Source organism: Massilia glaciei (assembly GCF_003011895.2).
GTDB classification, from domain to species: domain Bacteria; phylum Pseudomonadota; class Gammaproteobacteria; order Burkholderiales; family Burkholderiaceae_D; genus Telluria_A; species Telluria_A glaciei.
The window spans coordinates 1-56066 of record NZ_PXWF02000102.1 but is presented as its reverse complement, the minus strand read 5'-3'; the positions used below and the strand labels follow the sequence as shown (position 1 = coordinate 56066).

Annotated in this window: 54 protein-coding genes, 1 pseudogene and 1 riboswitch (1 of these 56 running past the window's edge); of the genes and pseudogenes, 16 read left to right on the top strand and 39 right to left on the bottom strand. The window is 65.7% G+C overall.

Going from position 1 to position 56066, the window contains the following annotated elements:
- From C7C56_RS07795 to C7C56_RS07765, 7 genes are all read right to left on the bottom strand, one after another.
- A protein-coding gene (locus C7C56_RS07795; protein WP_106756867.1) for a UvrD-helicase domain-containing protein crosses the window boundary here: on the bottom strand, positions 1-812 show its beginning. 1495 nt of this gene lie to the left of the window's left edge; the window shows 812 of its 2307 coding nt (coding positions 1-812); the start codon lies at positions 810-812; the stop codon falls past the left edge of the window.
- An 88-nt stretch (positions 813-900) separates the two neighbouring features.
- Entirely contained in the window at positions 901-2475 is a 1575-nt protein-coding gene (locus C7C56_RS07790; RefSeq protein ID WP_106756866.1) for a M56 family metallopeptidase, read from the bottom strand.
- Positions 2465-2857, bottom strand: a complete 393-nt coding sequence (locus C7C56_RS07785; protein ID WP_106756865.1) for a BlaI/MecI/CopY family transcriptional regulator — start codon at positions 2855-2857, stop codon at positions 2465-2467. Before C7C56_RS07785 ends, C7C56_RS07790 begins: the two co-directional genes overlap by 11 nt.
- Before the next feature lie 71 nt (positions 2858-2928).
- Positions 2929-3546, bottom strand: a complete 618-nt coding sequence (locus tag C7C56_RS07780) for a uracil-DNA glycosylase family protein (protein ID WP_106756864.1) — start codon at positions 3544-3546, stop codon at positions 2929-2931.
- Complete coding sequence (locus C7C56_RS07775) at positions 3543-4046, bottom strand: DUF488 domain-containing protein (RefSeq protein WP_229458387.1); 504 nt, start codon at positions 4044-4046, stop codon at positions 3543-3545. The genes C7C56_RS07780 and C7C56_RS07775 overlap by 4 nt, the downstream gene beginning before the upstream one ends.
- Positions 4047-4939: 893 nt before the next feature.
- Positions 4940-5620: a DNA alkylation repair protein gene (locus tag C7C56_RS07770; RefSeq protein WP_106756862.1), complete on the bottom strand. Its 681-nt coding sequence runs from the start codon at positions 5618-5620 to the stop codon at positions 4940-4942.
- A gap of 15 nt (positions 5621-5635) precedes the next feature.
- Positions 5636-6742 (bottom strand): S-(hydroxymethyl)glutathione dehydrogenase/class III alcohol dehydrogenase, encoded by a 1107-nt coding sequence (locus C7C56_RS07765; RefSeq protein ID WP_106756861.1) that lies wholly within the window; start codon positions 6740-6742, stop codon positions 5636-5638.
- Positions 6743-7028: 286 nt separating this feature from the next.
- Here C7C56_RS07765 and C7C56_RS07760 point away from each other — a divergent pair, with 286 nt between their 5' ends.
- Entirely contained in the window at positions 7029-8612 is a 1584-nt protein-coding gene (locus C7C56_RS07760; RefSeq protein WP_181373060.1) for a family 16 glycosylhydrolase, read from the top strand.
- 109 nt (positions 8613-8721) lie between these two features.
- Here C7C56_RS07760 and C7C56_RS07755 read toward each other — a convergent pair whose 3' ends face one another.
- The 7 genes from C7C56_RS07755 to thiC all read right to left on the bottom strand — a co-directional run bounded on the left by C7C56_RS07755 (position 8722) and on the right by thiC (position 14755).
- Positions 8722-9135 carry a response regulator gene (locus C7C56_RS07755; protein ID WP_106756887.1) on the bottom strand — a complete coding sequence of 138 codons (414 nt, stop codon included), beginning with the start codon at positions 9133-9135 and terminating at the stop codon, positions 8722-8724.
- 375 nt (positions 9136-9510) lie between these two features.
- Entirely contained in the window at positions 9511-10167 is a 657-nt protein-coding gene (locus C7C56_RS07750) for an ANTAR domain-containing response regulator (protein WP_229458376.1), read from the bottom strand.
- A gap of 43 nt (positions 10168-10210) precedes the next feature.
- Entirely contained in the window at positions 10211-10858 is a 648-nt protein-coding gene (gene thiE / locus C7C56_RS07745; RefSeq protein WP_106756885.1) for a thiamine phosphate synthase, read from the bottom strand.
- Entirely contained in the window at positions 10858-11652 is a 795-nt protein-coding gene (gene thiD / locus C7C56_RS07740; protein ID WP_106756859.1) for a bifunctional hydroxymethylpyrimidine kinase/phosphomethylpyrimidine kinase, read from the bottom strand. Before thiD ends, thiE begins: the two co-directional genes overlap by 1 nt.
- Entirely contained in the window at positions 11649-12464 is an 816-nt protein-coding gene (locus tag C7C56_RS07735; protein WP_106756858.1) for a thiazole synthase, read from the bottom strand. The genes thiD and C7C56_RS07735 overlap by 4 nt, the downstream gene beginning before the upstream one ends.
- Before the next feature lie 171 nt (positions 12465-12635).
- On the bottom strand, positions 12636-12839 hold the full coding sequence (thiS, locus tag C7C56_RS07730; protein ID WP_106756857.1) for a sulfur carrier protein ThiS: 204 nt from the start codon (positions 12837-12839) through the stop codon (positions 12636-12638).
- A 2-nt stretch (positions 12840-12841) separates the two neighbouring features.
- Positions 12842-14755 carry a phosphomethylpyrimidine synthase ThiC gene (gene thiC / locus C7C56_RS07725; protein WP_106756856.1) on the bottom strand — a complete coding sequence of 638 codons (1914 nt, stop codon included), beginning with the start codon at positions 14753-14755 and terminating at the stop codon, positions 12842-12844.
- A gap of 87 nt (positions 14756-14842) precedes the next feature.
- A riboswitch (TPP riboswitch) is annotated at positions 14843-14953 on the bottom strand.
- Between the two features lie 437 nt (positions 14954-15390).
- Here thiC and C7C56_RS07720 point away from each other — a divergent pair.
- The 3 genes from C7C56_RS07720 (at position 15391) to C7C56_RS07710 (ending at position 20375) form a co-directional block, all read left to right on the top strand.
- Positions 15391-16968 (top strand): S8 family serine peptidase, encoded by a 1578-nt coding sequence (locus tag C7C56_RS07720; protein ID WP_106756855.1) that lies wholly within the window; start codon positions 15391-15393, stop codon positions 16966-16968.
- Between the two features lie 135 nt (positions 16969-17103).
- On the top strand, positions 17104-19911 hold the full coding sequence (locus C7C56_RS07715) for a valine--tRNA ligase (protein WP_106756854.1): 2808 nt from the start codon (positions 17104-17106) through the stop codon (positions 19909-19911).
- Positions 19912-19928: 17 nt separating this feature from the next.
- Positions 19929-20375 (top strand): DUF2147 domain-containing protein, encoded by a 447-nt coding sequence (locus tag C7C56_RS07710; RefSeq protein ID WP_106756884.1) that lies wholly within the window; start codon positions 19929-19931, stop codon positions 20373-20375.
- 143 nt (positions 20376-20518) lie between these two features.
- Here C7C56_RS07710 and C7C56_RS07705 read toward each other — a convergent pair whose 3' ends face one another.
- Positions 20519-20968 carry a YaiI/YqxD family protein gene (locus C7C56_RS07705; protein ID WP_106756883.1) on the bottom strand — a complete coding sequence of 150 codons (450 nt, stop codon included), beginning with the start codon at positions 20966-20968 and terminating at the stop codon, positions 20519-20521.
- A 139-nt stretch (positions 20969-21107) separates the two neighbouring features.
- On the opposite strand from C7C56_RS07705, the gene yidD reads away from it, so the two are divergent.
- Together yidD and C7C56_RS07695 are read left to right on the top strand one after the other, a co-directional pair.
- Positions 21108-21572 carry a membrane protein insertion efficiency factor YidD gene (yidD, locus tag C7C56_RS07700; RefSeq protein ID WP_106756853.1) on the top strand — a complete coding sequence of 155 codons (465 nt, stop codon included), beginning with the start codon at positions 21108-21110 and terminating at the stop codon, positions 21570-21572.
- A 26-nt stretch (positions 21573-21598) separates the two neighbouring features.
- Complete coding sequence (locus tag C7C56_RS07695; RefSeq protein WP_106756852.1) at positions 21599-22030, top strand: hypothetical protein; 432 nt, start codon at positions 21599-21601, stop codon at positions 22028-22030.
- A 63-nt stretch (positions 22031-22093) separates the two neighbouring features.
- Here the strand turns inward: C7C56_RS07695 and C7C56_RS07690 are convergent, their stop codons facing one another.
- Entirely contained in the window at positions 22094-23869 is a 1776-nt protein-coding gene (locus tag C7C56_RS07690; protein WP_106756851.1) for a DUF885 domain-containing protein, read from the bottom strand.
- Positions 23870-24273: 404 nt separating this feature from the next.
- On the opposite strand from C7C56_RS07690, the gene C7C56_RS07685 reads away from it, so the two are divergent.
- Complete coding sequence (locus tag C7C56_RS07685) at positions 24274-24474, top strand: HVO_A0114 family putative DNA-binding protein (RefSeq protein ID WP_229458372.1); 201 nt, start codon at positions 24274-24276, stop codon at positions 24472-24474.
- Positions 24475-24480: 6 nt separating this feature from the next.
- On the opposite strand, the gene ruvB is transcribed toward C7C56_RS07685, so the two are convergent.
- From ruvB to tyrS, 10 genes and pseudogenes are all read right to left on the bottom strand, one after another.
- Entirely contained in the window at positions 24481-25545 is a 1065-nt protein-coding gene (gene ruvB, locus C7C56_RS07680; RefSeq protein ID WP_106756850.1) for a Holliday junction branch migration DNA helicase RuvB, read from the bottom strand.
- A 29-nt stretch (positions 25546-25574) separates the two neighbouring features.
- On the bottom strand, positions 25575-26153 hold the full coding sequence (gene ruvA / locus C7C56_RS07675) for a Holliday junction branch migration protein RuvA (RefSeq protein ID WP_106756849.1): 579 nt from the start codon (positions 26151-26153) through the stop codon (positions 25575-25577).
- Positions 26154-26171: 18 nt separating this feature from the next.
- Complete coding sequence (gene ruvC / locus C7C56_RS07670; RefSeq protein WP_106756848.1) at positions 26172-26708, bottom strand: crossover junction endodeoxyribonuclease RuvC; 537 nt, start codon at positions 26706-26708, stop codon at positions 26172-26174.
- Positions 26709-26882: 174 nt separating this feature from the next.
- Positions 26883-28469 carry a bifunctional phosphoribosylaminoimidazolecarboxamide formyltransferase/IMP cyclohydrolase gene (purH, locus tag C7C56_RS07665; protein ID WP_106756847.1) on the bottom strand — a complete coding sequence of 529 codons (1587 nt, stop codon included), beginning with the start codon at positions 28467-28469 and terminating at the stop codon, positions 26883-26885.
- A gap of 109 nt (positions 28470-28578) precedes the next feature.
- The gene (locus C7C56_RS07660) at positions 28579-28812 is read right to left on the bottom strand and encodes a helix-turn-helix domain-containing protein (protein WP_106756846.1); all 234 of its coding nucleotides are present in this window, start codon (positions 28810-28812) and stop codon (positions 28579-28581) included.
- Positions 28813-28917: 105 nt separating this feature from the next.
- Positions 28918-29937 (bottom strand): tRNA dihydrouridine synthase DusB, encoded by a 1020-nt coding sequence (gene dusB, locus C7C56_RS07655; protein ID WP_106756845.1) that lies wholly within the window; start codon positions 29935-29937, stop codon positions 28918-28920.
- 138 nt (positions 29938-30075) lie between these two features.
- A complete protein-coding gene (locus C7C56_RS07650; RefSeq protein ID WP_106756844.1) occupies positions 30076-30750 on the bottom strand; it encodes a histidine phosphatase family protein in 675 nt (224 codons plus the stop codon).
- Between the two features lie 57 nt (positions 30751-30807).
- Positions 30808-31473 (bottom strand): YbhB/YbcL family Raf kinase inhibitor-like protein, encoded by a 666-nt coding sequence (locus C7C56_RS07645; RefSeq protein ID WP_106756843.1) that lies wholly within the window; start codon positions 31471-31473, stop codon positions 30808-30810.
- Between the two features lie 147 nt (positions 31474-31620).
- Positions 31621-32058 (bottom strand): annotated as a pseudogene (gene dtd, locus C7C56_RS07640) (D-aminoacyl-tRNA deacylase); the annotation flags it as partial.
- Entirely contained in the window at positions 32055-33323 is a 1269-nt protein-coding gene (tyrS, locus tag C7C56_RS07635; RefSeq protein ID WP_106756841.1) for a tyrosine--tRNA ligase, read from the bottom strand. The pseudogene dtd and the gene tyrS, both read right to left, overlap by 4 nt.
- A 174-nt stretch (positions 33324-33497) precedes the next feature.
- Here tyrS and C7C56_RS07630 point away from each other — a divergent pair, with 174 nt between their 5' ends.
- Both C7C56_RS07630 and C7C56_RS07625 read left to right on the top strand, forming a co-directional pair.
- Positions 33498-34862: a M23 family metallopeptidase gene (locus C7C56_RS07630; RefSeq protein WP_106756840.1), complete on the top strand. Its 1365-nt coding sequence runs from the start codon at positions 33498-33500 to the stop codon at positions 34860-34862.
- A gap of 96 nt (positions 34863-34958) precedes the next feature.
- Positions 34959-36059, top strand: a complete 1101-nt coding sequence (locus C7C56_RS07625) for an anhydro-N-acetylmuramic acid kinase (RefSeq protein WP_106756882.1) — start codon at positions 34959-34961, stop codon at positions 36057-36059.
- A gap of 70 nt (positions 36060-36129) precedes the next feature.
- Here C7C56_RS07625 and erpA read toward each other — a convergent pair whose 3' ends face one another.
- The 7 genes from erpA to rplM form a co-directional block, all read right to left on the bottom strand.
- Positions 36130-36492, bottom strand: a complete 363-nt coding sequence (erpA, locus tag C7C56_RS07620; RefSeq protein ID WP_106756839.1) for an iron-sulfur cluster insertion protein ErpA — start codon at positions 36490-36492, stop codon at positions 36130-36132.
- A 54-nt stretch (positions 36493-36546) separates the two neighbouring features.
- On the bottom strand, positions 36547-36948 hold the full coding sequence (locus C7C56_RS07615; RefSeq protein ID WP_106756838.1) for a bactofilin family protein: 402 nt from the start codon (positions 36946-36948) through the stop codon (positions 36547-36549).
- Between the two features lie 139 nt (positions 36949-37087).
- Positions 37088-38137, bottom strand: coding sequence for an N-acetyl-gamma-glutamyl-phosphate reductase (gene argC, locus C7C56_RS07610; RefSeq protein ID WP_106756837.1), 1050 nt, complete (start codon positions 38135-38137; stop codon positions 37088-37090).
- Positions 38138-38224: 87 nt separating this feature from the next.
- Entirely contained in the window at positions 38225-38482 is a 258-nt protein-coding gene (locus C7C56_RS07605; protein WP_106756836.1) for a Txe/YoeB family addiction module toxin, read from the bottom strand.
- A 7-nt stretch (positions 38483-38489) separates the two neighbouring features.
- Positions 38490-38756: a type II toxin-antitoxin system Phd/YefM family antitoxin gene (locus C7C56_RS07600; RefSeq protein WP_106756835.1), complete on the bottom strand. Its 267-nt coding sequence runs from the start codon at positions 38754-38756 to the stop codon at positions 38490-38492.
- 236 nt (positions 38757-38992) lie between these two features.
- Positions 38993-39385, bottom strand: coding sequence for a 30S ribosomal protein S9 (gene rpsI, locus C7C56_RS07595; RefSeq protein WP_106756834.1), 393 nt, complete (start codon positions 39383-39385; stop codon positions 38993-38995).
- A 9-nt stretch (positions 39386-39394) separates the two neighbouring features.
- A complete protein-coding gene (rplM, locus tag C7C56_RS07590; protein ID WP_106756833.1) occupies positions 39395-39829 on the bottom strand; it encodes a 50S ribosomal protein L13 in 435 nt (144 codons plus the stop codon).
- 280 nt (positions 39830-40109) lie between these two features.
- On the opposite strand from rplM, the gene C7C56_RS07585 reads away from it, so the two are divergent.
- From C7C56_RS07585 to C7C56_RS07570, 4 genes are all read left to right on the top strand, one after another.
- On the top strand, positions 40110-41543 hold the full coding sequence (locus C7C56_RS07585) for an alpha/beta fold hydrolase (protein WP_229458360.1): 1434 nt from the start codon (positions 40110-40112) through the stop codon (positions 41541-41543).
- Between the two features lie 15 nt (positions 41544-41558).
- Positions 41559-42290, top strand: a complete 732-nt coding sequence (locus C7C56_RS07580) for an ABC transporter ATP-binding protein (protein WP_106756832.1) — start codon at positions 41559-41561, stop codon at positions 42288-42290.
- 8 nt (positions 42291-42298) lie between these two features.
- A complete protein-coding gene (locus C7C56_RS07575; protein ID WP_106756880.1) occupies positions 42299-43483 on the top strand; it encodes an ABC transporter permease in 1185 nt (394 codons plus the stop codon).
- 145 nt (positions 43484-43628) lie between these two features.
- The gene (locus C7C56_RS07570) at positions 43629-44051 is read left to right on the top strand and encodes an OsmC family protein (protein ID WP_106756831.1); all 423 of its coding nucleotides are present in this window, start codon (positions 43629-43631) and stop codon (positions 44049-44051) included.
- A gap of 406 nt (positions 44052-44457) precedes the next feature.
- On the opposite strand, the gene coq7 is transcribed toward C7C56_RS07570, so the two are convergent.
- Positions 44458-45129 carry a 2-polyprenyl-3-methyl-6-methoxy-1,4-benzoquinone monooxygenase gene (gene coq7 / locus C7C56_RS07555; protein WP_370660183.1) on the bottom strand — a complete coding sequence of 224 codons (672 nt, stop codon included), beginning with the start codon at positions 45127-45129 and terminating at the stop codon, positions 44458-44460.
- Positions 45130-45149: 20 nt separating this feature from the next.
- On the bottom strand, positions 45150-45638 hold the full coding sequence (locus C7C56_RS07550) for a hypothetical protein (protein WP_106756879.1): 489 nt from the start codon (positions 45636-45638) through the stop codon (positions 45150-45152).
- Positions 45639-45798: 160 nt separating this feature from the next.
- Here C7C56_RS07550 and petA point away from each other — a divergent pair, with 160 nt between their 5' ends.
- From petA to C7C56_RS07535, 3 genes are all read left to right on the top strand, one after another.
- Positions 45799-46326 (top strand): ubiquinol-cytochrome c reductase iron-sulfur subunit, encoded by a 528-nt coding sequence (gene petA, locus C7C56_RS07545; protein WP_229458357.1) that lies wholly within the window; start codon positions 45799-45801, stop codon positions 46324-46326.
- Between the two features lie 380 nt (positions 46327-46706).
- On the top strand, positions 46707-47600 hold the full coding sequence (locus C7C56_RS07540) for an ABC transporter ATP-binding protein (protein ID WP_106756829.1): 894 nt from the start codon (positions 46707-46709) through the stop codon (positions 47598-47600).
- A complete protein-coding gene (locus tag C7C56_RS07535; protein WP_229458346.1) occupies positions 47600-51181 on the top strand; it encodes an ABC transporter permease/M1 family aminopeptidase in 3582 nt (1193 codons plus the stop codon). The genes C7C56_RS07540 and C7C56_RS07535 overlap by 1 nt, the downstream gene beginning before the upstream one ends.
- Before the next feature lie 85 nt (positions 51182-51266).
- On the opposite strand, the gene C7C56_RS07530 is transcribed toward C7C56_RS07535, so the two are convergent.
- The 4 genes from C7C56_RS07530 to C7C56_RS07515 form a co-directional block, all read right to left on the bottom strand.
- Positions 51267-51941, bottom strand: coding sequence for a hypothetical protein (locus C7C56_RS07530; RefSeq protein ID WP_106756828.1), 675 nt, complete (start codon positions 51939-51941; stop codon positions 51267-51269).
- 483 nt (positions 51942-52424) lie between these two features.
- A complete protein-coding gene (locus C7C56_RS07525) occupies positions 52425-55118 on the bottom strand; it encodes a DNA topoisomerase III (RefSeq protein WP_106756877.1) in 2694 nt (897 codons plus the stop codon).
- A gap of 268 nt (positions 55119-55386) precedes the next feature.
- On the bottom strand, positions 55387-55848 hold the full coding sequence (locus C7C56_RS07520; RefSeq protein ID WP_106756827.1) for a Smg family protein: 462 nt from the start codon (positions 55846-55848) through the stop codon (positions 55387-55389).
- 48 nt (positions 55849-55896) lie between these two features.
- Positions 55897-56052 (bottom strand): DprA-like winged helix domain-containing protein, encoded by a 156-nt coding sequence (locus C7C56_RS07515; protein WP_370660184.1) that lies wholly within the window; start codon positions 56050-56052, stop codon positions 55897-55899.
- Positions 56053-56066: the final 14 nt, after the last annotated feature.

The following is a 56066-nucleotide window of genomic DNA, read 5'->3' as shown; positions in this document are numbered from 1 at the left end:
TCGCGCTCGAAGGCGGCCATGTTGCCGACATTGGCGCCGCGGAAGGCGTAGATGCTCTGGTCGTCGTCGCCGACGGCGAACAGGGCCCCGCCGCCTACCACGTTGTGGCCCGCGAGCAGCTTGAGCCAGTTGTACTGCAGGTCGTTGGTGTCCTGGAACTCGTCGACGAGGATGTGGCGGAAGCGCTGCTGGTAGTGCTCGCGCAGCGGCTGGTTGCGCGCGAGCAGCTCGTACGAGCGCAGCAGCAACTCGGCGAAGTCGACCACGCCCTCGCGCTGGCATTGCAGGTCGTAGATCTCGTAGAGCTCGACGAGCTTGCGCTCGATCGGATCGTGCGCCTCGACCTGGTGGGCGCGCAGGCCCTGGTCCTTGGCGTTATTGATGAAATACATCAGCGTCTTCGGCGGATATTTCTCATCGTCGATGTTGTTGGCCTTGAGCAGGCGCTTGATGACCGACAACTGATCCTGCGAATCGAGGATCTGGAACGTCTGCGGCAGGGCCGCGTCGCGGTAATGGGTGCGCAGCAGCCGGTTGCACAGGCCGTGGAAGGTGCCGACCCACATCCCGCGCGTACTCATCGGCAACATCGCCGACAGGCGCGCGAGCATCTCCTTGGCAGCCTTGTTGGTGAAGGTGACGGCCATGATGCCCGCCGGCGACACCTGCTGGGTCTGGATCAGCCAGGCGATCCGGGTGGTCAGCACGCGCGTCTTGCCCGATCCGGCGCCGGCCAAAATGAGGGCGCTTTGGGCTGGGAGCGTGACGGCGGCGAGTTGTTCGGGATTGAGGTTGTGGAGGAGATTCTGCATGGCGCCATTATACCGGCGCGGCCCCCCGCGCGATGAATCGCGGAATCGGGTTCAGCGCGCTCCAACCCCGATTCCGCGGCAAAACAGCTTATCTGTTCTCGTGGGACTGGACCTTTCCATCACGTAACACAAGCGGGGTGCTGCCGCCCAGTTGGGAGACCTTCATCTTCATCTTGAATGCCTGGTTCGAGTCCTTGTCGCTCACGCCCATCCCCGCCTCGTCGCCAAGGTTGATGAGCATGCGGGGCTTGGCGACGATCTTGTTTTCGCGCGTCAGCGTGGCCGTCATGTCGATCTGCCGGCTGGTCAGTGGACCGATCACGCCATCGAGCCGCCACCGCGCGCCGGCTTCGTCGACGGCCACGGCGAAAGCCTCGCCGGCGTGCACCTGCACCTTCGGTTCGGAGCGCTTGTCGCCCACCTCGAGTTGCATGGCAATCTCATACATCGGCGCTTTGGTGACCAGCACCAGCATGTCGAGCCTGGCCTTGGTTTTCGGGTCATGCCGGATCAGACGATAGGGATGGTTGAGTGCGCCAACGAGGGTGTGGATTCCAGGCCCGGGCGCGCCGGCCTGCACATTCGACTGCATATCGATGTTGCCGTCCTTTCCGGGCTTGATCCTCATCTCGCCCACCCATTTTGTGCCGGCCTCTTCCACCGCAATCTCGAACTGCTCATCCATACGCGCATACTTGCGCTGCGTGATATGTTTGCCGCCGACATCGATCTGCAACGCCACTTCATACACTTGGGCGCCGGAGGCAACGTCAGTCTTCGCGTGCGCGGCAAGGGCGCTGTAACCGCCCAGGCAGATCAGGGCGGCGAGCACGGCGCGGCCGGCGAACAAGCGTCCCGAACGGGGTTGGAGTCGGTCTAGATTCATGATGCGATCCTTTAATGGATGGTGGGACTGCCAATGACAACTGATTGAACTGCCGGCCCCTGCCAACTGGGCTTTCAACATGGCTTGGGCATAGCTGCGCCGCATCGCCGGCGTCTGTCGCATGACCGCGTCGTCGCAGGCGAGCTCCTGGTCGAAGCGGAAACAGCGCGCGCCGAGGTGGGCCAGCGGGTTGAACCAGAGCACGCACTGGACCAGCGCGCAGGCGAGATTGGCGGCCGTGTCGCGCCGCCGCGCATGCACGCGCTCATGGGCAAGAACGAGGTTTTGCTCATCAAGCGTGAAGCGCGAGGTGAAATCGGAAGGGACGACGATGCGCGGCCGCCACACGCCGACCAGGGCCGGGCCGGCATGCGTCGAATCCGAGTGGAAGACCCCGTCGCGTTCTACCGTGCCGCCCACTGACAGCACAAAGCGCTGGTGGGCGCGCGCCATCCAAATGCCCAGCGCAAGCGCGCCGCCGAGCCAGCCCAGCAACAGCCAGGGCGTCCAGTCGATGCCGCCCGCACCCACGACCGACATGGAGGTCGATGCCGCCTCCATTGCCGGCAACGATACAAGCATGACCGGCCTGGCGACGGGCGCCATCGGCAGCAGCGCCGCCGCGAGCGACGCGACGGTTGCGACCGGCACGATCAGCCAGGCCTGGTACGCGCCGGACAGGCGGCGCAGCGGTTTTCGGAGCAGCAGCACAAGCAGCACCGCGGCGCTCGCGGCCCAGCCCGCCTCCACCAGCGTGGAGATCAGATTATTTTCCATCGCTCATGCCCTCGCTCATGCCCTCGATCAGCTTCTTGATTTCTTCGGCTTCGGCTTTGCTTAGTTTCCGGTGTTGGCCGAAATGGGCGACCAGCGGCGCGAGGTTGCCGCCGAACAGGCGGTCGATCAGCCCGGTGCTCTCGCTCGCGACCCAGTCTTCGCGCAGCAGCACGGGCGAATACAGGAAGCGCCTGCCATCCTTTTGCGCGCTGATGGCGCCCTTCTTGAGCAGGCGGTTGAGCAAGGTCTTGACCGTCGCCTCCTGCCATTGCTGCTTGTCGGCGAGCGTGGCGATCACGTCTTCCGCCGCCATCCCGGGCCTGTGCCAGAGCGCCTCCATGACGAGCGACTCCGCTTCGCTGATGTGAATGTTCGATGCCATTGATACCCCCCGATTAATTACACGTGTAATAGATAGGTTGATGATTACACGCGTAATCGTTAGCATCAAGATTATTTTTTCCTGTTTTCGATGCGCGCTTTGAGCATGGGGAGCAACTCCTGCTCGAACCAGGGGTTGGCTTGGAACCATGGCGTGTTGCGCGGCGATGGATGGGGCAAGGGAATAAACGCCGGTGCGAACTCGCGCCAGGCGCGCACCGTGTCGGTCAATGTGGCTTTGCGGCGGCGCCCGAGAAAATGCCTTTGCGCATGCAGGCCGATCAGCAGCGTCAGTTCGATCGAGGGGATTTTGTCGAGCAACATGTCGAGCCACAAATCGGCGCACTCGCGGCGCGGCGGCAGGTCGCCACCCTTGCCGCGCCCCGGATAGCAATAGCCCATGGGAATGATCGCGAAGCGCTCTCCGTAAAACTCTGCCGCTTCGACGCCCAGCCACTGCCGTAGCCGGGCGCCGCTGGCGTCGTCCCACGGCACGCCGGACGCATGCACGCGCGCGCCCGGCGCCTGGCCGACGATCAGGATGCGCGCCCCTGCCGCGGCCTGGAGCACGGGCCGCGGCCCGAGCGGAAGGTGCGCCTCGCACACGCGGCAGTCGCGCACCTCGGCGAGCAGCGCGTTAAGGCTCGCGTCAGGGCTCGCGTCAGGGCTCGGGTAGCGTTTGTGGTTCAAGGTGCTTGCCGAACGTCGGCGGCCGGGCCCGGATACGTGATATGGGTGCCGTCAACATGCGCGAACGTGGTCAGCGTGTGGGGTTTGCGCGACTTGGGGCCGACGATGTGCTCGACCCGGAAACCGCGCAACAGCAGCGCATCGGTAACCAGCGATCGGTGGCAGCGCCATGGCACCGCTTCGGCGCACATCAGGGTGCAGCATTCATGCCGGGCGAGGTCGGCGAGCAAATCGACCGCCTGCGCGAACTCGGCCGTCTGCATGTAGTCGGCGTAGCCACGGAACGAGGTGTTGCGCCAGCCGGTGTTTTGGGAATCGCGCGCGGCGTGGCGCAAGCCGCCCAGGCCGGGCAGATGGCTGTACGACAAGCCAACCGTTGCCAGGGTGGCCGGGAGTGCGCTTTGATCGAACTGGGGATTGTGGCGGGAGCGGGGAACCGTTCGTATGTCGACCACGCGTTGTATCTGGTTGATCTTGAGCAGGTCGAGAAATGCCTCCAACGGCCTGTCGGAATGACCTATCGTGCAAAGCACTGGCTGTGTGGGCGGCGTGACCATGCTTCGATGGTAGCACCGGGACGGCGCCGGCAGCGCGGGCTTGGCCGCTGGGAGCCTGTCGGACCCTGAGGGGCGCGCCCCGTGATTTCAGTCGCGAAGCTGCAATGATCGCTTAGGAGCAAGTCTGTCCCATCTGGAAGGAAGATGCATTTCCATTGGTAGCCACGCACTCCACCGCGCGATGGACTTGCCTTTTCGCGCGCTCTGGCGGTCCATTCGTCAATAGCGATGGCTGCGGCTTGCGCCGGGAGCAAGGGCGCGCGCGTTTCGGATAAATGTTTCGGATAAATGTTTCGAATAAATGTTTCGGATAAACGTTTCGACAGGGCGTCGATCGAGGTGGCAGGTACTGCGTGGGTGTGTGTGGCATTCATGCTCGTTTCCCGTTCTCGTTTTGTCTGGTTTTCTCGCTTTTCCTCTTTGTTCAACAGGGCAAAAACGGCACAGTTCAAACACGACAAAACGAGCACGAACGAGTGCGGCAAACGAGCACGAATGCCAGAGGGGCTTGGGCAGGCACACCCCGCCCCCCTCGCCGCAATCCCAATCGGAAACAACCCCGCATCAGCCCGCTTTTCACGCTATGGCCAGGGCGTAGGGTGGAAAAAGGGCGCGCCCTTCTCCAGCCGCGGCAGCAGCGGAAACGCGACCAGTTGGAGAGCTAGGAGCCTGTCGGACTTAGGATCGTCGGCTGCAAAAAGTGCTGGACGGACCATATTTCGCCGATTTCTCGGCCAATAGCTCGCTATTGGCACTGCGAAATCGTCAAAATCTGTCCTCGCCCAGCGTTTTTTCCCTCGACCGTTTCGCTTCGACTCCCTAAGTCCGACAGGCTCCTAGTCGATATGCTTGAGGGCCTCGCGCACCGTCAGGGGCGAAAACGACAGGTCCTTGCGGGTCACAAAATTTTTGACCGAAGCGGGTTCCCAGCGCGCGTAGTCGCGCAGGGCCCAGCCGATCGCCTTGCGGATGAAGAAGTCCGGTTCGTGCGCCAGTGTCGCGGCGTAGGAATACAGCCTCGCGCTGTCGGTTTTTTGCCGCCAGCCGAGCTGATGGATCATCGCGATGCGGCGCACCCAAAGTGATGGGTGCGCAAGCGAGGCGTCCATGATTTCCTGCGCGTTCGGGTCGCACGCGCGCTCCCGCAAAATGATGTCCGAGATCACGCCGGACAGGCCGTCGACGGTTTCCCACCATAAATCGATTTGCGCCAACCGCAGCAGGTGGTCGACGCTGCCCAATTCCACCCGTGCCACGTTCCTGGCCAGCAGGCCGGTGGCCACGTAGCGGTACTCGCGCTGCGGCAGGGCCCACAGCAAGTCGACGGTTTGCAGCAGCGGGCCCTGCTCGAACTTGCAAGCGCCGATGCCGGCGATGGCCGCGCGCCGCGCCGGGGCGGGCACGCCGAGGAAGTCGTGTTGGTCGCGCAGATAGGCGCGCATCTGCCGCGCCTTGCCGGCGTCGGCGAGCGGCGCCATGCGCCCGATCGCCGCGCGCACGAAATCCTCGGGCGACATCCCCGGTTCCAACGCCTAGTACAGCACGACCGAGCGGATCGACTCCCCGCTCTTCATCAGGTCGAAGCCCTCGTTGATGCGCTCGAGCGGCAGGCGGTGGGTGATCAGGTCGTCGATGTTGAGCTTGCCCTCCATGTACCAGTCGACGATCTTCGGCACGTCGGTGCGCCCGCGCGCGCCGCCGAAGGCCGAACCCTTCCACACGCGCCCCGTCACCAGCTGGAACGGCCGGGTGGAGATCTCCTGCCCCGCCGCCGCCACGCCGATGATGATCGACTGGCCCCAGCCCTTGTGGCAGCACTCGAGCGACTGGCGCATGGTCGTCACGTTGCCGATGCACTCGAAGCTGTAGTCGGCGCCGCCGTCGGTCAGTTGCACGATCGCGTCGACCACGTTCTCGGTCTCGCCCGGGTTGATGAAGTGCGTCATGCCGAACTTGCGCGCGATGGCCTGGCGCGCCGGGTTCAGGTCGACCCCGATGATCTTGTCGGCGCCGACCATCTTGGCGGCCTGGATCACGTTCAGGCCGATGCCGCCGAGCCCGAACACGACCACGTTGGCGCCGGCTTCGACCTTGGCGGTGAACAGCACCGCGCCCACGCCGGTGGTCACGCCGCAGCCGATGTAGCAGATCTTGTCGAACGGCGCGTCCGGGCGCACCTTGGCCAGCGCGATCTCGGGGACCACGATGTAGTTCGAGAACGTCGAGGTGCCCATGTAGTGGAAGATCGGCTTGCCGTCGATCGAGAAGCGGCTGGTGGCGTCGGGCATCAGGCCGCGGCCCTGGGTCGAGCGGATCGACTGGCACAGATTGGTTTTTTGCGACAGGCAGAACTTGCACTGGCGGCATTCGGGGGTGTACAGCGGGATGACGTGGTCGTCCTTGCGCAGGCTCTTGACGCCGGGCCCGACATCGACCACCACGCCGGCGCCCTCGTGGCCGAGGATCGACGGGAAGATGCCCTCGGGATCGGCGCCAGAGAGGGTGTAGTAGTCGGTGTGGCAGATCCCGGTGGCCTTGATCTCAACGAGCACCTCGCCCTCCTTCGGGCCCTCCAGATCGACTTCTTCGATCGTCAGCGGGGCGCCCGCTTTCCATGCAATCGCTGCCTTGGTTTTCATGTTGGTCCTGTGCCTGATGTGATGGTGGGGCGCCTGCGCGCGCGTGCGCCATCATATCAAGCCAACCACAAGCCCGCCAGCCAATTCCCGAGCAAGAAAGCGTCTCCGAATGTGGCGATTGACGCCGGAATCTGTTTGAGGCAAACTCCGAACAGATTATTGGAATCGTTTCCATTTTGCGGGCGCCCGCTGCGGGGCAGGCCCTTCTGCGCCCTGCGCCGACGGGGCGAGCGCGCTATTGGATACGGGGCCGATGGTCCCATCAAAACAATTAAAGGAGACGGAAATGTTTTATACAAAAAATTATGCGAAACGCATAAAAAGACCTTTGCTGGCGGCCGCACTGGCCCTGCTCGCATCCCCCTCGTTCGGACAGCAATGTCCGAGCCTGACGCCGGTCTTCGCCGACGAGTTCAACGGCACCGCGGTCGATTTGAACAAATGGGAGATGCAGATCGGCGACGGCTGCAGCTACGGCCTGTGTGGATGGGGCAACGGTGAATTGCAGTCCTACCAGGCGGCCAACGCCACCGTCGCCAACGGCCTGCTGACGATCACGGCCAAGAAGCAGCGCGTCGGCTCCAAGTCGTACACCTCGGCCCGCATGCGCACCCTGAACCGGCCGGGCGGCGGCCAGTGGAAACACGGCCGCTTCGAGGCGCGCATCAAGACCCCGAAAGGCAGCGGGATGTGGTCGGCGTTCTGGATGTTGCCGGCCAATACCACCGTCGGCTGGCCGGCAAGCGGCGAGATCGACATCCAGGAGGCGACCGGGCAAAAGAGCATGTTCCACCTCGGTAGCATCCACTACGGCTCGTCCAACACCAACCACCAGTTCCTGACCAGCCACATCTACAAGCAGCCCGACAGCTGGGCCGACGCCTTCCATGTGTACTCGGTGGTCTGGAGCCCCAACAAGATCAGCTGGTACATCGACGACGTGCTGTACGCCACCAAGACCCCGTCCGACATGGCCAACCCGGCCGACTGGACGTTTGAAAACTACCAGTACTACCTGATCCTGAACATGGCGGTCGGCGGCACCCTGGGCGGCACCGTCGACGCCACCGCCCTGCCGCAGACGCTGCAGGCCGACTACGTGCGCGTCTACGCCTATCCGCAACCTTCGCTCAGCGGGCCGCTGATCGTCGAGCCCAACACGAGCAGCACCTACCGCGTGGTCGACCAGGCCGGCACCGGCGCCACCTACGCCTGGAGCGGGCCGGGCGGGCAGTCCTCGAGCGCGAATACGTTCACGGTCAACTGGGGCACCACCGGCGGCACGGTGTCGCTGAGCACCACCGACGGCTGCGGCAGCTTCACCAAGAGCGCGGCGGTGACGGTGTCGCCGGTGCTGGCCAAAACGGTCACGCTCGACGACTTCGAGGCCATCCACAACATCAGCTACACCGCCACGACCGGGGTGCTGAACCAGTCGGTGCCCAACCCGGCGCCCAACACGGTGAACAACTCGGCCACCGTGGCCAAATATGTGCGCAACGCCGCCACGGCCTACGACCTGGTCAACGGCAGCACGACCCAGGTGCCGGACGCCTCGTTCTACCTCCGCGGCGACAAGGCGTTCTACCTCGACGTCTACACGGGCGCCGCGGTCGGCACGCCACTGCTGATCCAGCTTGAGAACAAAAACGTGGCAACGGCCAGCAACTTCCCGGTGGGGCGCCACTCGCGCTACCTGGCGCGCACCACCGTGCAGAACGGATGGCAACGGCTCAAGTTCCTGCTCGACGACCGGCTCGACACGAATACCGCCAACAGCGCCGTCAACCAGATGGTCTTGCTGATCAACCCGAACACGCTCAGCGGCGACACCTACTACCTCGACAATTACGCCATCCACGGGCACTGAGGGCTTGATCGGTTGATCGGTTGAAGAAAAAAAGCGCTGGGAAGGGCCAGGGTATGCGCAACACGGGCCCGAACCGGCACTTTTTGCCGCCGGCCGGCCACGCCGGGGCCTACCCGGCCGCGCCCGCCCGCCGCGGCTTGCGCGCGCGCTGCTCCCACAGGGAATTGAGCTGGTCGGTCAGGCGCAGCGGCACCAGCGGCTTGGCGATCACGCCGATGGCACCGGCGCCGAGGTAGCGTTCGACGTCCTCGGTGGTGGTGCGGCCGGTGACGAAGGCGGCAGGGGTGTCGGCCAGGTGGGGAATGCGGCGCAGCATCTGTAGCGTGGCCAGGCCGTCGAGGTCGGGCATCATGACGTCGAGCAAGATCAGGTCGGGATGGAAATCGTGCGCCGCCAGCAGCGCCTCGCGCCCGGAGCAGCATTCGCGCACCGTGAAGTTGCCGATCACTTCGAGCACCAGCTTGGCGGTCGTGCGCACATGGACGTCATCCTCCACGTATAAGATCGATTTGAGTGCTCGCATGGTGTTGTCTTTCCCGGGCGGCCGTCCGGCGCCGCGGCGGCGCAAACGGGTCAAGCTAAGCGATCGAAACTCCGGACGGCGCGAAAAACATGCGCGCACGTTCAGGCTGGACAATCGGCGGAGCTGGGCCGAGACAAGAAAAACCGGTCGCCAGGCAGCGGCGGCGGTGCGCGCGGGAGCGGGATTGGGATCGCCGCGGCGGTGAAGTGTTGCAATTTAGTGTTGCAATTGAGTGTTGCACTTTAGTGTTGCAACTGGCAAACTTCAGAGCAAGTATAGCGCGCAATTTGCGCCGAAAACACACGGACGGTATCCAAATTTCAGCCGGACGTGTGACAGCCGTAACTGTTGGTAGGCGCGCGGCCAGGGGCCGCGTTATTTGCCGCGCAAGCGGTTGATGAAGGCCGCGTGCAGTTTGTTGAGCACCTCCTCGGCGGCCAGCAACTGCTCGGCCACTTCGTTGATCTTGCGCCGGTTCGAGCGGGCGTGGTCGCGCAGCACGTCGAAGGCGGTGTCGCGGTCGGTCTGGAATTTGCCCATCAGCAGGCCGACGGCGAGGCTGGTCTCGCGCCCGGCGTTGAGCGCGGCATTGAGGTTGTGCTCGGTCAGGCGCAACTGGGCGATCTCGTCGGCGCGCGCCAGACCGGCCTCGAAGGCGGCCAGCAGGCGCCCGGCGTCGACCGGTTTGACGATGTAGCCGACGGCGCCGTAGGCGGCCGCCTGCTTGGCCGATTCGGTGTCCTCGACGGCCGACAGGAACATGAACGGCACCGTGCTGTTCTCGCGCAGGTGGGCGCCGAGCTCGAGCCCGCTCATGCCGGGCATGGTGATGTCGAGCAGGGCCAAGTCGGGCTCGCCAAGGGCGATCTGTTCGAGCGCCTCCTCGGCCGAGCAGGCCGCGACCGTGTCGTAGCCGGCGTGGCCGAGCACTTCGGCCAGGAACTGCAGCAGCACCGGCTCGTCGTCGACGATCAGGATGCGGCGCTTGCCGGGTTTGGCGGACTGCATGGCGGCGTGCATTGCGGCGTGCATCGTTGAAGGCCTCCTGGGCCGGGCGGGTTGGCGAATTGCTAAATTATACCCGCGCCCCCGATTCCCGCTTGGCGAGCGTGTGCGCGGCGAACAGGGCGTCGAAACCGGCCACCGCCGCGGCCACGCAGCTCGCCTGGTAGACGCTGCTGATGGCGGCCACCAGGTCGGCCCCGCGCGCCACCAGCGGCTGCGCGTTGGCCGGCGTCATGCCGCCGATCACCACCAGCGGCAGCGCGAGCGCGCGCTTGGCCTCGAGCACCAGGTCGGGCTCGGTGCGGAAGCTGTACTGCTTGACCTTGGACGGGTAGAAGCCGCCGAGGGCGACATAACTGGCGCCCGCGCGTTCGGCCTCGCGCGCCAGCGCCAGCTCGCCATAGCACGAGGCGCCGACGATCTTGCCGGGTCCGAGGGCGGCGCGCGCGTGCGCGAGCGCGCCGTCGGCGCCGCCCAGGTGCACGCCGTCCGCCCCGAGCGTCAGGCACAGCGACAAGTGGTCGTTGATGATCAAAGGGCGCCGGTAGCGCCGGCACAGCGACAGCAGCGCCGCGCCCTGCGCCACGCGCTGGGCCCAGCCGGCCGTCTTGTGTCGGTATTGCACCATGGCCGCGCCGGCGTCCAGTGCCTGTTCGGTGCTCTCGAGCAGCAGCTCGGTGTCGTCCCAGTCGGGGGTCACTATATATAAGCCGCGCATCATGGTTGCATCGCTCCTGTTGTTGGGTGGGGTGTTTCGAAGGGGATTGTTTCAAATGCTGGCTGGCGGCGCGGAATGCGCTGTCCGGGGCCGATCGCAAACGACTGCGCCAGCGCGGCGTGGCAATAAGCCTGGGCCCGCTCGAGCGCCTGTTCGACGCCGTCGCCGCGGGCGAGCCGCGCCGCGATCGCCGCCGCCAAGGTGCAGCCGCTGCCGTGGAACTGGCCGGCCAGGCGCGGCCAGCTCCAGCTGCGCGCCTCGCCACCGGCGCCGTGCCAGTCGTTGCGCACGGCGTCGCCGGCGCCATGGCCGCCCGTCACGAGCACGTGCGCGCCGGGCAGCGGGCCGATCCGCCCGGCCTCGGGCAGGTTGGGCACCAGCACCGTGGCCAGCGCCAGCAACGGCGCGAGCGCGTGCAGCGCGTCGCCGTGCCCGAGCAGGTCGCCATGGCCGCTCGCGAGCACCGGGTCGAGCACCACCGGCAGCGCCGGATCGCGCGCGCGCAGCAGCGCCAGCACGGCGGCGATGGCCTCGGCGTTGGCGCGGCTGCCCGGAATGCCGATCTTGACCGCCTTGACGGCGAAGCGTTCGACCAGCACGGCGGCCTGGCGCGCGAGCAGGGCGGTGTTGACCGGCACCACCTCGTGCACGCGGTTGTTGTCCTGCACGGTCAGGGCGGTGACCACCGGCAGCGCATGCGCGCCCTGGGCGGCGATGGCGCCGATGTCGGCCGCGATGCCGGCCCCGCCGCTCGGGTCGAGCCCCGCGAACACCAGCACGCAGGGCGTCGTCACGCGCCCTCCCCTCCAGCCCCGGCCGCGCCGAGCCGGCCCGCCAGCGGCGACGACGGCGAGGCGGCGAAGCGGCGCGGCATGCGCCCGGCCAGCCAGGCCTCGCGCCCGGCCATCACCGCCAGCCGCATCGCGCCGGCCATGCGCACCGGGTCGCGCGCGAGCGCGATGGCGCTGTTCATGAGCACGCCGTCGCAGCCCAACTCGAGCGCGATGGCCGCGTCCGAGGCGGTGCCGACGCCGGCGTCGACCAGCACCGGCACCGTGGCCTGTTCGATGATCAGCGACAGGTTCCAGGGGTTGACGATGCCCATGCCCGAGCCGATCAGCGAGGCCAGCGGCATGACGGCGACGCAGCCGATCTGTTCGAGCAGGCGCGCCTGGATCGGGTCGTCGCTGCAATAGACCATCACGTCGAAGCCGTCGCGCACCAGCGCCTCGGCCGCGACCAGCGTCTCGGGCATGTGCGGGAACAGCGTTTTGTCGTCGCCGAGCACCTCGAGCTTGACCAGTTTGTGGCCGCCGAGCAGCTCGCGCGCCATCTGCAGCGTGTAGACGGCGTCGCGCGCGGTGTAGCAGCCGGCCGTGTTGGGCAGGATCGTGTACTGCGACGGCGGCAGCACGTCGAGCAGGCTCGGCGCGTTCGGGTCCTGGCCGATGTTGACGCGCCGGATCGCCACCGTGACGATCTCGGCGCCGGCGGCGTCGGTCGCCTCGCGCGTCTGGGCCAGGTCGCGGTATTTGCCGCTGCCGACCAGCAGGCGCGAACGGTATTGCTTGCCGGCGATGGTGAGGAAATCTGTTTCGTTTGTCATATATTAGTCCTTGTAAAAACCGGCGGCGCCGAAGCCGCCCAGCCAAATTCATCTAAATCAAAAACCCACGCCGTCCTCGCGGAGGCGGTGGCGCATGCGCCACCCCCATGGAACGGTTACTCAGCGCCATCTTTCTATGGGTCCCCGCATGCGCGAGGACGATGTAGCTTTTCAGCCGCCGCCGATGGCGCGCACCAGGTCGACCCGGTCGCGCGCATTCAACACGCGCTGCGGCCATTGCGCCCTCGGCACCACCGCGCGGTTGACCGCGAGCGCCAGCGCCTGTTGTCCCAGCCCGAGCCCTTCGACCAGGCCGGACAGGGTGCACGCCGGCGCGACCGCGTGGGGCTCGCCGTTGAGTTCGATCTCGATCATGCTCATCCCTTGCTGTAGATTTCGGTCCCTTTTTTGACGAATTCGATCGCCTTGACCTCCATGCCCCGCTCGAGCGCGGCCGCGTCCGACACGCCCAGCGTGGCGGCGTAAGCGCGCACCTCCTGGGTGATCTTCATCGAGCAGAAATGGGGTCCGCACATGGAGCAGAAATGGGCCACCTTGGCCGACTCCTTGGGCAGCGTCTGGTCGTGGAACTGGCGCGCCCGGTCGGGGTCGAGCCCGAGGTTAAACTGGTCGTCCCAGCGGAACTCGAAGCGCGCCTTCGACAGCGCGTTGTCGCGGATCTGGGCGCCCGGGTGGCCCTTGGCCAGGTCGGCCGCGTGGGCCGCGATTTTATACGTGATGATGCCGTCCTTGACGTCGTCCTTGTCGGGCAGGCCGAGGTGCTCCTTGGGCGTGACGTAGCACAGCATCGCGGTGCCGTACCAGCCGATCAGGGCCGCGCCGATGCCCGAGGTGATGTGGTCGTAGCCGGGCGCGATGTCGGTCGTGAGCGGACCGAGCGTGTAGAACGGGGCCTCGCCGCATTGCTCGAGCTGCAGGTCCATGTTCTCCTTGATGAGCTGCATCGGCACGTGCCCCGGGCCCTCGACCATGACCTGCACGTCGTGCTTCCAAGCCAGCTCGGTGAGCTCGCCGAGCGTTTTGAGCTCGGCCAGCTGGGCCTCGTCGTTGGCGTCGTAGATCGAGCCCGGGCGCAGGCCGTCGCCGAGCGAAAAGGCGACGTCATAGGCCTTCATGATGGCGCAGATGTCCTCGAAATGGGTGTACAGGAACGATTCGCGGTGGTGCGCCAAGCACCACTTGGCCATGATCGAGCCGCCGCGCGAGACGATGCCTGTTAGCCGCTTGGCCGTCATCGGCACATAGCGCAACAGCACGCCGGCGTGGATCGTGAAGTAGTCGACGCCCTGCTCGGCCTGTTCGATGAGGGTGTCGCGAAAAATCTCCCAGGTCAGGTCCTCGGCCTTGCCGCCCACCTTTTCGAGCGCCTGGTAGAGCGGCACGGTGCCGATCGGGACCGGGCTGTTGCGGATGATCCATTCGCGCGTCTCGTGGATGTTCTTGCCGGTCGACAGGTCCATGACGTTGTCGGCGCCCCAGCGGATCGCCCAGGTCAGCTTGTCGACCTCCTCGCCGATCGACGAGGTCACGGCCGAGTTGCCGATGTTGGCGTTGATCTTGACGAGGAAATTGCGCCCGATGATCATCGGCTCGAGTTCCGGGTGGTTGATGTTGGCCGGGATGATGGCGCGCCCGCGGGCGATCTCCTGGCGCACGAACTCGCCCGTGATCTCGGCCGGGATGGCGGCGCCGAAGCTCTGGCCCGGGTGCTGGCGCGCCATCAGGGCGGCGTTGCGCTGCCCGGTTGGACCGGCCGCGCCCAGCGCCTCGAGGTACTGGCGGCGCTGCAGGTTCTCGCGGATCGCGACGAATTCCATCTCGGCGGTGACGATGCCGCGGCGCGCGTAGTGCTTCTGGGTCACGTTGGCGCCGCCCAGGGCGCGCCGCGGCGGGCGGCGCGCCGTGAAACGCAGGGCGTCGAGGCTGGCGTCGCCCTGGCGCGCGGCGCCGTAGCGCGAACTGGGACCGTCGAGCGACTCGGTGTCGGCGCGCGCGTCGATCCAGGCCTGGCGCGGCGTGGCCAGGCCGGCGCGGATGTCGATGCTGGCCTCGGGATCGGTGTACGGGCCCGAGGTGTCGTAGACATACACCGGCGCGTTGGGCTCGCCGCCGAAGTCGTCGCCGGTGGCGCCCTGTTCGATGACGCGCATCGGCACGCGCAGGTCGGGCCGGCTGCCTTGCACATACACTTTGCGCGAGTTGGGGAACGGGGCGATGGCGGCCAGGTCGACGGTGGCGCTGGCGGAATCGAATTTCAGTGGTGCGTTCATGTGGCTCCTTTGGGGGCAGGAGCCAGCAAAGGAGTCGGGGAACCGGGGCTTGCGGCGGGCGCGGGGCGCGCGGGAATGGCTCCCGCTCACGGTTCTTACTGGCTTCCCTTCGCTGGCATTATCCAGATCAGGTTCAGAGGGTGTTTCTCACCCGCGCGGCGCGATTGTTCGCGATTTGCAGGACCCCTAGCGTTTTGCTGCGTTGCGGCAGCGGATGGATTATACAACGTTTCTTTTGCGCGTTCCGGACCCGCGCGGCGCCTTTTGGTATGTGTCGCGCAACAACACTTGCTCAAATAATAAAGGACGCCGAAGCGTCCGTTTTTGCGTGATTTTTTCGCCCCATAGGGCATTGCCGCCCGGCAATGTACCTTGTTTCACGTGGCGGACCCATCAACGCGCAAAATAATAGCATCGAAATCGGAGATTACAAACAAATACAATTGCACACATAAACAATACAACACTTGCTGCATTCGCACATTTTCTTCGATTGATTGCACTAAAAAAAACCCCTACATTCGCTGCATTGCCTCACGAACAGGCAATTGTGTTTGGTACTACTTATAACAACCACTGCACCGGGGCCACAAGTCAACGGCGACAGTCTAAATATATCAATCGGAGAAATACACATGACGCAAAAACAATTCGCAGTATCCAAGCTCTCCCTGGCTGTCAAAGTACTGGTAGCCGGCGTCGCAGTAGGAGTTCTGGGTAGTGCTTCGGCCGCAGCCACTGACACGACACGCATGATCGTCGCGTTCAAACCGGGCAAAGCCGCTAACGTGAAGTCGGCCGTCGCAGCTGCGAAAGGTTCCGTCAAGCACGAAATCATGGGCATGAACGCCATGTCGATCGAAGTGTCGGCCAACGGCCTCAAAGGCCTGCAGAACAACCCAAACATTGAATACATCGAAGTCGACGAGAAGCGCGTGCCTTTCGCAGGCACCTCGCCTTCGACCGGCACCCCTTACGCACTCGGCCAATTGGTCCCTTACGGCATCAAGCAAGTCCAGGCCGACCAACTGTCCGACATCAACGCCGGCAACCGCAAGGTCTGCATTATCGACTCCGGCTACGACCGCGCCCACGAAGATCTGAGCAGCGGCACCAACATCACCGGTGAGTACGATGCGGGCACCGGCTGGTGGTACACCGACGAGAACAGCCACGGCACCCACGTCGCCGGCACCATCGCCGCCCTCAACAACAGCGGCACCGGCGTGGTCGGCGTCAATGCGAACAACAAGCTGAAACTGCACATCGTCAAGGTGTTCAGCGCCGCGGGCTGGGCATATTCGTCCTCCCTGGCCACCGCCGCCAACAAGTGCGGCGCGGCCGGCGCCAACGTGATCAGCATGTCGCTCGGCGGCGGCCGTTCGAACCGTACCGAGAAGAACGCTTTCGACAAGCTCGCCGCCGCCGGCGTCCTGAGCATCGCCGCTGCCGGCAACGACGGCAACACCGTGGTTTCCTACCCTGCCGGCTACACCAGCGTCATGATGGTCGGCGCTGTCGACGAAGCCAAAGCGTGGGCAACGTTCTCGCAGTACAACAGCTCGGTTGAAATCGCCGGTCCTGGCGTGAACGTGCTCTCGACGGTGCCAACCGGTTCCGGCAGCGCGCCGACCCTGGTCGTCGGCGGCGTGACGTACGCACCGGGCGGCATGGACGGTTCGCCAGTCAAGGTCGCCACGGGCGCTTTGGCCAACTTCGGCAACGGCGACGTCGTGACCGCCGGCTCGATGTCGGGCAAGGTTTGCCTGATCTCGCGCGGCGTGATCGACTTCGCCACCAAAGTGATGAACTGCCAGAACAGCGGCGGCGTCGGCGCGGCGATCTACAACAACGTCGCTGGCGGCTTCGGCGGCACCATGGGCACCGTCGTCAGCACCATCCCGTCGGTGACGGCGAGCGATGCTGAAGGCGCGGCCATGATGGGTCAACTCGGCCAATCGACAACGGTTGGCGTCGCTGCCAACAGCTACGCCTACTTCGACGGCACCTCGATGGCCACCCCGCACGTGTCGGCCGTCGCCGCGCTGGTGTGGAGCTACTTCCCAACTTGCACGGGCGCACAGATCCGCGCTTCGATGAACAAGTCGGCACTGGACCTCGGCCCGGTCGGCAAGGACAACAAGTACGGTAACGGCCTGGTGCAAGCCAAGACGATGCACACCCGTATCACGAACCTCGGTTGCGGCAACTAAGCAGCACGCGGCATCTAAAAAAGGACGCTCCGGCGTCCTTTTTTTTCGTCCTTACAAAAACCGCCCCCGGCCCGGCGCAGGCCGGCGCCGGTCAACTATAATGGGTGTTTTCGCCTATTTGAAGCCCTACACACCATGGAATTAGCCAAGTCTTTCGAGCCCGCCGACATTGAACAGTTCTGGCGCACAGAGTGGGAACAACGCGGCTACTTCGCCGCCACCATGGACGAGGGCAAGCCCGCGTTCAGCATCCAGCTGCCGCCGCCGAACGTGACGGGCACCTTGCACATGGGGCACGCGTTCAACCAGACCATCATGGACGGGCTGACCCGCTACTACCGCATGCGCGGCTTTAACACGGCGTGGATCCCGGGCACCGACCACGCGGGCATCGCGACCCAGATCGTGGTCGAGCGCCAGCTCGACGCGCAAAAGATCTCGCGCCACGACCTCGGGCGCGAGGCCTTCGTCGAGAAGGTCTGGGAGTGGAAGGAAAAATCGGGCAACATCATCACCGGGCAGATGCGCCGCATGGGCACCTCGCCCGACTGGCGGCGCGAGTACTTCACGATGGACGAGCCGCGCTCGAAGGTCGTCTCCGAGGTCTTCGTGCGCCTGTTCGAGCAGGGCCTGATCTACCGCGGCAAGCGGCTCGTCAACTGGGATCCGGTGCTCGGCACGGCGGTGTCCGACCTCGAGGTCGTGTCCGAGGAGGAAGACGGTTTCATGTGGTACATCCGCTACCCGCTGGCCGACGGCAGCGGCGAGCTCACGGTCGCGACCACGCGCCCCGAGACCATGCTCGGCGACGTCGCCGTGGCGGTCGACCCGACCGACGAGCGCTACCTGCCGCTGGTGGGCAAGATGCTCAAGCTGCCGCTGACCGACCGCGAAATCCCGGTCATCGCCGACAGCTATGTCGACAAGGAGTTCGGCACCGGCTGCGTCAAGATCACGCCCGCGCACGACTTCAACGACTATGCGGTCGGCCAGCGCCACAATCTGGAAAAAATCTGCATCCTCACGCTCGACGCCAAGATCACCGACGACGCCCCCGGCGCCTACGCCGGCATGGACCGCTTCGCCGCGCGCAAGCAGATCGTGGCCGACCTCGAGGCGCTCGGCCTGCTGGCCGAAACCAAGCCGCACAAGCTGATGGTGCCGCGGGGCGATCGCACCGGCGTGGTCATCGAGCCGATGCTCACCGACCAGTGGTTCGTGGCGATGAGCAAGCCGGCGCCGGAAGGCACCTTCTTCCCCGGCAAGTCGATCGCCGAGGTCGCGCTTGAAAAAGTGGCGCAGGGCGAGATCAAGTTCGTGCCTGAAAACTGGAGCACGACCTACAACCAGTGGCTCGAGAACATCCAGGACTGGTGCATCTCGCGCCAGCTGTGGTGGGGCCACCGGATTCCCGCCTGGTACGACGAGGCGGGCAATATTTTTGTGGCGCGTAGCGAGCAGGAGGCCCAGGCCAAGGCGGCGGCCGCCGGCTCGACCGGCGCGCTGCGGCGCGACGACGACGTGCTCGACACCTGGTTTTCGTCGGCGCTGGTGCCGTTCTCGACCATGGGCTGGCCCGAGGAAACCCCGGACATGAAGATGTTCATGCCCTCGTCGGTGCTGGTGACCGGCTTCGACATCATCTTCTTCTGGGTCGCGCGCATGGTCATGATGACCGCGCACTTCACGGGCAAGGTGCCGTTCGAGACGGTGTACGTGCACGGCCTGGTGCGCGACTCGACGGGCGCGAAGATGTCCAAATCCAAGGGCAACACGCTCGACCCGATCGACCTGATCGACGGCGTCGGCATCGACGCCTTGGTCGAAAAGCGCACGAGCGGGCTGATGAACCCGCGCGCGGCCGAAAAAATAGCCAAGGCCACGCGCCGCGAGTTCCCGGAGGGCATCGCCGCCTACGGCGCCGACGCCGTGCGCTTCACCATGGCCAGCTACGCCTCGCTGGGACGCAACATCAATTTCGACCTCGGCCGCGCCGAGGGCTACCGCAACTTCTGCAACAAGATGTGGAACGCGACCAAGTTCGTGCTCATGAACACGGAGGGAAAGGATTGCGGCGCCAGCCCGGCCGACCTGTCGCAGGCCGACCGCTGGATCGTTTCTATGATGCAGCGCGCCGAGCTCGAGGTGGCCAAGGGTTTCCAGGACTACCGCTTCGACAACATCGCCGCCGCCATCTACAAATTCGTCTGGGATGAGTTTTGCGACTGGTATCTGGAGGTGGCCAAGGTCCAGGTCCAGAACGGCTCCGAAGGCCAGCAGCGCGCGACCCGCCACACCCTGCTCCGCGTGCTCGAGGTGATCCTGCGCATGGCCCATCCGATCATTCCGTTCGTCACCGAGGAGCTGTGGCAGACGATCGCGCCGCTGGCCGGCAAGAAGCTTGCCGCGGATGCCGCTTCGATCATGATGCAGCCGTATCCGGAGGCGGACGCGGCCCTGATCGACGAGGCCGCCGAGCAATGGATGGGCCAGCTCAAGGCGCTCACCGACTCGACCCGCAACCTGCGCGGCGAGATGAAGATTTCACCGCAGTTGCGGGTCCCGCTGATCATGGAGGCGGGCGACGCCGCCGACCGCGCGCGGCTGGCCAGCTTCGCGCCCTACATCCAGATGCTCGGCAAGCTGTCGGAGGTCAACATCGTCGACGCGCTGCCGGAGTCGCCGGCGGCCGTGTCGGTGGTCGGCACCACCAAGCTCATGCTCAAGGTCGAGATCGACGTCGCCGCCGAGCGCGAGCGCATCTCGAAGGAGATCACGCGCATCGACGGCGAGATCGCCAAGATCCACGGCAAGCTCGGCAACGAGAGTTTCGTGGCGCGCGCGCCGGCCGCCGTGGTGGCGCTGGAGAACGAAAGGCTTGTCAATTTCTCAGCAACAATCGCCAAATTGCGTGAGCAGTTTGCTAAACTGAACGCTGATTAATTCCTTTGGAGACCACGATGCGCCTTTTGAAAATCGCCTGCCTCAGCGCCCTGGTGCTGGCCCTGCCCGCCGCCTGGGCCGCCGACGCGACGCCGGTCGGCTTGTGGAAGAACATCGACGACGTCACGGGCCAGCCGAAGGCGCTGATCCGCATCAGCGACAACCAAGGCGAGCTGCAGGGCAAGATCGAGAAATTGTTCCGCAAGCCCGGCACGGAGCAGAATCCGGTCTGCACGCTGTGCGACGGCGCCAACAAGGGCCAACCCGTGATCGGCATGATGTTCATGTGGGGCCTGAAGAAGGACGGCGAGGAGTTTGCCGGCGGCAGCATCCTCGACCCGGACAACGGCAAGGTCTACAAGAGCAAGATGTCGCTGGTCGAGGGCGGCAAAAAGCTCAAGGTGCGCGGCTATGTCGGGGTGCCGATGTTCGGGCGCTCGCAGACCTGGGTGCGCCAGGAGTAGTTTCCTCGCTTTGAAGTACAAAAAGCCACGCGCACGCCGGCCCGACCGGATGCACGTGGCTTTTTTCATTTTCATATAGGCCGAGTGCTATGCAAGATCGCATAGCGCGTGCAAGCGCAATTCAATATTGACTAGCTGCGCGCCTATCTCGCGTGTTTTGCCAGGTGCCGGTCGAGCTGGTTGCCGAAATTCTGGCGGTCGGCCTGGCCGAACGGCGGCGGCCCGCCCGTGTCGACGCCGCCTTCGCGCAACTGCTCGAGAAAGGCGCGCATCGACAGGGCCTGTGCGATGTTGTCCTTGGTGTAAAACTCGCCGCGCGGATTGAGCGCGAAGCCACCCTTCCCGAGCACCAGCGAGGCCAGCGGGATATCTGCCGTGACAACCAGGTCGCCCGCCGACAACAGGCGCACGATCTCGGCGTCGGCCACGTCGGCCCCGGCCGGCACCTGCAGGGCCCGGATGAAGCGCGAGCCCGGCACGCGCATGAGCTGGTTCGCGACCAGCGTGGTGACGATCTGCTTACGGTCGGCGGCGCGGAACAGGATTTCCTTGATCACCACCGGGCAGGCGTCCGCATCGACCCAAATTTGCATCATCTGTTGGCGCATCCCGTGAAAACATTAACGCGCAAGTATAAACGGGCCGGCATCGACAAATGGTTGATTGAACCGGGCAACGCCTGCATACTCGCACTATTCTTAATAAATTATCATCTAGCCCGTCAAGGCAGACATGCATAAAACGTTCAGCAATCCCATCGACAGCGTCCTGCGCGCGCTCGCGCTGGGCTTGATCCGCTTCTACCGGCGCTTCATCTCGCCCTACAAGGGATTCCGTTGCGCCTATTGCGCAATGACGGGCAACGCGAGTTGCTCCACGCTGGGCTACCGGGCGGTCCGCCGCTATGGCGCCTTTCAAGGGGTGCAAGTGTTGCGCGGCCGGCTCTTCAAATGCGGCCTCGCCTACCGCCGTTACCACGCGCCCGCGCTGCGCTCGGTCAACCGGCAAGCGGGCTTCTGCGATTGCGACCCCGGCTGCGACATGCCGGGCACCGGCGGTGGCGGCGGAATGTGCGACAAGGGAGGCAAGGCCTGCGGCTGCGCCACCGACATCATCGATTGCGGCAGCTCCGACAAGAAAAAGCGCAGGCGGGACGAGGAGCGCCACATCCCGCCGCCCTCGGGCGGCAACAGGTAAACCATCCGCCAGACAAAGGAATCAGCATGACCACACAAGCCAACGCGTTTCTGATCGCCGGCGCCGCACTGAGCGCCATCGCCGCCGCCATGCATCTTGGGTGCATATTCTTTGGCGCCCCGTGGTACCGCTTTTTCGGCGCCGGCGAAAAGATGGCGCTCATGGCCGAAGCCGGCTCGGCCTACCCGACCAAGATCACGCTCGTGATCACCCTCGTTTTGCTGAGCTGGTCGGCCTACGCGCTGTCGGGCGCGGGCGTGCTGCCGCGGCTGCCACTGCTGCGCCCGGTATTGTGCGCGATCACCGCCGTGTATTTGCTGCGCGGCTTCGCCTTCTACCCGCTCATGAAAATCATTCCCGGCAACAGCCTCACGTTCTGGCTGTGGAGCGCGGGCGTCTGCGCCGTCTTCGGCGTTGTCCACCTGATCGGCCTGAAGCAGGTTTGGTCGACCTTGTAGGACATAAAAAAAACCCGCGCATGCCACGCGGCACAACGCGGGTTCGTCTGGCGCTAGCGTGGCTTAGGCGCCTTTCTGCCCCGCGACCCAAGTCTTGACGCGCGCCTCGAGCACATCGAGCGGCAAGGCGCCCGCGCCCAGGATCTGGTCGTGGAAGGCGCGGATGTCGAACTTGCCGCCGAGCTGCTCCTTGGCGTAGGCGCGCAGCTCGAGGATCTTGAGCTGGCCGATCTTGTAGCCCAGCGCCTGGCCCGGCCACACGATGTAGCGGTCGGTCTCGCTTTGGACTTCGACCTCCTCGATGCCCGAGTGGTCATGGAAGTAATCGACAACCTGTTGGCGGTTCCACTTCTTGTAGTGCAGGCCGGTGTCGACCACGAGCCGGATCGCGCGCAGCATCTCGTCCTGCAGGTGGCCGTAATAGCTGTACGGATCGCTGAAGAAGCCGGTCTCCTGGCCCAGCCGCTCGGAGTACAGCGCCCAGCCCTCGGCGTAGGCGGTGTAGTTGCCCTGCGTGCGAAATTGCGGCAACGCCGGCAATTCCTGCGCGATCGCGATCTGCATGTGGTGGCCCGGCACGCCCTCGTGCAACGCGGTGGTCTCGATGCCGATCGTCGAACGCTTGGCGAAGTCGCCCGTGTTGACCATCACGCGGCCGACGCGCGAGCCGTCCCGCGTGCCCTGGTTGTATTGCGCCCCGGACGCGCCCTTCTCGCGGAACTCCTCGATCTGGACGACCTTCATCTTCCCCTTCGGCATCAAGGTGAACAGCTCCGGCAACTTCGCGTACATCTGGTCCGTGTATTTGTTGTACAGGTCGATGATGTGCTGGCGCGACTTCGGACGCAGGTCCGGGTTGGCGGCGATGCTCGCGTTGAACGACTTCAAGTCCTTGAAGCCGAGTTTGTTGGCGGTGGAGAGCATCTGGCCTTCGATGCGGGCGACCTCGGCCAGGCCGATCTGGTGGATTTCCTCGGGTGTCTTGTCGGTCGTGGTCGAGGCCTTGGCGCGGAAGGCATAGCGCGCCTCGCCGTCCGGCAGCGACCACAGGCCGACATGCTTGCGCCCGTGCGGCTGGTACTTGGTCTTGACGAAGGTCGAGAATTTTTTGTACGCGGGCATCACGCCGTTGTCGATCGCGGCCAGCATCTCCTTGCGCAGGCGCGCCTTGTCGGCGTTTGAAAACGTGGCCGGGAGGCGCGTGAGCGGCTCGGCGAAGGGCGAGGCGGCGGCCTTCATGGCGGCGATGGTGTCGCTTTGCTTGGCGATTTTGGGAATCAGGAAATCGGGCGGCATCATGCCGTCCTTGATGCCCTTCTGCATCTGGATCGTGGTCTCGTTGAACAAGCGCGGCAGCTGGCGCAGGCGCGCGATGTAGTCCTCGTAGTCCTTGACGGTGTCGAATGCGAGCGAGGCGGCCAGTTGCGGCATGTCGAGGTGGATGCCCGAGTTTTGCGCGACCGGCATCTGCCAGTCCTTGAAGCGCGCGCCCTCGATGCCCTGGCGCAGCGAGCGCACCATCAGGTCCTTGTTCAATTGCTCCTGCACGGGAAAGCCGGCCGTGTCGATCGCCTCGAAACGTTGGAGCCAGTCGGCGCTGGCCTTGAGGTCGGCCTCGATCGCAGCCTGCGAGAAATCGCTGAGGCGGTCGTTGTAGCGCTTGTCGCCGATGATCGACGCCCACTCGGGGTTGTTGCGCATCGTGTATTCCCACTGCTCCTTGATCAGGCTGTCGAGCGCCTTGCGGCGGCTGTCGAGGTCGGGCGCGGCGGCGTGGGCCACGCCGAGGATCAGGGAAAACAGCAGCGCGGACGCGCCGATCGAACGGAAAGGTTTCATGGAGTTCCTTAAAGGTTGCTCTTGGTTCTGGTCTGGGGCCAGCGTCAGATTGCCCGGCTGATCGTGTTTTGGGCGAAAAGCCGGGGATGTTGCACTATAGGCGAGGCGGCTTGGCGCCGGGCGCGCGAAGTGACAGGCTGCACATTTGCGGGATTGGAACGTAACAATGGGGGGCCAGGCGCGGCGCGCACTGTTGGAGCGCTTGACAGCGGCAGGCGCCGGGATCAGGATCAGGATTCAGGTGGAGCACGCCGGGCCAACTGGGGAGGACAATGAAAACAGTCACGTTTTCGCTGCAATCGTCCGATGCGGCGATGGCGAAGTTCGTTGAGACCTGGCACCGCGGTACGCCAGACTAATCCGAGCACATTACATTTGGTAGCGCAGAATTGGCATGGAGCGTTATGACGTCCGATCGCCGGGCGCTACTCGACGCATTATGCGGTGCGGGGCCAGTCTGCGTACACGACGCTGCGCGCCGGGTCGACCGCGACCTCCAAACTGTCGGGGGCGATATCGACGCGTTATTGAATGCCGGCGTCCTCGGGCGCACCGATGACGGCGCTATTATCTTTCCCTACGACGCGGTCAAGATCGCGTTCTAGCCTACATCAACCTTGCAAGTTGTCCCACAGCTCGCCATTGGGTCCCGTGCGCGGGGCGGCAACGCCGAAGTGCGCGTAGGCCAGCGGCGTGGCGACCCGGCCGCGCGGGGTGCGCTGCAGATAGCCTTGCTGGATCAGATAAGGTTCGAGCACATCCTCGATGGTGTCGGCCGCCTCGCCGATGGCCGCGGCAAGGTTGCCGATGCCGACCGGACCGCCGCCGAACTTGAACAACACCGCCTCGAGCAGCTTGCGGTCCATCACGTCGAAGCCGACCGTGTCGACGTCGAGCATGACGAGCGCGGCGTCGGCCATCGCCTTGGTGATTTCGCCCGTGCCCTTGACGTCGGCGTAGTCGCGCACGCGCCGCAGCAGCCGGTTGGCGATGCGCGGGGTGCCGCGCGCGCGCATGGCGATCTCGTGCGCGCCGTCGTCGACGATCGGGGCGTTGAGCAGGGCCGCGCTGCGCGTGACGATGCGCGCCAGCTCGGCCGCGGTGTAAAACTCGAGCCGCTCGACGATGCCGAAGCGGTCGCGCAAGGGATTGGTCAGCATGCCCGCGCGCGTGGTCGCGCCGACCAGCGTGAACGGCTGCAAGTCGAGCTTGACCGAGCGCGCGGCCGGGCCCTCGCCGATCATGATGTCGATCTGGTAGTCCTCGAGCGCGGGGTACAGAATTTCTTCGACCACCGGCGAGAGGCGGTGGATCTCGTCGATGAAGAGCACGTCGTTGGCTTCGAGATTGGTCAAAATCGCCGCCAGATCGCCCGGGCGCTCGAGCACCGGGCCCGAGGTCTGGCGCAGGTTGACCCCCATTTCGCGCGCGATGATGTGCGCCAGCGTGGTCTTGCCCAAGCCCGGCGGGCCGAACAGCAAAGTGTGGTCGAGCGCCTCGCGGCGCTTGCGCGCGGCGGCGATGAAGATCTCGAACTTGCCGCGGATTTTTTCCTGCCCGATGTACTCGTCGAGGTGCTTTGGGCGCAAGGCGCGCTCGATCGCCTCCTCGTTCGGGGAGGCGGGCGTGGCGGCGATGACGCGCTGCTCGCTGAAATCGTCGGTCTGGATGCTCATTGCTTAACCCTGCTGGTAGTTGATTCCGCTTAGCCCTTGGACAAGGCCTTGAGTGCGAACTTGATGCCGTCCGATACGGTGGTTCCGACCGGCATGTTTTTGATCGCGGCCAGCGCCTCCTTGTCAGAATACCCCAGCGCCTGCAGCGCGTTGAGAATATCGGATTGTGCGTCGTTGTGGACCACGCCGCCGGCGCTGCCGAGGTCGGCCCCGAGCCTGCCTTTGAGCTCGAGCAGCAGCCGCTCGGCGGTCTTCTTGCCGATGCCGGGTACCTTGACCAGCCGGCCCGCCTCCTGCAGGGTGACGGCCTGGGCCAGGTCGGCGATCGTCATGCCCGACAGGATCGACAGCGCGGTGCGCGCGCCGACGCCGGTGATCTTGATCAACTGGCGGAACACGGTGCGTTCTGCCGCGTTGCCGAAACCGAACAGCAAATGGGCGTCCTCGCGGATCGCCTGGTGCGTGAACAGCGTGACCTTCTCGCCCAGTTGCGGCAGGTTGTAGTAGGTGCTCATGGGCACGTCGACCTCGTAGCCGACGCCATTGCAATCGACCAGCAGTTGCGGGGGATTTTTTTCGAGCAGGATTCCGGAAATGCGACCAATCATCTGATGCCTTGTGGATGTTTAAACGAGACGGCCGCGCTTCATGCGCAAACCCTTCAGGCCGGGTGCGAGCGCGCCGATCAGCGCCAGCGCATCATGGCTGTTGGCGTGGCATATGGCAACCCCGAGCGCGTCGGCGGCGTCGCTGCCGGGCAGGCCGGGCAGCACCAGCAGGCGCGCGACCATGTCCTGCACCTGCTCCTTGGCCGCCTTGCCGTGCCCCACCACCGCCTGCTTGACCTGCAAGGCGGTGTATTCGGCCACGTCGAGGTCGGCGGACACGAGCGCCGTGATGGCGGCGCCGCGCGCCTGCCCCAGCAACAGGGTCGACTGCGGGTTGACGTTGACGAACACTTTCTCGATCGCGGCGCAGTCGGGCCGGTAGGTCGCGACGACCTCGACGATGCCGCGCAGGATGATTTTCAGGCGGCCGGGCAACTCGCCCTCGGCCACCGTCTTGATGGTGCCCGAGGCGATGTAGCGCAGCTTGCTGCCTTGTTTTTCGATGACGCCGAAGCCCGTCGTGCGCAGGCCGGGGTCGATGCCCAGAATAATCATGTGTGAATCATATACTGCTGGGCAAGGGAGCGGTCGCCAATGCGAAGTGAAAACGGCAACGGCTGATTCTGCGGAAAAAGCCACATCGTCCTCGCGCATGCGGGGACGAGGTTGCTTTTTTTACTTTGTGGCGAACTAGGAGACGCCGCGATTCCCGCGGCGCCCAGGCAATAATCAGTGACGGAAATGGCGCGCGCCGGTGTACAGCATGACCACGCCGCGCTCGTCGGCGGCGTCGATCACCTCCTGGTCGCGCATCGAACCGCCCGGCTGGATCACGCAGCTCGCGCCGGCGTCGACCACCACGTCGAGGCCGTCGCGGAACGGGAAGAACGCGTCCGAGGCCACGGCCGAGCCGGTCAGCACGAGGCCGGCGTTCTGCGCCTTGATCGAGGCGATCCGGGCCGAATCGATGCGGCTCATCTGCCCCGCCCCCACGCCCAGCGTCATGCCATTGCCGCAGAATACGATCGCGTTCGACTTGACGTACTTGGCCACGCGCCAGGCGAACATCAGGTCCCGCAGTTGCTGCTGGGTCGGTTGCAGCTTGGTGACCACGCGCAAGTCGCCGAGGCCGACGTTCTTGGCGTCGGGCGACTGCACCAGCAGGCCGCCGCCGACGCGCTTGACGTCGAACGGGTTTTGGCCGACGCCGAGCGCGATCTCGAGCACGCGCACGTTTTGCTTGGCGGCCATCAGCTGGCGCGCCTCGTCGGTGAACCCGGGCGCGATCAGCACCTCGACGAACAACTTGGCGATCGCCTCGGCGGTCCTGGCGTCGACTTCGGTGTTGAAGGCGATGATGCCGCCAAAGGCCGACGTCGGATCGGTCTGCAGCGCGCGGCTGTAGGCGTCGAAGGAATCGGCGCCGATCGCCACGCCGCACGGGTTGGCATGCTTGACGATCACGCAGCCGGCCGGCTGGCCCAGGCCGCCGAGCGACTTGACGCATTCCCAGGCCGCGTCGGCGTCGGCGATGTTGTTGTACGACAGCTCCTTGCCCTGCAGCTGGCGGTAGTTGGCCAGCGCGCCGGCGGCCGGCGCCAGGTCGCGGTAGAAGGCGGCCGTCTGGTGCGGGTTCTCGCCGTAGCGCATGTCCTGCACCTTCTCAAAGCTCATGTTCAGGGTTTGCGGATAGGCCGCGCGGCTCGCGTGCGCCTTGTCCTCGCCCAGGCTGGTCAGGTAGTTGGTGATCGCGCCGTCGTATTGCGCGGTGTGCGCGAACACTTTCTTGGCGAGCATGAACTTGGTGTCGTAGCCGACGTCGCCGGCGGCCGCGCCCGTGCCCTTCATTTCTGCCAGCACGCGGCCGTAGTCGGCCGGGTCGCACACGACGACCACATCCTTGTGGTTCTTGGCCGCCGAGCGCAGCATGGTCGGGCCGCCGATGTCGATGTTCTCGATCGCGTCCTCGAGCGTGCAGCTGTCCTTGGCCACGGCTTGCTGGAACGGATACAGGTTGACCACGACCATGTCGATGGTCGGAATGTTGTGCTCGCTCAGCTTGGCCACATGGTCCGGAAAGTCGCGCCGCGCGAGGATGCCGCCGTGCACCTTCGGGTGCAGGGTCTTGACGCGCCCGTCGAGCATCTCGGGAAAGCCCGTGTAGTCGGCCACTTCCGTCACCGCCACGCCGTTGTCGGCGAGCAGTTTGGCGGTGCCGCCGGTGGACAGGATCTTGACGCCGAGCGCGGACAGGGCGCGCGCGAAGTCGAGCACGCCGGTCTTGTCGGAAACGGAAATGAGGGCTTGTTGGATCATGGGAGTGGCCTAGGTTGTGGTGTGTTTGGTGTTTGCGGGGTGGCGGCCTACCGGCCGGCACTCCCCCCTATCGGGACACAGGGAGCACGGCCACCCGGTGTGCGACGCTTTACAGCAGTCCGTGCTCCTGCAACTTCTTGCGCAGGGTGTTGCGGTTGATCCCGAGCATCTGGGCGGCGTGCGACTGGTTGCCCTCGGCACGCATCATGACCACTTCGAGAATCGGTTTTTCGACCGTCAGGACGACCATATCGTAGATGTTCGACGGTTGCTGCTCGCCGAGGTCGTTGAAATACTCCTCAAGACTTTTCTGGACGACTTCCTGGATACTTTCTTTGCTCATTTTGCGTGCTTGATCCGGCTGATTGATGTTTTGCACGGCGCGCTGGTGGCGGCCGCCGATCCATAGACTGTTCTTGTTTGGTGCGTGCAGTGTTGCCAGTGTTGCTTATGCGGCCAGTGGTTCTGGCGCGCCGGGCCGATATTGTAACCGCTCCCCGAAACGTTGTTGTGTTCGAAAAAAATTATCAACCGCCGCCAATTGGGCGCTGGTCGATTCGAGCAGGTTCATTTGCTGGCGGAACGGCTCGCCGCCCTCGAGCTCGCGCACGTACCAGCCGATGTGCTTGCGCGCGGTGCGCACCCCGAGGAACTCGCCGTAGAACGCATAGTGCGCCTCGAGGTGTTCGTGCATCAGGGCGCGCACCTCGTCGACCATGGGCGCGGGCAGGTGCTCGCCGGTGCGCAGGAAATGGTCGATCTCGCGGCAGATCCACGGCCGGCCCTGCGCCGCGCGGCCGATCATGATGGCGTCGGCGCCGGTGGCGGCGAGCACCATGCGCGCTTTTTCGGGGGTCGTGATGTCGCCGTTGGCGACCACGGGGATGCCGACGGCGGCCTTGACGGCGGCGATCGTGTCGTACTCGGCCTCGCCGCTGTAGCCGTCGGCGCGGGTGCGCCCGTGCAAGGTCAGCATCTGGATCCCGGCCTGCTCGGCGATGCGGGCGATGCGCAGCGCGTTTTTGTTTTCGCGGTTCCAGCCGGTGCGGAACTTGAGCGTGACGGGCACGTCGACGGCCGCCACCACGGCGTTGAGGATTTTTTCGACCAGGTCTTCGTGCTGCAACAGGGCCGAGCCGCACCAGCTGTTACACACCTTTTTCACGGGACACCCCATGTTGATGTCGATGATCTGGGCGCCGCGCTCGACATTGAAGCGCGCGCAATCGGCCAGGTCCTGCGGGTCGGCGCCGGCGATCTGCACCGCCTTCGGCTCCATTTCGCCCGCGTGGTCGGTGCGGCGCGTGCTTTTTTCGGTCGCCCACAGGCGCGGATTGGACGCGGCCATCTCGGACACGGCGTAGCCGGCCCCGAGTTGTTTACACAACTGGCGGAACGGGCGGTCGGTCACGCCGGCCATGGGCGCGACGAACACGTTATTGCGCAGCGTATAGGGTCCGATTTGCACAGGAGGGCGAGAAAGAGTGGGCGGGAACCCGCTATTTTACCTCACCGCTGCTCAATTAATAAGCACTATTTTTGCACCCAAGTAAGCGTGGAATTGCACAAAACGGCATGCCGCGCCGTTCGCTTGGACTGGGGAAAGCTAGTTGAGTTCGTCGAGCACGTCGTCCCGGAGGTGCCCGACCTCGCCCCAGCTTGCCAGGCTGAGCTTGCCATCGGCAAGCGTGAAGCGGTTGATGCTCGCGTTTATCACGGCGAAGTCGCGCGGCGTCTCGAGCGACAGGCCGAGCGCGGCGCGGTAGGCGCACTCGAGCACGCCGCCGTGGGCGACCAGCGCCAGCGTGCGCCCCGGGTGGCGCGCGCCCAGCGCGACGATCGCGCCCACCGCGCGGTGGTAGAACTGGCGGAAGGTTTCGGCCTCGCGCAGGCCGTCCGGCATCGCCGCGTCGACCCTGCGCGCCTGCCACGCCGCGAATTCGGCCGGGAAGCGTTGCTCGATCTCGGCGTAGAGCAGGCCCTCGAAGCCGCCGAAGCAGCGCTCGCGCAGGCCCGGCTCGCGCGGCACCGGCAGGCCGTGGTGGCCTGCGATGGCCTCGGCGGTCTGCCAGGCGCGCTGCAGGTCGCTGGCCACGACCGCGTCGATCCGCTCGGCCGCCAGCACGGCCGCCAGCGCGCCGGCCTGGCGCTCGCCCTCGGCGTTGAGGGCGATGTCGATGTGGCCCTGCAGGCGGCGCTCGGCGTTCCAGGCGGTTTCGCCATGGCGGATGAGCAAGATCGTGGTCGGACGCGTGGTGCTGCTGATGTTAGTTATGGGCATGGGCTGTGGCCGGCCGCCCGCGCGGGGCGGGGCCAGCGAATCGTGAATTGGCGGCGCTTACACCGACAGTGTGGCGGCGACGTCGGGATTGAGCGAGTAGACCCCGAAGATGCGCGCCTCGTCGAGGATGTGGCCGCGGATCGCCAGGCGCGCCTCGGGGCCCGTGAAACTGCCCTCGAGCGGAAACACGCGCACGTCGAGCGCATACAGGGTGAACACATAGGTGTGCAACCGCAGGTCGTTCCACGGGGGGCATGGACCGTCGTAGCCGTAGTACTCGCCGGCCATGTCGGGGTCGGTCGCGAACCAGCTCGTGTAGTCGTTGATGCCCTGGCGCAGTTGGTGTTCGGTGCCGTTCTTGATGGTGAAAGGCACTTGCGGGCCCGGCTTGCCGTGCGGCGTGACGAGCTCGGAGAACATGCCGGCCTTGATCGAATCGATCGCGACGGGAATGTCGACCAGCGTCCAGTGGAAAAACTCGGCCCGCGGCAGGTCGGCCGCGACGTGGCGGCCGTCGCGGTTGACGTCGGTGCCCACCGTCGGCGCGTCGTTGTCGTGGCAGAACAGGATCAGCGACTCGGTGCCGGGCGGAACGTCGTCCCAGGCCAGGTGCGGATTGCGGTTGGTCGACAGGCGCACGTGTTGCAACGGATCGATGACGGCGAACGCGCACTCCGGCGGAATCACGCCGCCGTCGGTAAATGACTCACTCCAAAGCTTCATGGTTTTTCTCCCCCACTGATGTTATTGACAGTCGCCCGGCGCGCCGGTTCACTCGCTGGCCAGGTCAGGCTTGGCCTGTGGCGCAGGCTGCGGCCGCGGCTTGGGTTGCGGCCGCGGTTGCGGCTGCGGTTGCGGCTGCGGTTGCGGCTTCACCTGGAGCCAGAACGTGACCGGTCCGTCGTTAGTCAACGACACCTTCATGTCGGCGCCGAATTTCCCTGTCTCAACTATGCCATGCCTGCTCCGCGCCTGGCGCACAAGGTAATCGAACAGCCGCAAGCCGTCCCGCGGGCTCGCCGCCGGCGTGAACGACGGCCGCGTGCCCGAGCGCGTGTCGGCCGCGAGCGTGAACTGCGGCACCAGCAGCAAGTCGCCGGCGACGTCGGTCACGCTCAGGTTCATCTTGCCGGCCGCGTCCGAAAACACGCGGTAGCCCAGCATTTTTCCGAGCAGCGCGTCGGCCTCCTTCTCGGTGTCGCCCCGTTCGGCGCACAGCAGCACCATCAGGCCGGCGCCGATCGCGCCCACGCTGGCGCCCTCGACCAGCACGCTGGCCTCGCTCACGCGCTGCAACAGCGCGATCATGCGGACAAGGTCACGCGGGCGAACTTGCGCTTGCCGACCTGCAGCACGAAAGTGCCGGCCCCGACCTTGAGCGCCTTGTCGCTGACGGCGGCGCCGTCGATCTTGACGCCGCCCTGCTCGACCATGCGCATCGCCTCGGACGCCGAGGCGCACAGGCCGGCCTGGCGCAGCAGCACGGCGATGCCCAGCGGCGCGCCGGCGAGCGCGAGCTCGGGCACGTCGTCGGGGACCCCGCCCTTGGAGCGGTTGACGAAGTCGGCCAGCGCGTCGGTGGCGGCCTGGGCGGAGTGGAAGCGCGCGACGATTTCTTGCGCCAATGCAACTTTAGCCTCGCGCGGATTGAGGCCCGCCGCGACCTCGGACTTGAGCGAGGCCAAGTCAGCGATCGAGCGGAACGACAGCAATTCGTAATAACGCCACATCATCGTGTCCGAAATGCTCATCAGTTTGCCAAACATCATATTGGCGGGCTCGGTGATGCCGATATAATTGTTCTTGGACTTGGACATTTTATCAACACCGTCGAGCCCCTCCAGCAAAGGCATCGTCAGTATGCACTGCTGCTCCTGCCCGTAATCCTTCTGCAGTTCGCGGCCAACAAGCAAGTTGAATTTCTGATCTGTTCCACCCAGCTCAAGATCGGCCTTTAAAGCGACGGAATCGTAGCCTTGCATGAGCGGATACAGGAACTCATGGACCGAAATGGGTGTCCCACTCTTGTAGCGCTTGGTAAAGTCGTCACGCTCCATCATCCGCGCCACCGTGTAGCGCGAAGCCAGTTCGATCATCCCGCGCGCGCCCAGCGGGTCGGACCATTCCGAGTTGTACCTGATTTCCGTGCGCGCGGGGTCAAGCACCAGGGAGGCCTGCTTGAAATACGTCATCGCGTTCAGTTCGATCTGTTCTTTGGTCAGCGGCGGGCGCGTGATGTTGCGGCCCGACGGATCACCGATCATCGACGTGAAGTCGCCGATCAAAAAAATCACCTGATGCCCCAGGTTTTGCAGCTGGCGCATCTTATTGAGCACCACCGTATGCCCGAGGTGCAAGTCGGGCGCGGTCGGGTCGAGCCCGAGCTTGATGCGCAGCGGCTGGCCGCTTTGCTCCGAACGCGTTAGTTTTTGCGCGAATTCGCTTTCGATGAGCAATTCATCGACGCCGCGCCTGGTGATTGCCAGCGCCTCCCGCACGGCGTCGGTCAGGGGCAAAGGGGGCGAACCGGCGGCGCTGGCAACGTTTTTCGAGGGTGTTACTGGAGTGGTCATATAGGCAAATCTAACGAAATCTAACAAATAAGGGAGGAAAAAAATTCGATGCACGTCAAGACGCTGATATAATTCGCGATTCCCATCAATCTTGCCGCACGAAAACTATCCGAAAAAATAACAATAGAAATCAAAGCTGTACGGATGTTCAAGTGCCAAATTTTAACTGATTGCATGAACCCTACAAACAAAATCAAGACGACTAGCTGGCCCAGCCTGCTGGGAACGACCCGGAAGGCGCGCATCATCAGCGTCTCGGCAATCTTCCTCGCAGTTTGCGCGTTCGGCGCCGCCGGCGTAGCACCGCTGGCCCCCGATGCGTCCGATATCCCAGTCAAGTCCATCGCCCAAGACCTCGAACTGCCGAACCTGGCGGACCAGATCACCGCGCTCCAGCAGGACGACCAAGAATTCATCCACGAAGAAAAGATCCGCAACGGCGACACCCTGTCGGCGCTGCTCAATCGGCTCGGCGTGGACGATCCCGCGGTCGTCAAATTCATCAAGACCGACAAGATCGCCAAAGGCGTGCTCCAGCTTAAGAGCGGCAAGCGCGTCCAGGTCAAGATCAGCCAGACGGGCGAGCTGCAATGGCTGCAGGCGACGCTCGTCGACGGCAAGGACACCCCGGTCAACAACATCATCGTCACGCGCGAAGGCGACAAGTTCGCCGCCAAGCTGACGCCGGCCAATCTCGAGCGCCGCGTCGAGATGCGCGCCCGCGAAATCACCCATTCCCTGTATTCGGCGACCGACTCGACCTCCGATGGCGGCAAGCTGCCTGACGGCATCGTCGCCCAGATCATCGAAATGTTCTCCACCAACATCGACTTCCGTTCCGACCTGAAACGCGGCGACCGTTTCAACGTGGTCTACGAGACGTTCTGGTCGGGCGGCGAGATGGTGCGCGTGGGCCGCATCCTGGCCGGCGAGTTCACCAACCGCGGCACCACCTACCAATCGGTGTGGTTCGAGGACCCCGTCACCAAGCAGGGCGGCTATTACAGCCTCGACGGCAAGGCGCTCAAAAAGGCCTTCCTCAAGTCGCCGCTCGAATTCTCCCGTATTTCGTCGGGCTTCTCGATGCGCACCCACCCGATCTCGGGCAAATGGAAGGCGCACAAGGGCGTCGACTTCGCCGCCGCGCAGGGCACCCCGATCCGCGCCACGGGCGACGGCGTGATCGACTTCGCGGGCGTTCAGGGCGGCTACGGCAACACCGTGGTCATCAAGCACTGGGCCGGCTACTCTACCGCCTACGCCCACTTGAGCCGTTTCGTGCCAAGCAAGCGCAAGGGCGCCAAGGTGATGCAGGGCGAAGTGATCGGCTACGTCGGCTCGACCGGTTGGTCGACCGGCGCCCACCTGCATTACGAGTTCCGCATCAACAACGAAGCGCGCGACCCGATGAAGATCAAGGTGCTCGCGCAAGCGCCGCTGAGCCCATCCGAAATGGCGCGCTTCCGCATGGCGGCGTCCGACATGAGCCACCGCTTCGCCCTGCTGCGTCCGGCCGGCGCACCGATGGCGGCGCGCTGATCGTGCCGTCCTGATATAGTTCTTCACAACACCCGCCGCGTGCGGGTGTTGTCATTTTCAACCCACCGTTTCCCCACGCCGAGGCCCCCGATGAGCATGTCCCCCACCTCCACCCTGCACATTGGCCTCATGTCCGGCACCAGCATGGACGGCGTCGACGGCGTGCTCGCCGACTTTGCCGGGGGCGCCATCACCTCGCTCGCCGCCGCCTTCGTCCCGTTCCCGGCGCCGCTGCGCGCCGAACTGATGGAGCTGCAGCTGCGCGGCGACAACGAAATCGAACGCGAGGCGCTGGCCGCCAACGCGCTCGCGGCCAGCTACGCCGTCTGCGTGGCCGAGTTGCTGCACGCCGCGCCCGGGCCGGTGCGCGCGGTCGCCGTGCACGGCCAAACCATCCGCCACCGCCCCGACCTCGGCTACACGCGCCAGACCAACAATCCGGCGCTGCTGGCCGAACTGTCGGGCATCGATGTGATCGCCGACTTCCGCACCCGCGACATCGCCGCCGGCGGCCAGGGCGCGCCGCTGGTGCCGGCCTTCCACCAGGCCATGTTCGGCGTGCCGGGCCACACGCGGGTGCTGGTCAACATCGGCGGCATCGCCAACCTGACGGTCCTGCATCCCGACGGCAGCGTGAGCGGCTTCGACACCGGCCCCGGAAACGTGATGCTCGACGGCTGGATCGGGCGCCACCTGGGCGCCGAATACGACGAGGACGGGCGCTGGGCGGCCAGCGGCACGGTCGTGCCGGGCCTACTCGAGATGCTGCTCGACGAGCCCTTCTTCAGGGCGCCCCCGCCCAAGAGCACGGGGCGCGACCTGTTCCACGCGCAATGGCTCGACACCCGCCTGGCGCAATGGGGCACGCTGGTGCCGGCCGACGTGCAGGCCACGCTGACGATGCTCACGGCCGTCACGATCGCGCGCGCGATCGCGGCCAACACCGCGATGCCGGAGACCGTGTATGTGTGTGGCGGGGGGGCGTACAACGGCACCCTGATGCGCGATATCGCGGTGGCGCTGGGTGGAAAGACGAACGTGGAATCGACGGCATTGCTGGGCGTGGCGCCCAACCGGATGGAGGCGCTCGCTTTCGCCTGGCTCGGTTACCGCTTCACCGAGCGCGCCTCGGGCAACCTGCCCGCCGTGACGGGGGCGAAAGGCCCAAGGATTTTGGGCGCGCTCTACCCCGCCTGAAATACGACAGAATTACTGGACTGGACTACTGACCTGGACCACGTCGGCAGCCGAACTGCCGTTGCGTTGATCAGGCCGAGAACGAGGAACCGCAGCCGCAGGTGGAGGTGGCTGTCGGGTTCTTGATCACGAACTGGGCGCCTTCGAGGTCGTCCTTGTAGTCGATCTCGGCGCCGACGAGGTACTGGTAGCTCATCGAATCGATCAGCAACTGCACGCCGTTTTTGACCATGGTGGTGTCGTCCTCGTTGACGATTTCGTCGAACGTGAAACCATACTGGAAGCCGGAGCAGCCGCCGCCCTGCACGAACACGCGCAGTTTGAGGTCTGGGTTGCCTTCTTCTTCGATCAGTTGCGCCACCTTGGCGGCCGCGCTGTCGGTGAAGACGATCGGCGCCGGGATGACGTCTTGCATTTCTGCTACTGCATTCATGTCTGACTCCTACTTGGGGAAACTATTAGACGCATTATAGACTGTTGGAGCGCGTCACGCTTCGGATACCGCCGGGCCAATTGCCAAATGCAGCATCGGTTCGCCCGCGTGGATGTAGGTCAGGCGCCCGGTGACCATCGAACCGCCGTGCATCTCGAGCAGCTTGTAATGGACATCCCCTACAATGCGGCCTTTTGGCTGTAATTCAAGCAGCTGGGTCGAATAAACCGGACCGGCGATCATGCCGTTGACGATCAGGTTGGCGCAGCGCACCTCGCCCTCGATGCGCGCATGCTCGGACACGATGAGCAGGTTGTCGGGGCCCTCGCCGCCGGTCACGTTGCCGTGCACCTCGCCGTCGATGCGCAGCCCGCCCGTGAAACTGAGGTCGCCCTCGATCCGGGCCGAGAATCCGACCAGGGTGTCTATGTCGCTTTTAGAATTTCTACCGAACATGATTGCTCCCCTTCCATAGGCTGCGATGCCCGCCCCGGGGGGCCGGCATCTTGTAAAACAGCTATCTCTGAAAGCAATTTAGCCGTCCCACCCCGGCCCGCCTTGATGTGGATCGTTCGTGAGGAGTAATGCCTAAAAGTTAAGGCAGCAGGGCGATCTGCTGCAAGCCGGTGCTCTCGGGCAGGCCAAACATGAGGTTCATGCACTGCACGGCCTGGCCCGACGCGCCCTTGACGAGGTTGTCCTGGACCACGAGGATGACCAGCATGTCGCCCGGCGCGCCGTCGTGCTCGGGCCGGTGCAGCGCCAGGCGCAGCACGTTGGCGCCACGCGTCGAGCGCGTTTCGGGGTGCGAGCCGAAGGGCATGACGTCGACGAAGGGCGCGTCCTTGTATTGATCTTCGAACATGGCTTGCAGGGCCGCGTTGTCGATGTCCTTGGTCAGGCGCGCATAGATGGTCGAATGCATGCCGCGGATCATCGGCACCAGGTGCGGCGTGAACACCAGGCGCACCTTCTGCTCCGTGAAGCGTTGCAACTGCGCCACCGTTTCGGGCGTGTGGCGGTGGCCGGACACGCCGTAGGCCTTGAAGTTGTCGCTCGACTCGGAGAAGAGCGTGCCGATCTCGGCCTTGCGGCCGGCGCCCGAGACGCCCGACTTGGCGTCGACGATCAGCGAACCGGCGTCGATCACGCCGGCCTTGAGCAGCGGGAACAGGCCCAGTTGCATCGTGGTCGGGTAGCAGCCCGGGTTGGCGATCAGGCGCGCGCCAGCCACCGCCTCGCGGTTGAGCTCGGGCAGGCCGTAGACGGCCTCGGCGAGCAGCTCGGGGCAGGTGTGGGGGATCTTGTACCACTGCTCAAAGACGGCCTGGTCCTTGAGGCGGAAATCGGCGGCCAGGTCGATCACCTTGACGCCGGCGGCCAGCAGCGCGGGCGCCTGCGCCATCGCCACGCCGTGCGGGGTGGCGAAGAACACGACGTCGCACCCGGCCAGGTCGACCTTGTCGGGCGCCGAGAACGCGAGCGCGACACGGCCGCGCAGCGAGGGGAACATGTCGGCCACGGGCAGGCCGTCCTCCTTGCGCGAGGTGATGGCGGTCAGTTGCACGTCTGGATGGATGGCCAACAAGCGCAACAGTTCCACGCCGGTGTATCCGGTGCCGCCGACGATGCCAACTTTGATCATTGTGTGTTTCCTTAAAGGTATTAGACTGCGAATCCCGAATTTTACCAGCGTCGGGTTCAGGGCGCCGTGCGGCAGGAGATTGGCGCCTCAGTAGTGGTAGCGGCAGGCGATTATAGTGAGGAAATCATCGTCGGCTACGTACACAAGCCGGTTTGATTCGTCGATCCTGCGCGACCACAAGCCCGACAGATTGCCTTTCAGCGGCTCCGGCTTGCCCATGCCCGCGAAAGGTTCGCGCCGCGCCTCTTGAATTAATAGATTGATTCGCTTTAAGGTGCGTTTGTCCTGGCTTTGCCAGTAGACGTAGTCGCGCCAGCTTTCATCGGTGAATTGCAGCTTGCGCATATGGAAATTATTCTGGCTCGGGTAAGTCGATCAGTCCATGCGGGCGGACTTTGCCGGCGCGCGCCTGCGCGACCGACTTGGCCAGATGTGCCGCATTTGCCGGCGAACTAAGCAAGTGGACCGTTTCCATCAGGCTGCTGTAGTGGTCGAAGGACATGATCACCGCATCCGGCGCGTCGCGGCGGGCGATCACCGTTATATCGGCGTCCTCGACCACTTGGTCAATCACCGCGCGCAGACTGCCACGGGCGTCGGAAAAATTAATGATTCTCATGGATGGGTCCCATTTGAGGAATGGTTGACCGTTCCCCAATGATACGGGTTGCGGCAGAATACTTGATCAACAAGTCGTACAAGTAGTGTATAACTTTTTTCTGCATCGGCAAGCGGCGCATGCAAGACCGGCGCCCGTTGAGCGCAGTGCAACTTGTGACGCGGCCAAAAAAAAAGCCGCCAGACAAACGCCGGCGGCTTTTTCGATACGGCGCCGGAGCGCCGCGGGGAAACGGATTAACGCTTCGAGAATTGTTTTGCGCGACGTGCTTTGCGCAGACCGACTTTTTTACGCTCGACTTCACGTGCGTCGCGGGTAACGAAGCCGGCTTTGGCCAGGTCCGGCTTGAGCGCCGCATCGTAGTCGATCAGGGCACGGGTGATACCGTGGCGTACCGCGCCAGCTTGGCCGGACTCGCCGCCGCCGTGCACGTTGATCTTGATGTCGAAACGCTCGACGTTGCCGGTCAGTTCCAGCGGTTGACGGATGACCATCAGACCGGTTTCGCGCGAGAAGTACTCGGACGCTGGCTTGCCATTGACGATGATTTGGCCAGTGCCAACCTTGATGAAGACGCGAGCAACAGCGCTCTTGCGACGGCCGGTGCCGTAATTGTAGTTACCGATCATGTCAGCTCCTTACTTGAACAGCACGAGTGCTTTAGGTTGCTGGGCCGCGTGCGGGTGGGAACCTTCCGCGTACACTTTGAGCTTCTTGATCATGGCGTAGCCAAGCGGGCCCTTAGGCAGCATGCCCTTGACCGCTTTTTCGAGCGCACGACCTGGAAAACGCTCTTGCATTTTCTTGAAGTTGGTCTCGTAGATGCCGCCCGGATAGCCCGAGTGACGGTAGTACGTCTTCTCGGTGGCCTTGGTGCCGGTTACGCGCAGCTTGCCTGCATTGATAACGACGATGAAATCGCCCGTATCGACGTGAGGGGTAAATTCCGGTTTGTGTTTGCCGCGCAGTCGGAGTGCCACTTCGCTGGCAACACGTCCGAGGACTTTGTCCGTCGCGTCAACCACGAACCAATCGCGCTGGACTTCATGTCCTTTAGCGGAAAATGTTTTCATGTTGACTTCCTAATAGTTAAATCGCTCAAATGGTGGTTCCGCTCTTGCTGCCTGCGGACTCTGCCTTGTTGTCTTTTCCTGAGCAAACGGAAAGCCGGCTACTATAGCGCGGATCGCCCTCCCGCGTCAAGGTCCGCCGCGCCCGCCTCCCGCTGCGGCCCGCCACGCCGGTCCCGGCGCCCGCAAATCGCCCGGCGGCGCCCATATGTATATATAAATGATTGACTGATGAAACACTAAGAAATTACCATTGCCCCCGCATCCACTGTGGGGAGACCTCGTGATTAACCGTATTTGCATTGCCGCCTCGCTCGGCCTGGCGCTGGCCGCGCCCCCAAGCGACGCCGCCCCCGTCTCGGAGCAGGGGAAAAGCTGCCACCTGTCGGGCTCGGAGGAAACCCTGCGCTGCATCAGCGTGCCCGTCCCGCTCGACTACGGCAAGGCCGGCGGCGAGCAGCTCAAGCTGCACGTCACGGTCGCCCCCGCCTTCCGCGAGTCGGCCAGGCCCGACCCGCTGTTCGTGCTCGCCGGCGGCCCCGGCCAGGCCGGCTCGGACGTGCTGCCGCTGCTGCCGGCGCTGCGCAAGGTGCGCGCCACGCGCGACATCGTATTCATCGACCAGCGCGGCACCGGCCTGTCGGGCAAGCTCGACTGCGAAACCAAGCCCGGCTACGAGGCCCTGACCGAGGCCGAGCTCGACAGCGAGGCGCGGCTGTGCATCGCCAAAATCGGCAAGTCGTTCGCGCCCTACGGCACCGACAGCGCCGCGCGCGACATCGAACAGGTGCGGCGCGCGCTCGGCTACGGCCAGATCAACCTGTGGGGCGGCTCCTACGGCACCCGGCTGGCCCAGCACTACGCGCGCGCCTTCCCGTCCAGCGTGCGCTCGATGATCCTCGACGGCGTCGCCGCGCCCGACCAGATCGTGCCGGCCGGCGGGCGCGACGCCCAGGCCGCGCTCGACACCCTGTTCGACCAATGCCGGGCCGAACCGGCCTGCAACAAGGCGTTCCCGGCGCTGCGCGCCGAATTCGCCGCGCTGGCCGAGCGCGTCGCCACCGACAAGCTCGTGCTCGAACTGTCGGACCCGCGCACCGCCGCCCCGCTCAGGCTGGCCATGACGCGCGAGCGCTTCCAGTCGACCGTCCACAACATCCTGTATTCGCCGCTCGACAGCCGGCGCCTGCCGTTCCTGATCCACAGCGCCTACCTCGGCCGCTGGGCCCCGTTCGTGGCGCGCCGCAACGTCGCGAGCGACTTTTCGGCCGACGGCGCGGTCGCCATCGTGCTGCACCTGGCGGTCGTGTGCGCCGAGGACGTGCCGCGCCTGACGCCCGAGCTGGTGGCCGAGAACGCGCGCCAGACCTTCATGAGCGCGCCCGCGCTGGCGCGCCTGGCCGGCCTGTGCCCGGCGGTCAAGGTGCCGGCCGCGCCCTACCGCGCCCCGGCGACGATCGCCGCGCCGATCCTGATGCTGTCGGGCGCGCTCGACCCGGTCACGCCGCCGCGCCGCGCCGAGGCCGCCGGCCGGCACATGGCGCGCGCCCAGCACCTGGTGGTCGCCAACGCCGGCCACGGCGTCTCGCACCTCGGTTGCGGGCCGCGCCTGATGCGCGAATTCCTCGACCAGCCGCAGGGCAAGGTCGACGGCGCGTGCCTGAAGGAAATACCCGCGCCCTCCTTCCAGCTTAACAGCGCCGGACCGCAACCCTAAGCCCGAGGAACCGACATGATCATAGTCAATGACGTAAGCAAGCATTTCGGCAAGGTGCAGGCGCTCGGCGGGGTCGGCTTCACCGCCCGCGACGGCCACATCACCGCCCTGCTCGGACCCAACGGGGCCGGCAAGACCACCCTGCTGCGCCTGCTCGTGGGCCTGCTCAGGCGCGACCGCGGCAGCATCGCCATCGACGGCGTCGACCCGGCCGTCGATCCGATGGCGGTGCGCAAGAACATCGGCTTCCTGACCGACCAGTTCGGCCTCTACGAGCGATTGTCGACGCGCGAATACCTCGCCTATTTCGGCGAACTGAACGGCATGACGCGCGCCGACATCGCGCTGCGCACCAGGGAGGTCACCGAACTGCTCGACCTCGGGGACATCATCGAGCGCCGCTCCAAGGGCTTCTCGCAGGGCCAGCGCATCAAGGTCGCGCTGGCGCGCACGCTGCTGCACCGGCCGCGCCACCTGCTGCTCGACGAGCCGAGCCGCGGGCTCGACGTGATGGCCACGCGCGCGGTGCGGCGCGCGCTCGAGGCGCTGCGCGCCGACGGTTGCTGCGTGATCATGGCGACCCACGTGATGCAGGAGGTGACCCACCTGTGCGACGACGTGATCGTCATCGCCAAGGGGTTCACGGTGGCCCAGGGCTCGCCCCGGGAACTGTGCGAGCGCACCGGCATCGCCAGCCTCGAGGATGCATTTGTCAGCCTGGTCGGCACCGAAGAAGGAATCGCATGAAACACTGGATGAAACCCAAATTCCTCGTCGTCTTCATCAAGGAGTTCCGCGAGACGCTGCGCGACAAGCGCGCGCTCGGCCTGCTCGCGCTGTTCGTCGTGATGTACCCGGCCATGGTAGGCTTGGGCCTGGGCAAGCTGATCGACCGCACCACGACCCCGGAGCGCGAGGGCATCGAGGTGATCGTTATCGGCGGCCAGCAGGCGCCGACGCTGATGTCCCTGCTCAAGCAAAAGAACGTCAACGTGACCGAGAGCGGCCCGATGACGGACGAGGCCATCACGAACGTGCTGCGCGACAAGAAGGTGGTCGCCGTGCTCAGGCTCGGCGACAAGTTCGGCGACACCTACGCGGCCATGCGCCCGGCCCGGATCGACCTCTGGTTCGACTCGGCCAGCGACAGCGGGCGCAAGACGCGCGACGTCGAGGAGGTGCTGCGCAACTACGGCAACAGCATCGCCGGCGCGCGCCTGCTCGCGCACGGGGTCTCGCCGGCCACGCTCGCGCCGGTGCAGGTGCAGCGCTACGACACCGGCACCAACGCCTCGCGCTCGGCCACCTTCATCGGCGCCATGCTGGGCAGCTTCTTCATCCCCGCCTTCATCTTTTGCCTGAGCAGCGCGGTCGACAGCACCGCGGGCGAGCGCGAGCGCCGCTCGCTCGAGGTGTTGCTGGCCCAGCCGGCGCGCCCGGTCGACTTGATCGTCGGCAAATGGCTCGCCGCCGGGGCGCTGTCGGTGATCGGCATCACGCTCGAGCTGGGCATGGCGCACGGGGTGCTCAAATGGCTGCCGCTCGAGGAGATCGGCATGTCGTGGCGCCTGTCCTCGGTCGACCTGGTGTTCGTGTGCATCGCCACCATCCCGCTGTCGTTGTTCGCGGCCGCGTTCGAGATCGCGCTGGCGATGAACGCCAAGTCGTTCAAGGAGGCGCAAAGCACGGTCAGCTTCGCCGTCATGCTGCCGATGGTGCCGATGGTCGTGGTGCCGATGCTCGAGCTCAAGACCGCGACCTGGATGTACCTGGTGCCGGTGCTGTCGAACCAGACCCTGCTGCGCGAACTGGCCAAGGGCCAGGAGATCGGCGCGATGCCGTTCATCCTCACCTTCGGCTCGTCGCTGCTGATCGCGCTCGCCTGCATCGGCTGGGCCAGCTGGCGCATGAAGAGCGAGCGCTATGTGCTGACGGTGTAGCGGGCGGTGTAGCGGGCGGCGCGGCCCGGCCCGGCCCGGCGCCCATTGCGGCCGCGCCTGGCAAGGCGCGGCCGGCTCGCTTACAATGGACCACGGACAACCCCAACACATATCCAACACCCCAACCCCTGTTTACGGAGTAGCGATGGAAGTCAAAGTCAGCTGGAACGGCCCGTCGGGCATGAGTTTCCGGGCCCAGACCGGGTCGGGCCACATGGTCAGCATGGATGGCGCGCCCGAGGGCGGAGGCCACAATCTCGCGCCGCGGCCGATGGAGATGGTGTTGCTCGGCACCGGCGGCTGCACCGCCTACGATGTCGTGTTGATCCTCAAGCGCGGGCGAGAGGACGTGCGCGGCTGCGACGTCACGCTCAAGGCCGAACGCGCCGAGACCGATCCGAAGGTGTTCACCAAGATCCACTTCCACTTCACGGTCACCGGCAAGAGCCTCAAGGAGACCACGGTCGAGCGCGCCGTGAGCCTGTCGCACGACAAATACTGCTCGGCCTCGATCATGCTCGCCAAGACGGCGGAGATCACGCACTCGTTCGAGATCGTCGAGGGCTGAGGCCGCCATTCCGAAACCGGGGTCTGACCCCGGTTTTCCGGTCCGACAAGTACTGCTCGGCCTCAATCAAGCTCGCCAAGACGGCCGAGATCACGCACTCGTTCGAGATCGTCGAGGGCTAAGGCCGCCATTCCGAAACCGGGGTCTGACCCCGGTTTTCCGGCCCGATAAGTACTGCTCGGCCTCGATCATGCTCGTCAACACGGCCGAGATCACGCGCTCGTTCGAGATAGTCGAGGGCTGAGGCCGCCATTCCGAAACCGGGGTCTGACCCCGGTTTTCCGGTCGAGCAAGAAAAAAGCGGCAAGGCCTTCCGGGCGCTTGCCGCTTCCGCCTTTTCTTCGGATTGGCGTGGAACATCTTGTTGGTCAGGCCCGCGTGGACCGGGCCGCGCGGGTTCAGGACACTAGATGTAATACGCCGTGCCCGTCATCACGCGCGCCATCGCCGTCATCGCCAGCTTGACCGGCGCCGGCGCCTCGAGCCCGCCCATGTCCTTGGCGGCCGCGCCGTGCGCGGCCTCGTCGGCGCGCATCTGCGACACGATCGCGCGCGACTTCGCGTCCTGCGCCGGCAGCAGCGACATGTGGCTCTCGAGGTGCGCCTCGACCTGGCGCTCGGTCTCCATCACGAAGCCCAAGCTGCGCGCGTCGCCCAGATGCGCCGCCACCGTCCCCATCGCGTACGCGCCCGCATACCAGAGCGGGTTGAGCAGGCTCGGCTGCGAGCCGAGCTCGCGCAGGCGCTGCGCGGTCCAGGCCAGGTGGTCCTCCTCCTCGCGCCCGGCCTGCCGGAACTGCACCCGCAGGTCCTCGCTGCGCGCGTACCGGGCCTGCGCGCTGTAGAGCGCCTGGGCGCACACCTCGCCGACGTGGTTGACCCGCATCAGGCCGGCGGCGTGGCGCTGCTCGGCCGGGTCGAGCTTGGCGTCGTCGGCGTGCGCGGCCGGGTTCGGGCGCGAGGCCGAGGCGACGCCAGCGATCACGCGCAGCGCCTGGTCCACGCCGGAAATGAGGCGGTCGAGCGGGTTGAAGGTGCGGATCTCGGACATGGCGGCTTTCGGTAAGGGTTTATGCATCGGGTCTATGCATTGACGGTTCATGCATCGGAAGCGGGCGGCGCGCTGGCCGGCGCCGGGGTGTGGCGTTCGATCCAGTCGAGCACGGGCCCGCCGATGTCGATGCGCGAAATGTTCTTGGCCACGCCGAGGTTGAGCGAGAGCAGGAATGGAATGGTCGCAACAGGCACGCCGGGGCAGAATTGGGCGAACGCCGCGTGGAAGCGCGCGCACTCGAGCACGGGCACGACCTTTTCGCCGCTCATGAACTGGAGCACGCTCGTGATGCTGTGGCCGCCGCCGATCAACTGGTAGATGAGGCGGTTGTAGCGGCGGTCGATCTGCTTGAAGTCGAGCGTCTCGGGCGTGACCAGCCCGGCCAAGTAATGCAGGCCGAGCGCGAGACGGAAATAGCCGAGCGCCTCGGCGCTGGTGCGCCCGCGGCGCGCGACGGCGAGCACGCCGTCCCTGATGACGCCGTCGTTGATGACGCCGCCTTTGATCACATTCTCTTTGATGACACTATCCATGGCGACCATTATCCACATTTCCGGCGCCCCATGGCAAACGTCGGCTATTCAAAAATGCATGGAGGAGGCCCGCGCCATACATTCTTGCATAGACCGCAACACCGGGCCGCTTTGCCGGTCAAAGGAGGTCGGACACCAGAACCAAGCGGCGAGGCGGCACATGGACCAGACACCCCACATGAAGCGCAGGAAGTTCCTGACCATCACCACGATCGGCGTGGGCGGCATCGGCCTGGTCGCCACCGCGATCCCGTTCGTGGCCAGCCTGACGCCGAGCGAGCGGGCGCGCGCGGCCGGCGCCCCGGTCGAGCTAGACGTGGCCGGCATGGCCCCGGGCGCGCTCGCCACGATCGAGTGGCGCGGACGCCCGATCTTCGTGCTGCACCGCAGCGCGCCCATGCTCGCCTCGCTGGCGGGCCACGACCCGGCGCTGGCCGACCCGCTCTCGGCGCAGTCCGAGCAACCCCCGTACGCCAGCAACCCGGTGCGCGCGGTCCGGCCGCCGTTCCTCGTGCTCACCGCCATCTGCACCCATCTCGGCTGCATCCCGAGCTTCCGGCCCGAACCCGGGGCCGGGGCCGGGCTCGGACTCGGGCCCGATTGGCCGGGCGCGTGTTCCGCAACGTGCCCGCGCCGACCAACATGGCGGTGCCGCCGCACGCCTGGATCGGCGAGACCGAATTGCTGATCGGACAAGACCCCGCGACCTGACGGACCCGGCGCGGGCATCCGCAGGGCCCGGCCGCGCCGGCGGCGGCAGGCCGCCCGCGCCGGTGCCCGCGCCGGCGTATTGACAAGCCCGGCCCGGCTCGGGCGCGCCGGCGGCCCGAACCGGCCGCCCCGCACAAGCAAACTGGACGGAAAGCCCGCCCCTCGCGTAGGATCGCACTGGCGCTCGCACTGGCGCGCGCCCCGCTCCCCCGTTTTTGCACTCTGGGGCGGCCAGAATGCCGTGCGTCGCAAGACGCCGCACGGCACGCCACGAATTTAATACAATGCAAGTGCCGATCAAGCCGGCCGGCGCGCGCGCGCCGGCGCTTGGCCGGGCCACAGAATCAGGAGTACCGCATGGAATTACGCATCCGAAACTTGTCAAAGACCTACGCCAACGGCGTGGTGGCCCTCGACAAGGTCAGCCTGACCATTCCGAAGGGGATGTTCGGGCTGCTCGGCCCCAACGGCGCCGGCAAGTCGACCCTGATGCGGACCCTGGCGACCCTGCAGGAATGTGATTCCGGCTCGGTGTTCCTCGACGACATCGACGTGCTCGACGAAAAGGACGCGGTGCGCCGCCTGCTCGGCTACCTGCCGCAGGACTTCGGCCTGTACCCGAAGGTGACCGCCCACGAGATGCTCGACCATTTCGCCATGCTCAAGGGCCTCTCGCACAAGGGGCGCCGGCGCGAGGTGGTCGACGGCCTGCTCCAGCAGACCAACCTGTTCGAGGTGCGCAACCAGCGCCTGGGCGGCTTTTCGGGCGGCATGCGCCAGCGCTTCGGCATCGCCCAGGCCCTGCTGGGCGACCCGCAGCTGATCATCGTCGACGAGCCCACCGCCGGCCTCGACCCGCAGGAGCGGGTGCGCTTCCACAACCTGCTGTCCGACCTGGGCCAGGACAAGACGGTGCTGCTGTCGACCCACATCGTGTCCGACGTGGCCGACCTGTGCGCCAACATGGCGATCATCAACAAGGGCAACGTGCTGCTGTGCGGCGAACCGCAAAAGCTCATCGACGCGCTCGACGGCAAGATCTGGGCGCGCTTCGTCTCCAAGCACGAGCTGGCCGCGTTCCAGCACGCGCACGCGGTCATCTCGACCCGCCTGCTCACGGGCCGCACCCTGATCCACGTGTACGCCGAGCGCGACCCCGGCGACGGCTTCGCGCCGGCCCGGCACGACCTCGAGGACGTCTATTTCGCCACCATCGCCGGACGCCACCAGGCGCTGGCACTGGCCCGCTGATGCCGGCCCTGCTCGCCATCGCCCGCTTCGAGGCCCGCCAGCGCCTGCGGCTGGTCTCGACCTGGGTCTACTTCGCCGTCTTCCTGGCGCTGGCGCTGCTGTGGACGGCCGTCGCCGGCGGCGTGTTCAAGGGCGCCAGCGTGACCTTCGGCGGGCGCGTGTTCATCAACGCGCCGCGCTCGCTCGAGCTGGCCGTGGCGCTGCTGGGCTGCTTCGGCGTGGTCATCATGGCCGCCATGATGGGGCGCTCGGTGCAGCAGGATTTCGAGCACGGGACGCACCCGTTCTTCTTCAGCGCCCCGATCGCCAAGCGCGAATACGTGTTCGGGCGCTTCCTCGGGGCCTACTGCGCGCTGGCCGTGATCTTCTCGAGCATCGCGCTCGGGCTCGGGCTCGGCACCCTGATCCCGGGCGTCGACCCGACCCGCATCGGCCCCGGCGGCCTGTCCAACTACCTGCGCCCCTACCTGCACATCGTGCTGCCGAACCTGTTCATCTTCGGCGCCATCTTCTTCGTGCTCGCCGCGCTCACGCGGCGCATGGTGCCGGTCTACGTGGCCAGCGTGGTGATGATGATCGGCTACATCGTCGCGCCCCGGCTGGCGCGCGACCTCGACTACAAGACGCTCGCCGCCCTCATGGACCCGTTCGGCACGACGGCGCTGATCCGCCTCACCGAATACTGGTCGATCGCCGAGCGCAACACGCGCGCGATCCCGTTCGAGGGCGTGCTGCTGGCGAACCGCCTGATCTGGGCCGGCTTCGCCCTCGTGGTGCTCGGGCTCGGCTACTGGCGCTTCCATTACACCGGCGCGGACGAGCTGCGCGCCGTGCGCGGCAACGAGGGCGAGGACGCCGCCAGGCAGCTCTCGCACGCGGCCGGCGCCACCCGCGAGCGGCCCGACTTCGCGCGCCGCGGCCTGGCGCTGCTGCTGCTGCGCTCGAGCTGGCTTAACCTGCGCGAAACGGTCAAGAACATCTATTTTGTCGCCATCGTGCTGGCCGGCGTACTCACCATCTTCGCCGGCGCGCTCAACATGGGCTCTATGTACGGCACCAACACCCATGCGATGAGCTACATCGTGCTCGAGGAGGTCAACGGCACCTTCGCGCTGTTTTTGCTGATCATCACGACCCTCTACGCGGGCGAGCTGGTCTGGCGCGAGCGCGAGGCGCGCACCGACCAGATGTTCGACGCGCTGCCGGTGCCGGGCTGGCTGCCGCTGCTCTCGAAGCTGCTCGCCCTGGTCGGGCTGCAGGCTGCGCTGCTGGGCCTGGTCATGCTGTGCGGAATGCTCATCCAGCTATTCCACGGCAACTTCAACCTCGACCCCGGGCTCTACCTGCAAACGCTGTACCTGATCGAGCTGCCGCGCTACGCGCTCTTGGCCGTGCTCGCGATCGCGGTGCAGGTGCTGGTCAACCAGAAGTTCATGGCCTACTTCGTCATGATCCTGTACTACGCGGCCACGATCACCTTCGACACGCTCGGCCTCGACCATCCGATGCTGCTGTACGGCGCCTCGCCCGAGTTCATCTATTCGGCGATGAACGGCTACGGCCACCACCTGCCGCGAGAGCGCTGGTTCATGCTCTACTGGGCCGGACTGGCGCTGATGCTGTTGGTGCTCTCGCTGGTGTTCTGGCCGCGCGGGCGCAACGCCGAGCTGGGCAGCCGGCTGCGGCTGGCGCGCCGCAACCTGAGCCTGCCGGTGCTGGGCACCTTCGGGCTCGGCCTGGCCGTGTTCGCCGGCGCCGGCGGCCTGCTGTACTACAACCTGCACGTGGCCAACAGCTTTTTGACGAGCTGGGGCGCGGACGCCGGGCGCGCCGAATTCGAGCGGCGCTACAGCAAGCTGGCGGCGCTGCCGCAGCCGCGCATCACCGGCGTCAAGCTGGCGCTCGAGCTCGAGCCGGCGCGGCGCAGCATGTCGGTCCGGGGCAGCTATGTGCTCGAGAACAAGGGCGCCACGCCGATCAGCGAGGTGTACATCGAGCAGGACCGCGCGGCCGCCCTGGCGCTGCGCTTCGGCGCGCCGGCGCGCGTGCTGCTGGCCGACCGCGAACGCGGCTTCTACGGCTACCGGCTCGACACGCCGCTGCTGCCGGGCCAGCGCGTCACGCTCGGGTTCGGCGTGGCGTATTCGCCCAAGGGCGTGCTGGGGCTGGGGATGGACACGCCGGTGCTCGGCAACGGCACCTTTTTCAGCAACGATGCGCTGCCGCGCATCGGCTACGACGGCCGGCGCGAGCTCTCGGACGAGCGCGACCGCAAGCGCCACGGCCTGCCGCCGCGCGAACGCATGCGCGCGCGCGACGACCCGCGCGGGCTGGCCAACAATTTCGCCTCCCACGACGCCGACTGGATCAGTTTCGACGCCGTCGTCGGCACCGCCGCCGACCAGATCGCGGTCGCGCCGGGCACGCTCTTGCGCGACTGGAGCGCCAAGGGGCGCCGCTATTTCCACTACAGGATGGACCAGCCGATCCTCAATTTCTACTCGATCCAGTCGGCCCGCTACGAGGTGGTCCACGAGCGCTGGCAGGACGTCTCGATCGACCTCTACTACCATCCCGGGCACGACTTCAACCTCGACCGCATGGTGCGCGGCGTCAAGTCGGCGCTGGCCTACAACACGCGCAATTTCGGGCCCTACCAGCACAAGCTGCTGCGCATCGTCGAGTTCCCGCGCTACGTGCGCAAGGCGCAGTCGTTCCCGGGCACGGTCCCGTTCTCGGAGGGCATCGGCTTCATCGCCAAGGTCGACGACGACAATCCGAAGGACATCGACTACCCGTTCTTCGTCACGGCGCACGAGGTGGCGCACCAGTGGTGGGGCCACCAGCTGGTCGGCGCCGACACCCGCGGCAGCTCGGCGCTGAGCGAGACGCTGGCCGAGTACTCGGCCCTGATGGTGATGAAGCAGGCCTTCGGCGCCGACAAGATGCGGCGCTTCCTGCGCTACGGCCTCGACCGCTATCTGATGGGCCGCGCGGTCGAGGAGCGCAAGGAGCTGCCGCTGGCGCACAACGAGAACCAGCCATACATCCACTACCACAAGGGCGGCCTGGCGATGTACCGGCTGCAAGACGTGCTGGGCGAGGACAAGGTCAACGCGGCGCTGCGCGGCCTGCTCGGGCGCCATGCGCTGCGCGGCCCGCCGTATCCGAACGTGACGGTGCTGACCGACGCGCTGCGCCGGGCCACCCCGCCCGAGCACGCCCACCTGGTCGACGACCTGTTCGAGTCGATCATCCTGCACGAGACGCGCGCCACCGCGGCCACGGCCGTCAGGCGCGCCGACGGCCGCTACGACGTGACCATCAATGCCAGCGCGTCCAAGCTGAGCGCGGGCGAACTGGGCGACGAGAGGGAGGTGCCGCTGCGCGACTACATCGAGTTCGGGGTCGACGACAAGGATGGCAAGCCGCTGCTGCGCGAACGGCGCCTGGTCGACACCAAGACGGTGGCGCTGACGGTGACGGTGCGCGGACGCCCCGCCAGGGCCGGCATCGACCCGGACAACAAGCTGATCGACCGCCGGCCGTCCGACAATATGGTCGAGGTCGAGATCAAGTAGCCGGCTGTGCCGGTCCGCACACCCGGAACCGCGCCGGCCCCCACGTGTGTTGGGAGGCCGCGCGCCGGCCTTGGCAAGCGGCCCGTCAGGCTGTTTCCGAAGCGCCCCGCCCACAACTCATCATCAGCACCCGCGTCACGCACAAGGCCGCGAATGCCCTGTCCCCGGGCGGGAACTTTGCGATGACGCCGGTGACAAACGCGTAGTATGAATCGGCTAGAAAAACATCGTCCAGCGGCAGCACGAAGGTGTGGAAACCCGCCACCAACTGCCGCTCGTCATCGGCCAGATACGGCGCATACCGAAAGCCGCGCGCCTCCACCGCGCTCAGGAGCGAGCCCAGGCCAAGGCGCTCGCCCAGAAACATCGCCCTCGCGCCGAACAGCAGCAGCAAGGCCGCAAACCGCATGGCGTTTTCCTCGCGCACCGGAACCGGAAGATAGCCTTTGAGCTTGAAGTGGCCAACACCGGCTTCGGGCGGCAATGCCGCTATTTCATGGACGAGGCGCACCACCGGCGCCGACGAGGCGGAAAGCGCCAGGAAGGCGGCCGGGTCGCCGATGGCGTCATCGGCGAGGACCACAAGGACCTTCTTCATCGCCGTCACGTTGCGTCGTTGCTCTTCAAGCATTTCGCCGAGGAGGCCGTCTCCGGCCCCGGGATCGGGATCGTACAGATCGTAGGAGGCGGACCGGATTCTTGCCCGTGGAAGCGGGCCTTCGGGAATATGCAGGCGGGTTGCGGCGGCGGCACTGAGCATGGTCGGCGGGGGTGGCGTTGACGGTTGTGACCGTCCAAGTGTAGTGCGGCATGCGCCGTTCTGTCCAGTGCGCCGCGGCCAGCGCGTTGAAAAGCGCCAGCCCCAGCCGATGCGGTGTTCGGATCCGCACGGCCGCGCGTGTCCGGATCCGCACGCACCGATCGGAACTGGACTCGCTCGGCGCCCTGTTCAGCGACACCCCGCGCCCGCCGACTGATGTTGCGCGGCTTCAAGCCGATGGCAGGCGACAGGACGGCGCATTATTTCCTCCGGCACATCGGCCCAACCGAGGCCACCCCGGCAAGCGCGCCGCCCGCCTCGCGCAGCAAGTTGCCGGAGCGGCCGCGACCGCGCTCGCTCGTGCCCCGCCCGACCGCGCCAACATCACCGGCAAGGTCTATTTCCACACCCCCGATCCGAAGCAGGGACGAAAAAAAACCGCGCCCGGCAAGGGAACGCGGTTTTTTGCGCGTGCGGCCGATTTTATTCGGCGGCCGCGGCGACCTTCTTGGTGGGCGCCTTTTTGGCCGCCGCCTTTTTGGCGGCGGGCTTCTTGGCGGCGGGCTTCTTGGCGGCGGGCTTTTTGGCCACGGCCTTTTTCACCGCCGTGCCCTCGGCCGCCTCGGCCGCGCCATCGGCGGCGTCGGCGACCGGCGCCGCCTTGCCCTTGGCCGGCGCCTTGGCCTTGCGCTCCTCGAACTCGAAGTTGATGATCTTGCCCAGCTTGTCGGGCTTGTCCGCCTTGACCAGGAAGGCCTTGAATGGGCGCCGGGTGCGCGGCGACACAAAGCCGGGCAGCAGGTCGGTCTTGCCGACCGTGAGCAGCTTGACCATCTGCTCGGGCAAAATCTCCTGCTGCAAGATGATCCGGCCGCTACGGAAGTCGCACGTCTTGGGCTTGGCGACGCTGTTTTCACAGACGTAGGCCAGGCCCATCTCGAACACGCCGGCGGCGCATTTCGGGCATTGGCCGAGCGGGGTCTGTCCGCTGAAGTCGACGCCCTCGCCGCCCTCGCCCTCGCCGTCGTTCTGGCCGAAGTCGAATTCGAGCTTGCAGTTCTTGATCTCCTCGTCGCGCACGATGCGCAGGATGGCGGCGAACGGGCGCCCCATCTTCGAGCGGAAGCCCTGCATCGGCCCGATGGTGCGGTTCTTGAGCAGCTCCTCGACCTCGGCGATCTCGAACTGGCGGCTGCCCGGGGTCTTGCTCATGTTGAATTCGCACTTGGAGCAGGCGAAGCGGCGGTAGTTCTCCTTGACCACGCCGCCGCAGTTCGGGCATGGGGTGGCCAGGGTCGCGTAGTCGCCGGGGATGGTCTCGTTGTTGTATTCCTTGGCGCGCTTGACGATGATCTGGGTCATCTGGGCGATCTCGCGCATGAACTCCTCGCGCGAAATCTTGCCTTTTTCCATCTCGCGCAGCTTGTATTCCCATTCGCCGGTGAGCTCGGGCGCGGTCAATTCGTTGACGCCGAGGCCGCGCAGCAGCGTCATCAATTGCGCCGCCTTGGCCGTCGGGATCAGCTCGCGCCCCTCGCGCAGCAGGTAGCGCTCGGTCAGCAGGCCCTCGATGATGGCAGCGCGCGTGGCAGGTGTGCCCAGGCCCTTGCCGGCCATGGCGTCGCGCAGCTCGTCGTCGTCGATCAGCTTGCCCGCGCCCTCCATCGCCGACAGCAGCGTCGCCTCGGAGTAGCGCGCCGGCGGCTTGGTGACCAGGCCGTTGGCGGTGATTTTGTCGGTCTGGACCTTCTCGCCCTTGGCCACGGCGACCAGCATGCCGCTGTCCTCCTTGTCGTCGCCGGCGACGGCGGCCTCCTTGCCGTAGATCGCCAGCCAGCCGGGGTTGGTCATGACCTTGCCCTCGGTCTTGAACTGGTGGCCCGAGACCTCGGTGTAGCGGGTCGTGACCTGGAACTCGGCGGCCGGGAAGAACACCGCCATGAAGCGGCGCGTGACCAGGTCGTAGAGTTTTTGCTCGGGCTCGGACAGGTTCTTCGGCGCCACCGTGGTCGGGATGATCGCGAAGTGGTCCGAAATCTTGGTGTTGTCGAAGATGCGCTTGTTCGGCTTGACCCAGCCCTTGGCGGTGATCTGCTTGGCGAACTGGTGGTAGTTGTTGCTGCCGGCCAGGGAGAGCATGGTCTCCTTGACGGTGTCGATGTAGTCCTCGGGCAGGTGGCGCGAATCGGTACGCGGGTAGGTCAGCACCTTGTGCTTCTCGTACAGCGCCTGGGCCAGGCCGAGCGTGTTCTTGGCCGAGAAACCGAAGCGGCCGTTGGCCTCGCGCTGCAGGCTGGTCAGGTCGAACAGCGCCGGCGCCATCGAGGTGGTCGGCTTGCTCTCCTCGGTGACGGTGCCCTGCTTGCCGCGGCAGGCGGTGACGATCGATTCGGCTGCGGTGCGGCTCCAGAGGCGCTCGGCGCGCTTTTCGGGGTCGTTCTCGTCCTTTTTATGCTTTTGGTCGAGCCAGCGGCCCTCGTAGACGCCGGCCGCGCACACGAAGTCGGCGCGCACCTCCCAGAAGTCGCGCGAGACGAATTTTTTGATCTTTTCCTCGCGCTCGACCACGATCGACAGCGTCGGCGTCTGCACCCGGCCAACGGTGGTCAGGTAGAAGCCGCCCTCCTTCGAGTTGAACGCGGTCATGGCGCGGGTGCCGTTGATGCCGATCAGCCAGTCGGCCTCGGAGCGGCAGCGCGCGGCGTCGGCCAGCGGCAGCATCTCCTCGTCGGAGCGCAGGTTCTTGAAGCCGTCGCGGATCGCGCCCGGCGTCATCGACTGCAGCCACAGGCGCTGGACCGGCTGCTTGGCCTTGGCGTTCTGCGCGATCAGGCGGAAGATCAGCTCACCCTCGCGGCCCGCGTCGCAGGCGTTGATCAGGGCCGAGACGTCCTTGCGCTTGATCAGGCGGTTGAGCACCTTCAGGCGCGCCTCGGTCTTGGCGATCGGGTTGAGCGCGAAGTAGGGCGGGATCATCGGCAGGTTGGCGAAGCTCCACTTGCCGCGCTTGACGTCGTGCTCCTCGGGCACGGCGATCTCGAGCAGGTGGCCGACCGCCGACGACAGCACGTACTGGTCCGACTCGAAGTACTCATCGTGCTTGGTGAAGCCGCCCAGCGTCTTGGCGATATCGTTCGCCACTGAGGGTTTCTCTGCGATGATGAGGGTTTTTGTCATAGGTTTCTCGTCGTACTCTCTGTTGTTCGGCACGCGCATCATACATGCTTGGCCGGGGGCTGCGCGGTTTTGCCATCCTGATAGCTAATAGCTAAGCTTATAAACTGCGGGCCAATGATAAGCGCGTTGCCGGGGAATCCGCAAGTGGCCCGTGCACGGGGCCGCCTTGGGGCGGGCGCGGAACCGGCCGCGCAAACGGAAAAAAGGGGGGATGCGGCGCGCCCGGGCGGCGCCGGGCCGGCGCGGCAGGCCGGCGAAGCAGGCCGCGCTAGTGCAGCAGGCGCGGCGCCTGCTCGTCGTCGCCGAACAGGTCGTCGAACATGAGCGCGTCGGGCTCCTTGCCCTGGCTCCACAGCAGCATGAGCACGATGACCTTGAGCTTGCCCAGGCCTACCGGCGACTCCTTGAGCGCGAACGCGCGCTCGATGACGATCTCGCGCTGCACCGGAGAGAGCACCTTGGCGCTCTCGAGGAACTGGACGAAGCCGATCGCGTCGGCGCCGAGGGCGTCGTATTCGCGCGCGACGTAGAATCGGGTGCCGTTCGAGCTCATGGCCGCGGGCGGCTCGGCGCCGGCCATCTCGGTCAGGTCGGTCAGCCACACGAGCGCCTCGGAGATCTCGTCGTCGTCGAAGCCGACGGCCGAGAGCTTGCGCGCTAGCGCCGCCGGCTCGGGGCAGGCGTCGGGGCGGTAGTACGTCTCGTAGAGATAGACCAGGATATCGAACATGGCGCTACTTTATCAGTTAAGCCCGCTCGATACCAGTGCCGCGCGCCCTCACCGGGCCACCCGCTGGAACATTCCACCGGGCAACCGTTCCACGCCCCCGGCGAGCTCGAGGGCCAGCAGGCGGCCCGCCAGCGCGCCCGGGGCGCTGCCGAGGCGCGCGGCCAGCGTGTCGGCGTCGACCGGGTCGAAGCCGAGCGCGGCCAGCAGCGCCTGCTCGC

Coding starts and splice junctions, on each gene's coding strand:
- C7C56_RS07790 (WP_106756866.1), bottom strand. CDS start 2,475: ATGGAAAATAATCTGATCTCCACGCTGGTGGAGGCGGGCTGGGCCGCG.
- C7C56_RS07785 (WP_106756865.1), bottom strand. CDS start 2,857: ATGGCATCGAACATTCACATCAGCGAAGCGGAGTCGCTCGTCATGGAG.
- C7C56_RS07770 (WP_106756862.1), bottom strand. CDS start 5,620: ATGTCGCCCGAGGATTTCGTGCGCGCGGCGATCGGGCGCATGGCGCCG.
- C7C56_RS07765 (WP_106756861.1), bottom strand. CDS start 6,742: ATGAAAACCAAGGCAGCGATTGCATGGAAAGCGGGCGCCCCGCTGACG.
- C7C56_RS07760 (WP_181373060.1), top strand. CDS start 7,029: ATGTTTTATACAAAAAATTATGCGAAACGCATAAAAAGACCTTTGCTG.
- C7C56_RS07755 (WP_106756887.1), bottom strand. CDS start 9,135: ATGCGAGCACTCAAATCGATCTTATACGTGGAGGATGACGTCCATGTG.
- C7C56_RS07750 (WP_229458376.1), bottom strand. CDS start 10,167: ATGCACGCCGCAATGCACGCCGCCATGCAGTCCGCCAAACCCGGCAAG.
- thiE (WP_106756885.1), bottom strand. CDS start 10,858: ATGCGCGGCTTATATATAGTGACCCCCGACTGGGACGACACCGAGCTG.
- C7C56_RS07735 (WP_106756858.1), bottom strand. CDS start 12,464: ATGACAAACGAAACAGATTTCCTCACCATCGCCGGCAAGCAATACCGT.
- thiS (WP_106756857.1), bottom strand. CDS start 12,839: ATGATCGAGATCGAACTCAACGGCGAGCCCCACGCGGTCGCGCCGGCG.
- thiC (WP_106756856.1), bottom strand. CDS start 14,755: ATGAACGCACCACTGAAATTCGATTCCGCCAGCGCCACCGTCGACCTG.
- C7C56_RS07720 (WP_106756855.1), top strand. CDS start 15,391: ATGACGCAAAAACAATTCGCAGTATCCAAGCTCTCCCTGGCTGTCAAA.
- C7C56_RS07715 (WP_106756854.1), top strand. CDS start 17,104: ATGGAATTAGCCAAGTCTTTCGAGCCCGCCGACATTGAACAGTTCTGG.
- C7C56_RS07710 (WP_106756884.1), top strand. CDS start 19,929: ATGCGCCTTTTGAAAATCGCCTGCCTCAGCGCCCTGGTGCTGGCCCTG.
- C7C56_RS07705 (WP_106756883.1), bottom strand. CDS start 20,968: ATGCAAATTTGGGTCGATGCGGACGCCTGCCCGGTGGTGATCAAGGAA.
- yidD (WP_106756853.1), top strand. CDS start 21,108: ATGCATAAAACGTTCAGCAATCCCATCGACAGCGTCCTGCGCGCGCTC.
- C7C56_RS07695 (WP_106756852.1), top strand. CDS start 21,599: ATGACCACACAAGCCAACGCGTTTCTGATCGCCGGCGCCGCACTGAGC.
- C7C56_RS07690 (WP_106756851.1), bottom strand. CDS start 23,869: ATGAAACCTTTCCGTTCGATCGGCGCGTCCGCGCTGCTGTTTTCCCTG.
- C7C56_RS07685 (WP_229458372.1), top strand. CDS start 24,274: ATGACGTCCGATCGCCGGGCGCTACTCGACGCATTATGCGGTGCGGGG.
- ruvB (WP_106756850.1), bottom strand. CDS start 25,545: ATGAGCATCCAGACCGACGATTTCAGCGAGCAGCGCGTCATCGCCGCC.
- ruvA (WP_106756849.1), bottom strand. CDS start 26,153: ATGATTGGTCGCATTTCCGGAATCCTGCTCGAAAAAAATCCCCCGCAA.
- ruvC (WP_106756848.1), bottom strand. CDS start 26,708: ATGATTATTCTGGGCATCGACCCCGGCCTGCGCACGACGGGCTTCGGC.
- purH (WP_106756847.1), bottom strand. CDS start 28,469: ATGATCCAACAAGCCCTCATTTCCGTTTCCGACAAGACCGGCGTGCTC.
- C7C56_RS07660 (WP_106756846.1), bottom strand. CDS start 28,812: ATGAGCAAAGAAAGTATCCAGGAAGTCGTCCAGAAAAGTCTTGAGGAG.
- C7C56_RS07650 (WP_106756844.1), bottom strand. CDS start 30,750: ATGCCCATAACTAACATCAGCAGCACCACGCGTCCGACCACGATCTTG.
- C7C56_RS07645 (WP_106756843.1), bottom strand. CDS start 31,473: ATGAAGCTTTGGAGTGAGTCATTTACCGACGGCGGCGTGATTCCGCCG.
- tyrS (WP_106756841.1), bottom strand. CDS start 33,323: ATGACCACTCCAGTAACACCCTCGAAAAACGTTGCCAGCGCCGCCGGT.
- C7C56_RS07630 (WP_106756840.1), top strand. CDS start 33,498: ATGAACCCTACAAACAAAATCAAGACGACTAGCTGGCCCAGCCTGCTG.
- C7C56_RS07625 (WP_106756882.1), top strand. CDS start 34,959: ATGTCCCCCACCTCCACCCTGCACATTGGCCTCATGTCCGGCACCAGC.
- erpA (WP_106756839.1), bottom strand. CDS start 36,492: ATGAATGCAGTAGCAGAAATGCAAGACGTCATCCCGGCGCCGATCGTC.
- C7C56_RS07615 (WP_106756838.1), bottom strand. CDS start 36,948: ATGTTCGGTAGAAATTCTAAAAGCGACATAGACACCCTGGTCGGATTC.
- argC (WP_106756837.1), bottom strand. CDS start 38,137: ATGATCAAAGTTGGCATCGTCGGCGGCACCGGATACACCGGCGTGGAA.
- C7C56_RS07605 (WP_106756836.1), bottom strand. CDS start 38,482: ATGCGCAAGCTGCAATTCACCGATGAAAGCTGGCGCGACTACGTCTAC.
- C7C56_RS07600 (WP_106756835.1), bottom strand. CDS start 38,756: ATGAGAATCATTAATTTTTCCGACGCCCGTGGCAGTCTGCGCGCGGTG.
- rpsI (WP_106756834.1), bottom strand. CDS start 39,385: ATGATCGGTAACTACAATTACGGCACCGGCCGTCGCAAGAGCGCTGTT.
- rplM (WP_106756833.1), bottom strand. CDS start 39,829: ATGAAAACATTTTCCGCTAAAGGACATGAAGTCCAGCGCGATTGGTTC.
- C7C56_RS07580 (WP_106756832.1), top strand. CDS start 41,559: ATGATCATAGTCAATGACGTAAGCAAGCATTTCGGCAAGGTGCAGGCG.
- C7C56_RS07575 (WP_106756880.1), top strand. CDS start 42,299: ATGAAACCCAAATTCCTCGTCGTCTTCATCAAGGAGTTCCGCGAGACG.
- C7C56_RS07570 (WP_106756831.1), top strand. CDS start 43,629: ATGGAAGTCAAAGTCAGCTGGAACGGCCCGTCGGGCATGAGTTTCCGG.
- coq7 (WP_370660183.1), bottom strand. CDS start 45,129: ATGCATAAACCCTTACCGAAAGCCGCCATGTCCGAGATCCGCACCTTC.
- C7C56_RS07550 (WP_106756879.1), bottom strand. CDS start 45,638: ATGGATAGTGTCATCAAAGAGAATGTGATCAAAGGCGGCGTCATCAAC.
- petA (WP_229458357.1), top strand. CDS start 45,799: ATGGACCAGACACCCCACATGAAGCGCAGGAAGTTCCTGACCATCACC.
- C7C56_RS07540 (WP_106756829.1), top strand. CDS start 46,707: ATGGAATTACGCATCCGAAACTTGTCAAAGACCTACGCCAACGGCGTG.
- C7C56_RS07535 (WP_229458346.1), top strand. CDS start 47,600: ATGCCGGCCCTGCTCGCCATCGCCCGCTTCGAGGCCCGCCAGCGCCTG.
- C7C56_RS07530 (WP_106756828.1), bottom strand. CDS start 51,941: ATGCTCAGTGCCGCCGCCGCAACCCGCCTGCATATTCCCGAAGGCCCG.
- C7C56_RS07525 (WP_106756877.1), bottom strand. CDS start 55,118: ATGACAAAAACCCTCATCATCGCAGAGAAACCCTCAGTGGCGAACGAT.
- C7C56_RS07520 (WP_106756827.1), bottom strand. CDS start 55,848: ATGTTCGATATCCTGGTCTATCTCTACGAGACGTACTACCGCCCCGAC.